We start from the raw sequence: 54704 nt of genomic DNA on the forward strand, positions 1-54704 counted from the left end.
TCCGGATACCTGCCGCCGGTCACGGCGGAGTGGACGTCGTCCGGGCTGCTGTTCGGCGGGATCACGGTGCTGCTGGCGCTCGGCATCGCCGCGGGGGCCCTCTGGCCCCACCGGCTGCCGTCCTGGCCGCGGCCGGTCCGGGCGGCGCTGAAAGTGCTGCACCACGGCCATTCGGGCCACGTCGGGGACTACGTCGCGTGGCTCCTGGCCGGCGTGACGGTCCTCACGGCGCTCGTCTGGTTGTGATGTGTACGCGCCCGGCGAGTGGGTAATCGGGAGACAAGGCCCTTTTGGCGACTGGCCGATCCGGAAATGTCGCCGCAACGGAAGGTGCACCCCCATGAACGACAAGTTCGAGAACAAGGGCGAAGAGCTCAAGGGCCGCGCGAAGGAAGCCGTCGGCGACGCCACGGGCAACGAGCAGTGGCAGGCCGAGGGCAAGTCCGAGCAGGCCAAGGGCTCGCTCAAGCAGGCCGGCGAGAAGATCAAGGATGCCGTGAAGGGCGTCAAGGACAAGAACTGACCCGTCCTGCCGCTGCCGCACCCCGGAGTCCGGGGTGCGGCAGTTCGTCGTCTCAGCGTCCTTCCGACCGCCGCGCGATCCGCTCCCGCTGCGGGATCACGACGTACTTCGGGTCCTTTGCGGACTCCACCCCCGCGGCGTAGACGCCGAACCGCGTGCACAGTCCCGAAGCCAGGTACGCCGCTCCGGCCAGTACCCCCGCCGCCCGGTTCCGCTGCGCCATCAGGGAAAGCCCCGCGCCGGCCACGGTCAGCGCCTTGGCCGCCTTCAGCAGCTTGCCCGCGCGGCCGGTCCGGTACGGCTCCGACGCCAGGCCCAGCCCGGTCTCCAGGTGGTGCTCGGCCACCAGTTCGGCGACCGCCCCGGCCAGCCCCGCCCGCACGGCCGGGCCGACCTCGCCCGCGGGAGCCGCCAGCAGAGCCGCGCCCGCACCGCTGGTCAGCGCGCTGCCGGCGAACAGCACCGGGAGCGTGCCGTGGGCTTCGTGCCACGACGGTGTCGCCGTGTCCGCCAGCAGCACCGCGGTGTAGGTGCACATCGGCGGGCCGAGCAGGCCCGCGCCCGCCCCGGCCAGGCGGCCGATCCGCGGCAGCAGGCCGGTCACCTCGGACGCCGCCGACACCGCGGCCAGCGCCGAGAACGGCGAGAGGATCCACGACCCGACCGAAAGCGGCGACGTCGGCTTCAGCACCCGCAGCATGTGCAGGAACCGCAACGGCTTCCCCAGGTCGTGGACCAGCGCGGCGACGCTGGCGATCGATCCGCCGGACGCCACCAGCCGGCCCACGCGGGCCAGGCCTGCCCGGCCGGTGACGTCGGCGAGCGCCGCCGTCATCGCCGACACGCCCGCCGCGCCGCCGAGGAACAGGTACAGCGGCACGTCCGGCTGCTTCCAGGCCGGTTCCTTGAGGATCGGCCGGCCGTAGTAGGAGCGGAACTCGGCGGGCTCGACCATCGCCCGTTCGCGGCGCGGGCTCATCGCCGCCGCCCCAGGAAGGACGCCACGACCACGGCGGCCGCGCCGACGGCCGCCACCGTGGCCCGCCGCCACATCGCGGGCAGGTCCCGGGTCGTGACCACCGGATCCGGTGGGAGCCCGTAGACCTCCGGTTCGTCCAGCAGCAGGAAGAACGCGCCGTCGCCGCCGACGCCGTCCTCGGGGTCGTGGCCGTAGAGCCGGGCCTCCGGGACCCCGGAGTCGTGCAGCGTCCGCACCCGCTCGTCGGCTCGCTCCCGGAGTTCGTCCAGCTCGCCGAACTGGATGGAATCGGTCGGGCACGCCTTGGCACAGGCCGGTTCCATGCCCGCGCCGAGCCGGTCGTAGCACAGCGTGCACTTGAAGGCCCGGCCGTCCGACTCGCGCTTTTCGATGACGCCGTAGGGGCACGCCGGCACGCAGTAGCCGCAGCCGTTGCAGATGTCCTGCTGCACGACGACGGTGCCGAACTCGGTGCGGAACAGCGAGCCGGTCGGGCAGACGTCGAGGCACGCGGCGTGCGTGCAGTGCTTGCAGACGTCGCTCGACATCAGCCAGCGCACGCCGGGGTCGTCCTGCCCCGGCGCGCCGACGTCCGGCATCCCGAGGTCCACAGTGGACTCGGCGGGCTTCGGCTGCTCGACGAAGGCGACGTGCCGCCAGGTGTTCGAGCCCAGGGCGCCGGTGTTGTCGTAGGACATGCCCAGGAGGTCGAGCCCGCCCGCCTCGGGCACGCCGTTCCACTCCTTGCACGCGACTTCGCAGGCCTTGCAGCCGATGCACACCGACGTGTCGGTGAAGAACCCCATCCGGGGCTGGGTGCCGTACTCAGCCATCGGCTCGCCTCCGGTACTCCTCGACCATGGCCGGTAGAGCGGCGCCGCGCGGGCGCCGTCCGGCCCGGATGTCACAGGTGGCCGCCTTCGACTCCTGGATGTGCACGTTCGGGTCCATCACGACCGACAGGAGGTCGTTGGCCGAGTCGCCGCGGGAGAGGCCGTTCGGGCCCCAGTGGTAGGGCAGGCCGACCTGGTGGATCGTCCGGCCGCGGACCTTCAGCGGCTTCACGCGGTCGGTCACGAGGACGCGCGCCTCGATCGCCGTCCGCGCGGAGATGATCGTCGCCCAGCCGCCGTGCTCGAGTCCGCGTTCGGCCGCCAGGGCCGGCGACACCTCGCAGAAGAACTCCGGCTGCAGCTCCGCCAGGTAGGGCAGCGTCCGGCTCATCCCGCCCGCGGTGTGGTGCTCGGTGAGCCGGTAGGTCGTGAAGACGTACGGGTACACCGGGCTGCGCGCCGGGTTGTACGGGTTGGCCGGGCTGACGAGGGTCTGGCGGGTCGGCGACTCCTGCTGGCCGTAGAGCGCGTTCTCCACCGGGCTTTCGAACGGCTCGTAGTGCGCGGGCAGCGGGCCGTCGGCCAGGCCGGCCGGGACGTACAGCCACGCTTTGCCGTCGGTCTGCATGATGAACGGGTCGCGGCCGCCGAGCGCATCCTGTGCCTTGGCGCCCTCGGGCGGCACGTGGTCCGGCGCCTTCGTGGGCTCGAAGTCCGGGACGTCCGGCCCGACCCACTTGCCCTGGTCCGCGTCCCAGCTGAGCAGCTTCTTCCGCTCGCTCCACGGATTTCCGTCGGGATCCGCAGACGCGCGGTTGTAGAGGATCCGCCGGTTCGCCGGCCACGCCCAGGCCCAGCCGTTCGCGATCCAGTCCTGCTCGGCGCCCGGCTGCCGGTTCGCCGCCTGGTTCTTGCCGCCGGCGCGGACACCGCAGTAGATCCAGCAGCCGCAGGCGGTCGAGCCGTCGTCCTTGAGCTGCGTGTACGCCGAGAGCGGGCCGTCCTGGCCGTGGCCGTTGATCTCGGCGAGCACGGACTCCGCGCTCGGGTCGTCGGTCGGACCTTCGACCGGGTAGCTCCAGGTCAGGTCACGGATCGGTGCGTCGCGCGGGTCATCGCCGATCCGCTCCCGGATGAGCCGGCCCAGGTGGTAGTAGAACCACAGGTCGCTGCGGGCGTCGCCGGGCGGTTCGACGGCCTTGTGGTGCCACTGCAGCAGGCGCTGGGTGTTGGTGAAGCTGCCGTCCTTCTCGGTGTGCGCGGCGGCGGGCAGGAAGAAGACCTCGGTGCCGACCTCCTCCGGCTTCAGCTCGCCGGTCTCGATCTCCGGGCCGTCCTTCCAGAAGGTCGCGCTCTCGATCATCTGCAGGTCGCGCACGACGAGCCAGTCGAGGTTGGCCAGGCCGAGCCGCTGGAACTTGCCGTTGGCCGAGCCGACCGCCGGGTTCTCCCCGACCAGGAAGTACCCCTTGCACTCGCCCTCGATCTGCTTCTGCACGGTCGCGTACGTGCCGTGGTCACCGGTCAGCCGGGGCAGGTAGCCGAACCGGAAGTCGTTGTGCGGCTGCGCGGACTCGCCCCAGTACGACTTGAGCAGGCTGACGGTGTAGGAGCGCATGTTGCCCCAGAACCCGGTCTTCCCCGCGTCGGCTTCGACGAACTCGTCGAGGCTCTGGTGCTGGTGGGCGTGCGGCATCGGGATGTAGCCGGGCAGCAGGTTGAACAACGTCGGGATGTCGGTGGAGCCCTGGATGCTGGCGTGCCCCCGCAGCGCGAGGATGCCGCCGCCGGGACGGCCGATGTTGCCGAGCAGGGTCTGCAGGATCGACGCCGTGCGGATGTACTGCGAGCCGACCGTGTGGTGCGTCCAGCCGACCGAGTACACCCACGCCGTCGTCCGGTCGCGGCCGGAGTTGGCGGTGACCGCCTCGGCGATCTCGAGGAACTGCTCGGCCGGCAGGCCGCAGACGTCCGCGACCATTTCGGGCGTGTAGCGGGCGAAGTGGCGCTTGAGCACCTGGAAGACGCACCGCGGGTGCTGCAGGGTCTCATCCCGCTTCGGCTTGCCCCCGATCGCGGCGCCGCCGCTGCCGTAGGTGTCGGCGCGGGCCGACTGCTGGTGCGCCTCGCCGCCGTGCTGCTCGGACCCCGGCTCGCCCGGCTGCTCCGGATCGGTGGACCCGGTCGCGGGCAGCGTCGGCGCGCCTTCGTACTCCCACGACGCCATGTCGTACTTGCGCTGCTCCGGATCGTAGCCGGAGAACAGCCCGTCGAGGTCCTCGGTGTCGGCGAAGTCCTCACGCAGGATGGCGGCCGCGTTCGTGTAGGCGAGCACGTACTCGCGGAAGTCCTTTTCTCCGGAAAGGACGTAGTTGATCAGGCCGCCGAGGAACGCGATGTCCGTCCCGGCGCGCAACGCCGCGTGGACGTGCGAGACCGCGCTGGTGCGGGTGAACCGCGGGTCGACGTGGATGATCTTCGCGCCGCGAGCCTTCGCCTCCATCACCCACTGGAACCCGACCGGGTGACACTCGGCCATGTTCGAGCCCTGGATGACGATGCAGTCGGCGTTGGCGAGGTCTTGCTGGAACGTCGTGGCGCCTCCACGACCGAAGGAGGTCCCCAGACCGGGAACCGTGGCGGAGTGTCAAATACGCGCCTGGTTTTCGATCTGGATCGCGCCGAGCGCGGTGTACAGCTTCTTCATCAGGTAGTTCTCTTCGTTGTCCAGCGTCGCGCCGCCCAGGCTGGCGAAGCCGAGCGTGCGGTTGAGCTTGCGACCCTGGTCGTCGACGTCCTGCCACGTCTCGACGCGGGTCTTCAGGACCCGGTCGGCGATCATCTCCATCGCCGTGTCGAGGGGCAGGCGCTCCCAGTCGGTGCCGTGCGGACGCCGGTAGAGGACCTCGGTGACGCGGCTCGGGCTGGTCACGAGCTGCTTGCTGGCCGAGCCCTTCGGGCACAGCCGGCCGCGGGAGATCGGCGAGTCGGGGTCGCCCTCGATCTGCGTGACGCGGCCGTCCTTGACGTAGACGTTCTGGCCGCAGCCGACGGCGCAGAACGGGCAGATGGATTTGACCACCTGGTCGGCGTCGTCGGTGCGGGCGTGCCATTTCTCCGAACCATCCGATTTGGCCGCCGCTGCGCGCGCTGTCCGGTCGGGACCGGTCAGCTGCCGGTACACCGGCCAGCTTTCGATCCACCGACGCACACCCATGCTTGGCACGGTAGTAGCGATACCCGTGTTTCGCAGGTCCAACCATTCCGGCGGCGGGTTCTTCAGTCGCGGCCACCCGGCTGCCCTGATGACGTGAATGACTCATTCCTGTCATCAGGCGACAGGAATGAGTCATTCACGTCATGTCGGCGCCCGCCGGAGTCGGCAGCGTTCCCGTCAGCTCGTGCGGCGGGTTCCGTCGCCCAGCGGTTCGGTCAAGCCCGCCGCGTCGAGGCGTTCCAGCAGCGGGATCATCACCCGGCGGGTGCTGTCGAGCGCCCGCCGCGCCTCCGACACCGTGAACGGCTGGGGCAGCGAGCGCAGCTGCGTGACCGCGCGCTCCTCGACGTCCGGTCCCAGCACCACGCCCTCCGCGACCGCCGTCAGCCGGCCCAGGCGGACAGCTGCCGCCAGCTCGCGGCGGCCCAGGCCCAGCGCCCGCAGCTCGTCCGCCTCCGGGGCGCGGAACGGGTGCTCGGCGAGCCGCTTCGCCACCGTCGCCAGCGCCTTCTCGACCGACGGCGTCAGGCCGCCCGGCCGGCGCACGAGCCCGCCCGCCACGTCCAGGCCGGTGCCCGCCAGCAGCGGGCCGACCAGTTCCGGCGCGGGCAGGCCGAGCCGCTGCCGCAGTGCCTCCACCGGCACCCCGGCCGCCACCGCGTCCCAGCCGCGCACGATCGCTGCGGCCTCGGCGCGCAGCCCGGCGAACCGGGCCGGGTCGACGCGCCAGCCGCCCACCCGGTCACCCGTCTCGGGCAGCCCCAGCACCGCGAAGTCCGCGGCCCGCACGAAGCCGTTGCGACGCAGGTAGGTCCGCGCGAGATCCGCGTCGGTCAGCTCGGCGCCTCTCGCCCGCGCCGCACCACGGCGCGCCAACGGAGGCGGCCGGACGTCGAGCACGTCGAACCCGGCGGCGATCCGGTGTTCACCGGGGTCGCGCAGCAGCCCGCGGTCTCCCACCCGCAGCGGCAGCGGGGCAGCCGTCGTGAGCCGTGCCGTGTCCGTCCCCAGTGGACGGACGCGCACCGGCACCGCCGCCGTGCCGAAGTGCAGCACGAGGTTGCGGTGGACGTCCGCGTCGCGCAGCCGGACGTCGAACTCGGCCGTCGCGTGCCATCGGCCCGGCGTGAGCAGGACGTCGCCGCGGCCGACGTCGGCGTGCGCGGTGCCGCGGAGGTTGACCGCCACCCGGGCCACCGCCGGCACCCGGTCGTGCGGCTCCCCGAGCGCCTGCAGGCCGCGGACCTTCACCCGCGCGTCCCCGAGCAGCAGCTCGTCGCCGACGGCGATCGTCCCCGCGGCGAGGGTGCCCGTGACGACCGTGCCCGCTCCCGAAACGGTGAACGCCCGGTCGATCCACAGCCGGACGTCGGCGTCCGGATCGGGCGCGGGCAGCCTGCCGGCCAGCGCGGCGATCGCCGATCGCAGCTCGTCGAACCCCGCGCCGGTGCTGCCGCTGACGGCGACGCTCGGCACCGCGCCCAGCGACGTGCGGCCGATCTCCTGCGAAGCGGCCTCGGTAGCGGCCGCCGGGTCGGCCCGGTCGGCCTTGGTGACGACCAGCAGCCCGCGCCGGACGCCGAACGCGTCGAGCGCGGCGAGGTGCTCGGCCGACTGCGGCATCCAGCCCTCGTCGGCCGCGACCACGAACAGCACCGCCGGCGCGGGCCCGGCGCCCGCCAGCATGTTCGGCACGAACCGCTCGTGGCCCGGGACGTCCACGAACGCGATGTCCTCATCCCCGATCCGCGTCCAGGCGAACCCGAGGTCGATGGTGAGCCCGCGGCGGCGTTCCTCGGCCCACCGGTCCGGCTCCATCCCGGTCAGCCGGCGCACGAGGGTCGACTTGCCGTGGTCGACGTGCCCGGCCGTGACGATCACCCGCATCGGCGGACGGCTTCCAGGAGCTTCGCGTCCTCTTCCGGGCGCACGGTCCGCAGGTCGAGCAGGCACCGGTCCCGCTCGACCCGGCCGACGACGGCGGGCTCGCCCGTCCGCAGCGCGACGGCGTACCGGGCGGGCAGGCTCACCGCGGCGCTCGGCAGCTCGACCCCGGGTGCTCCCCCGCCGCCGACGGCCGACACGGACGAGGCCACCCGGGCGTCGACGCCGTCCAGGGCCCGGACCAGGGCCTCCGCCCGCTGCCGGAGGTCCGCGACGGACGCGTCGAGGGCCCGGCGCACGGGCGGTTCCGGCCCGCGAAGGGTCGCTTCGAGCGCGGCCAGCGTGAGCTTGTCGACGCGCAACGCCCGCGCGGCCGGGTGCCGCCGCAGCCGTTCGACGACGTCGGCGTCGCCGAACAGGACGCCGGCCTGCGGACCGCCGAGCAGCTTGTCGCCGCTGGCCGTGACGACCGTGGCACCCGCCCGCAGCGCGCTCGTGGCATCCGGTTCGTCCGGCAGGAGCGGGTGCGGCGTCAGCAGGCCGGAACCGATGTCGGCGACCAGGGGTACCCCGAGGCCGGCCAGCTCGCCGAGCGCCGCTTCCGACGTGAAGCCGGTGACCCGGTAGTTCGACGGGTGCACCTTCAGCACGAAGCCGGTCTCCGGACCGACGGCGCGGGCGTAGTCGCCGACCGACGTCCGGTTCGTCGTGCCGACCTCGCGCAGCCGGGCGCCGGCCGACGCCAGGAGGTCCGGGATGCGGAAGCCGTCCCCGATCTCGACGAGCTCGCCCCGGCTGACGACGATCTCCCGGCCCGGGGCCAGCGCGAGCGCGCAGAGCAGCAGGGCGGCCGCGTTGTTGTTGACGACGTGCACGGCGCCGGCGTCCGGGACGGCCGCGGCCAGCGCCGCGAGGGCACCCCGCCCGCGCCGGGCCCGCTCGCCGGTCGCCAGGTCGAACTCGACGTCGGTGGCGCCACCGGCCGCCACCAGGGCGTCGAGCGCGGCCGCGGACAGCGGGGCCCGGCCGAGGTTGGTGTGCACGACGACCCCGGTCGCGTTGACCACCGGCCGCAGCGACGCCGCGCTCGCCGGGAGCCGCGAGAGCACGACGTCGACGACGTCGGCCGCGGCGATCTCACCGGCTCGCGCGGCCTTCTGGGCGTCCTGGATCGCCGCCTTCACCAGGTCCCGGCCGAGTGTCCCGGCGAACTCGGCGATCCGAGGCTCGGCCAGGACCGCGTCGGTCCGCGGGATCGCGCGGCGCGGGTCAGGCATGGCGGAGGCGGACGGGAATCGAACCCGCCAGCGGCAGGACCTGCCGCTCAACGGTTTTGAAGACCGTGCCGGTCACCAGGCCGGATACGCCTCCCTGCACCATGGGAGCCATCCTGCCAAGTTCGCGCCCGGCGGGCACGATGAACCGGTGGCGCTCCGACTGACCCAATACGCGCACGGCGGCGGCTGTGCGTGCAAGATCCCGCCCGGCGAACTCGAGGAGGCCGTCCGCGGCCTCACCGGCAGCACCCCCATCGACCCGGCCGGCGAGCTGCTCGTCGGTCTCGACACCGGCGACGACGCGGCCGCGGTCCGGATCTCCGGGTCGGTCGCACTCATCGCGACCACCGACTTCTTCACCCCGGTCGTCGACGACGCCTACGACTGGGGCCGGATCGCCGCGGCCAACGCGCTTTCCGACGTCTACGCCATGGGCGGCACGCCGGTGGTGGCGGTCAACCTGCTCGGCTGGCCGCGGGAGACGCTGCCGTTCGAGCTGGCGGGCGAGGTGCTGCGCGGCGGGCTCGACGTCTGCGGCCAGGCAGGCTGCCACCTGGCCGGCGGGCACAGCATCGACGACCCGGAGCCGAAGTACGGGCTGGCCGTCACCGGCGTCGCGGATCCTTCGCGGCTGCTGCGCAACGACGCCGGCCGCGCGGGGGTGCCGCTGACGTTGACCAAGCCGCTCGGCACCGGCGTGCTGAACTCGCGGCACAAGGCCACCGGGGAGCGGTTCGCGCAGGCGATCGACGTCATGACGACGCTGAACGACGCCGCCGCCCGCGCCGCGCTCGCCGCCGGGGCCGTCTGCGCCACCGACGTCACCGGCTTCGGCCTGCTCGGCCACCTGCACAAGCTGGCCAGGGCCAGCGGTGTCACCGCCCGCCTCGACCCGGCGGCCGTGCCCTACCTCGACGGCGCGCGCGAGGCGCTGCTCGCCGGGTACGTCAGCGGCGGCACGCGCCGCAACCTCGACTGGGTGCGCCCGCACGTGGACCTGTCCCGGATCTCGCCGGACGAGGCCCTGCTGCTGGCCGACGCGCAGACGTCCGGCGGCCTGCTGGTCGCCGGGGAGCTGCCCGGGCACCCGGTGATCGGGGAGCTCGTGCCGCGCGGGGACCACACGATCGTCGTGGGGTGAGTTTCGGGTGCGCGACCGCGGGTACGCGCCGGTCATGCCTGCACCGGACCGATCCAGCCTCGAACAGCACCTGGCCGAGACCGAATACCCGTGCGGCCGCGAGGAGCTCCTGCGGCGCGCGGCCGCGGCCGGCGGCGGCGACTCCGTGCTCGGCCCCCTCGGCGGCCTGCCCGGCGGCGACCGGTACGACGACTTCGACGCCGTGTGGGAGGCGGTGTCGGCGAAGCACGTCGGCGGGGCGCGCTAAGCGAGCCGCTCCACGGCGTCGCGCGCTTCCTTGAGGTCCGCGCCCGTGTTCTCGCGGTAGGCCTTGATCGCCTGGATCTTCTTGCCTTCGCGCAGCAAGGCGGTGACCTCGGCGAGCCCCGGCTCTTCGACGGTCACCCCGAGCTGGGCGACGATGGCGTCCAGCTTCCGTTCCATCCGCTCGAGCCGGCGGCTGAGCCTGCGTTCGGTGGCCGACGATCCCAGTCCGACGACCACGACGAGCAGGACGACCCCGAGCAGCAGCATCCCGTAGTCCATGGCGGGTCATGCTACGGCGCGAAAACTGTCGGTGCCCGCGTTTAGGCTGGCGCCATGACGACATTGACCGACCGTCCGAACACCGCCTTGCTGATCGTCGACGTGCAGAACGGCGTGATGGAGGGGGCGCACGACCGTTCGACCGTCCTCGCGAACCTCGTCGCCCTGGTCGAGAAGGCGCGCTCGGGCGGGACCGAGGTGGTGTGGGTGCAGCACACGAGTTCGGAGCTCCCGCGCGGGAGTGAGGTGTGGGAGTACGTGCCGGAGCTGGTGCGCCGCGAGCCGGAACCGTTGGTGCACAAGGAGTACGGCGATTCGTTCGAGGACACCGACCTGGAGTCGGTGCTGGCGGCGCGCGGCATCGGCAAGCTGGTGGTGGCGGGAGCCCAGACGGACGCGTGCATCAGGTCCACCCTCCACGGCGCGATCACCCGCGGCTACGACGCGACCTTGGTGGCCGACGCGCACACGACGGAGGACCTGACGGCGTACGGGGCCCCAGAGCCGGGGGCGGTCATCGCGCACACGAACCTGTACTGGCAGTACCACACGGCGCCGGGCCGGACCGCGGGGACGGTGCAGACGGCGGAGGTCGAGTTCGGGGTGACGGCACCGGCCTGAGCCGCTCCGGGATCGTCGGGTCCGGTGACTTGCGCGCGGGCGGGCTGGGCTCGGGCCGGGGCCGATGTGGGGTTGGTGGGTCCCACGCACCCAACGCGGCGTTGGGGCGCGCCCGCGCACCCAACGCGGCATTCGCTGCGCCCCACGCACCCAACGCGGCATTCGCTGCGCCCCACGCACCCAACGCGGCATTCGCTGCGCCCCACGCACCCAACGTGGCGTTCGGTGCGTTCCAGCCGAACCGGCCTACTGCGCGGTGATCGTCAGCAGCCCGCTCGACACCGCCGGAGCCCCGGGCCACGCCGCCGCGGGGCCCAAGCCCAGCTCATTCCCCGCGCAGATGATCGCGCAGGGCCCGGGCCACGCGGGCCATCAGCACGTCCGCCTCGGGCTGGAGGACCGCCGGGACCCGCGACTCCGTCAGCGCCACCACCCCGAACACCCGCCCGTCCGCGTGCTCGACCACCCCGGCCTCGTGCCGCAGGTTCAGCAGCGTCCCCGTCTTCGACGACCACCGGGCCGCGTCCGAGGCGAAGTCCGGGGTCAGCCGGTGGCGGATCACGTTGTGCGCCATCAGCTCCCGCACGCCCGCCGCCACCGACGGGTCGATCTTCGACGGCGTCCACAGCGCCTGCAGCAGCTCGAGCACGCCCCGCGCCGACGCCGCGTTCGCGCGCGTGACGTCCAGCTGGGCCAGCCGGTGCCCTTGCCCGGCCGTGCCCGCGCCGATCGCCAGCGCGTGCGCCAGGTCCACCTCGCCGGCGTCGAACCGCTCGGCCGGGGTGTCGACCAGGTCCGCCATCAGGTGGCGCACGGCGATGCCGCGCAGACCCCAACCCTCAAGCGTGCGCAAGACCGAGTCGGCCGGGGTGAGCCCGAACAGGACGTCGGCCGCCACGCCGTCGCTCAGCGCCGTGCTCAGGTACAGCAGGTCGTCGACGGCGATGCGGGCCGGGTGGCGGAATCGCGTCAGCCCGATCGGGCCGGGCGTGGTGACCCCGCCGGGCTCGACCTCCAGCTGCGTCGCGCCGTCCAGTTCGCCGCGGCGGATGCGCTCCAGGGTCGCCGCCGCCAGGGGGACCTTGACCAGCGACGCGATCGGGTACACGCGGTCCGGGTCGATCCCCAGCTCGTGCCCGGACCGCAGGTCGCGGACCAGGAACGACCCGCGCAGCCCGCCTTCGTCCAGCTCCGCCCGCAGCCGCCGGACCAGCCCTTCCGCGCTCATGCCCCGGCTCCCAAGCACCGTGCGACCGCGGAAGACAGTCCACGCAGCCGGTCGGCGTCTTCGCCCAGTGCCGCGGCGACGTCGAAGCCGCGCGCCAGCGCGACCTCCCCGACCGGCCGCCAGTGCAGCCCCAGCTCATCGGCCTGCGCCGCCGAGCACAGCAGCAGGTCCGCCGAGCCGAAGACCGCCGCGGCCGCCGCGGTCAGCGAGCCCGCCACGGCGACCTGGGCGGGCGGCAGGCCCACGGCGTCCCGCACCCGAAGCAACCGGTCACGGACGTGCGGGACGTCGTCCTCCGGCTGGATCCAGACGTGGCGCCGGGAACCGCCGGACCGCCCGGTGCGCAGGGTCTCCAGGTGCACGACCCGCGCCTGCGGCGCGACCACTCCGGCCAGCCCCAGCGGCACGGACCACACGCCCTCGTCGGCCGGGACCGCGACGAGCGCCGCCCGCACCTCCTGCGTGCGGGCGAGCTCGGCCCGCTCCCCCGGCGGCGCGACGCGGAACTCCAGGTGGACCTCCAGCGCGCGGGCCTCGGCGGCCAGTTCGGCCAGCTCGCGCACGCGGCAGGTGTCCGGAACGGCCACGCGCATCGGCCGCAGCCGCGCGCGCTGTGCGTCGTGTTCCAGCGCGTCGGCCAGCTGCACGAGCCGCCGGGCCGAGGGCAGCACGTCGCGCCCGAACGGCGTGAGCCGCGCCCGGCGGGTGGAGCGGTCGAAGAGCCGTTCGCCGAAGTGCCGTTCCAGCGCGGCGATGCGCCGGCTCGCGACCGGTTGCGGGATGTGCGCGACGGCGGCGCCCGCCGTGAAGCTCCCCGCCTCGCTCACGCTCACGAACGCCCTGCAGCCGCCGACCAGGTCCACGCCCTCACTCTATGCGGTTTCGGCATCGAACCGCGCACTTCCGTCTTGGACAGCATGAGCGAGCCCGACGACACTGCGGATGTCGATCAAGACCGGAAAGGATGTCCTGTGCCGTTCCCCCACGTCCGGTGGGCCGCGCTCACCGCGCTGGCCCTCGTGTCGCTCACCGCCTGCACCGCCGAAGCTCCCGCTGTGGCCCCGCCGGCGCCGACGCCGTCGGCCGGCGCGCCCGCCCCGCAAGCGGACTTCGCGCCGCTGGAGCGCGAGTTCGACGCCCGCCTCGGCGTGTACGCCGTGGACACCGGCTCCGGCCGCGAACTCGCCCACCGCGCCGACGAGCGCTTCGGCTACGCCTCGACGCACAAGGCGTTCTCGTCCGCCGCCGTGCTCCAGCGCACCAGCCTCGACGGGCTGGCGAAGGTGCTCAAGTACACCCGCGCCGACCTGCAACCCCACTCGCCGGTCACCGAAAAGCACGTCGGCACCGGCATTTCCCTGCGCGACGCGATCGACGCGGCGCTGCGCTACAGCGACAACACCGCCGCGAACCTGCTGTTCGAGGAGCTCGGCGGACCGCCGGGGCTCGGCGCCGCGCTGCGCGGGATCGGCGACACGACCACGCACGTCGACCGGACCGAACCGGGCCTCAACGACCTCGCGCCCGGCGACCTCCGCGACACCAGCACCCCGCGGGCGATGGCCGGGAGCCTGCGCGCCTTCACCCTCGGCACCGCGCTGCCGCCGGAGAAGCGGCAGTTCCTGACGGACACGATGCGCGCCAACACCACCGGCGCGACGGTCATCCGGGCGGGCACGCCCGCGGGCTGGGCCGTCGCCGACAAGACCGGCACCGGAGACTACGCGACGCGCAACGACATCGCCGTCGCCTGGCCGCCCGGGCGCGCGCCGATCGTCGTGGTGGTCATGTCCGACAAGAAGGCGAAGGACGCGGACGCCGACGACCGGCTGATCGCGCAGGCGGCGAAGCTCGTCTTCAGCGCTCTTCGGTGAGGACGCGGGCCTCGAGGTCGACGCCGTGCGTGCCGATCACCTCGGCGCGGACGAGCGAACCCGGTTCCGGCGCCGTCCCGGCGAACGTCACGTGCCCGTCGACCTCGGGTCCCTGGTGCGCCGCCCAGCCGCGTCCGCCGGTGCCGACGACCACGTCGACGACGGCGCCGAGCCGGTCCTCCGCGCGACGGGAGACCAGGTCGTCGGCGAGCACCGACAGCTCCTCGACACGCTCGGCGAGCACTGGCGCCGGGACCTTGCCCGGCAGCGCGGCGGCCTCGGTGCCGTCCTCGTCCGAGTACCCGAACACCCCGGTGGCGTCCAGCCGGGCCTGCTCCAGGAAGAGCTTCAGCTCGGCGAAGTCGGCATCGGTCTCGCCCGGGAAGCCCGCGATGAAGTTGGACCGCACTCCGGCGTCCGGCGCCACCGCCCGGATCCGCTCGAGCAGCTGCAGGAAACGCTCGCGGTCGCCGAACCGGCGCATCCGGCGCAGCACCGGCCCGCTCGCGTGCTGGAACGAGAGGTCGAAGTACGGCGCGACCCCCGGCGTCCCGGCGATCGCCTCGACGAGGGTGGGCCGCAGTTCGGCCGGCTGCAGGTAGCTCACCCGGACCCGGTCGGCGACGGCGGCGAGCTCCGGCAGCAGCTTCTCCAGTGCCTGCAGGTCGCCGAGGTCCTTGCCGTACGACGTCGAGTTCTCGCTGACCAGCACCAGCTCGCGCACGCCGTGGCCGGCGAGCCACTCGGCCTCGGCGAGGATTTCGGCGGGCGGCCGCGAGACGAACGCGCCGCGGAAGCTCGGGATCGCGCAGAAGGTGCACCGCCGGTCGCAGCCCGAGGCCAGCTTCAGCGGTGCGATCGGGCCGCCGCCGAGCCGGTGCCGCAGCACCCGCGGGCCGCTCGCGGGACCGTGCCCGGGTACGTGGGCGACGGCCGCGGCGGGCCGCTGCACCGGCGTGATCGGCAGGAGCGTGCGCCGGTCGCGCGGGGTGTGCGCCGGGCGGGTCCGGCCGTGCAGGACGTCCTCGATGCGCTCGCCGATCTCCGGGTAGTCGTCGAACGACAGGACGGCGTCGGCCTCCGGCAGGGCGTCGGCGAGCTCGCGGCCGTAGCGCTCGGCCATGCAGCCGACCGCGACGACCTTCGCGCCCTTGCCGGACGCGGTCAGGACGGTGTCGATCGACTCCTTCTTGGCCGCTTCGATGAAGCCGCAGGTGTTCACCACGACGACGTCGGCCTCGTCCCCGGCTTCGGCCAGGCGCCAGCCCGCACCGCCGAGGCGGGCGGCGAGCTCGTCGGAGTCGACTTCGTTGCGCGCGCAGCCCAGGGTCACCAGGGAGACGGTGCGCACGCCGTCAGTCCGCGACGATCTCGCCGTGGCCGGGCTGGTCGCCGATCGCGACGACGGAGTCCTCCGGCGGCCGGTCGCCGATGGCCCGGGTCTGCACCAGCACCGGCGCGTCGACGGCCGGCGCGACGGCGGTCAAGGGCAGGTAGGCGGTGATCACCATGCCGCTGGCCAGCAGCACGCGGGCCATCTTCCGGCGCCGGTCGCCGACTTCGTGGACGCCGACGCACGTGCCCCACTGCTGCCCGGCCGGTGCCTCCGGCGCGGTTTCCTTGCGGCGGCGGCGTTCTTCGGCCATGCGCTCGAGCATGCTCACGGTTCCCCCTCGTCGGGCCGGTGCCGGGTCGAGCCGAGAGTCGCACGCCGCGGGAAGCCGCCTCAAGGTCTTCACCGGAAGTGGCCGGAACCGGTCAGTGACCACCGAACAGGCGCCGGACCTCGGCTTCGACGTCGTCGAGCCAGGCCGCCCGGCGCCGCTCGTCCGCGTCGGCGACCACCCGCAGCACCCGCCGGCACACCTCCGGCTCGCCGAGGTAGGGCGCGAGACAGCGCTTCCAGATCGCGTCGAGCGGGTCGCCGAAGAGTGTCCGCTCCCGCTCCTCCGTGGTGTCGGACGTGTTGACGACGAGCACCCGCCGCAGCGAAAGCAGCGACTCCGGCGCGCCGCCGGCGTCGTCGAGGCGGTACGCGACGCCGGGAACGAGGATCCGGTCGAGCCAGCCGCTGAGGATGGCGGGCGGCTTGCCCCACCAGTTCGGGTGAACCGCGACGAGCCCACCCGCTTCCCGCAGCTCCTCGCGGTGCCGCCGCACCAGCGGATCCGGCTCCGCGGCGAGGAACTCCGCCGCCCGGGTCCCACTCGTGTACGCCTCTTCCGCGGTGAGCACCGGGTCGAAACCCTCGGCGTAGAGGTCGTGGAAGAACACCGGCCGCCCGGCGCGGGCCAGCGCGTCGCGCACCCGCGCGGCAAGGGCGTGGTTGAAGCTTCCCGGCCGGGGATGGGCCAGCAGGACCACCACCGGCCGGGCCGTCTCGTCGAGCACCGCGTCAGCTTGCCACGGCGCCGGCCGCCGGCTCAGCCGGCGTTCGCCAGCAGGCCCGGCCCCGACGGCGCGTTCCGCATCAGGCAGGCGTGGCACGGCATCCCGCGCAGCCCGTCGAGCACTTCGGCCTCGCCGGGGAAGATCGCCTCGCCGCACAGCGCGGTCAGCTGCGCCGGCACCGCCCCCGCGGGCGGGACGGGGATCAGGTGGCAGACGCGTCTGCTTTCGCCGACGACGCCTCGGCGTAGCCGCACCAGCGCGAGCATCCCACCGTTTTCAGCCATACACGGACCGTAGGCCGAACGGCTCATTCCGGCTTCGTGCCCGCGCACCAACGATCTTCGGCGGCGGTGGTCCGGGGTACCAAAGTCACGCCGCCGACAGCACGGCCGCACCCAATCGGTGGCTCAGGTTGAGCGCGAGCTCGACGTCCAGGCGGCTTTCCGCGAGCTCACGCGGCAGCAGCTCCTGCGCCTTGCGGACGCGGTACTGCACCGAGTTCTTGTGCATCGTCAGCTCGGCCGCGGCCGCTGTGTAGCTGCCGCCGGAGGCGAGGAACACGCGCAGGGTGTCGCGCAGCCGCGCACAGTTCTCGTCGTCGGCGCTCAGCGGCCCGAGCGTGCTGGCGACCCACAGCCGGGCCGCGTTGAGGTCGGTCGTCATCAGCGCGACGGTGCCGACCTCCCGGAACGTCAGCACGCGGTCGGCGTGCTCGCCGGCGGCCAGGGCCAGCGCGTGCACCCGGCGGGCCTGCTGGTGGGTGTCGCGGAAGCCGGCGACGCCGGTGCCGGGGTCGCCGACCGTCACGCGCACGCCCGGGTCGGCCTCCGCGAGCACGGCGTCGAGGTGCTCGCGGCGGATCGACGCCCCCGGTGCGAGCGGGAGCCACGCCCACGCACCCGCCTCGTCGCGGGGCACGAACAGCGGGCGCCCCTGCCCTCCGGCGCGCTCGAGCACCGCGCCCGCGACCGACTCCAGCAGCGACAGCACGTCGTGGGCCTCGGACGCGTGCCAGACCACCATCCCCACGTGCGTGCCGCGCAGGCGGTAGCCGATGACCGCCTCCGCCGCGTCGACGTCGGACGGCCCGCCGTTCTCGCTCAGCAGGTCCAGCACCTTCGCCACCCGCGCGGCACTCCGGTTGACCATCCACTTGTCGCGTTCGTCCTGGTAGACGCCGACGAGCTGGCGCACCACCCGCGTGATGAACTCGTAGGCGACCTTGAGCAGCCGGCGCATCATGGCCCCGAGCAGGGCCGCGTCGTCGACCAGCCGGATGCACTCCTGGAACCCGAAGTCGAGCATCGCGGCCTGCCCGAGGTCGTACGCGCGGATCAGGTCGAACACCGGGGTGCCGCGCTGGGCCAGCCGGCGCGCGTACTCCATGGCCGCGGCCGGTGGCTCGACGGTCGCCGGGTCGATGCCGTGCCGGAAGATCTGCAGGGCGGTCTCGATGTTCTGGTAGACGCTCGCCGACAGCAGGCTCACCATGCGCTCGTCGTCGTTGACCAGCTGCGGCAGATCGGCCGCGTACAGCTGGACCAGCTCCCCGGTCAGCTCGGCCGCGCGGTCCGCGAGGGTGGCGGCGATCTGCCGGATGCGGTCCGAGACGATTTCTTCGTCCACCATGGAGCCACCTTACGGGGTGGACGATCAAGCTCGTCCGGCGAACTCGTCGATCAAGGCGAACGTTTCGGCCGGGGCCTGAACGTGCGGCACGTGGCCGGCGCCCGCCACGACCTCGAACCGCGCGTCGGCGAACGCGGCGGCGTAGACCTTGCCGAACTCCGGTGGCACGACGACGTCGTCCGCGCCCCAGACCAGCAGCGCCGGGATCCGGACGCGCGCGAGCCGGCGCAGCAGCTCCGGGTCGGCGATCCGCGGCCCTGCGTAGGCCCGCAGGGCGGCCATGTCCGCGGGGTCCGGCCCGGGCGCGCCGGGCGGCGGCTGCGGCAGGCTGATGGAGTGGCCCTCGACGTCAGGGCCGATGCCGTCGAGCACGACCAGCCCGCCGAGGCGGCGACCACGGTCGCGGACGGCCATTTCGGACGCGACCCAGCCGCCGAAGGAGCTGGCGACGACGAGGACGTCGCCCGCGTCCTCGTCGTCCAGGAGGTCGAGGTAGGTCACGGCGAGGTCGTCGACGCCGGAGAACCAGTCCGGGCGGGGCGTGCCGGCCCAGCCCGGGTGCGTCGGCGCGAGCACGCGCGAATCCGGCGCGAAGTGCTCGACGATCGGCTCGACACCCCGTGGGCCGGCGCCGCCGTGCAGGACCAGCACGGTGCGGTCGCCGCCGCCGGTGTCGACGAGGGGGATGTCCAGCCCCGGATGGGGGCGCAGCGTTCGGGTCATGGTGGTTTCCTTCCGCAGGTTCAGTGCTGGGCGGCGAACCGGGTCATCTGCTCGACCATCGCGCCGGGCGCGTCCGGCCGGAAGCAGGCTTCGAGGTTGTCCGCGGAGTCGCGGGCGGCTTCTTCCGTCCGGGGGAACAGTGCGGCTTCGTACGCCGCGAGAGCGCTTTCGACGTCGTCGTGGCCGGCCAGCGCGAGGGCCAGTTCGGCGGCGTCGAGCATGGCGAGGTTCGCACCCTCGCCCGCGAACGGCGACATCACGTGCGCGGCGTCGCCGAGCAGGGTCACGCCCGGCACCCGGTCCCACCGGTGGCCGACCGGCAGGGCGTGGATCGGGCGCGGAACCAGTGCGCCGTCGCCTTCCGCGAGGAGGGCGCGCAACCCGGCGTCGAAGTCGGCGAAGACGTCGAGCAGCCGTTCGCGGTCGGCGAGAGCCGTGACCGCGGCGGGGTCTTCGTTCTTCACGGCGGCGTACACGCGGATCCGCCCGCCGCCGTTGCGCTGGGCGATCAGGCCCTTCCCGCCGGCCAGCGCGAACATCGAACCCGGGCCGACGAGCGCGGCGGCGGCGGGGTGCTTGTCGTCCACATCGGACAGATGGGCCTCCACGAACGACAGTCCGGAGTAGACCGGCACGGCGGCCGACAGCAGCGGGCGGACCTTCGACCACGCGCCGTCCGCGCCGACGACCAGGCCGGCCTCGACGACCTCGCCGGTGTCCAGGGTGAGCCGGCCGGCGGCCACCGCGGTCACCTTGGTGCCCCAGCGCACGACGCCGTCCGGCAGCGACTCGGCCAGGATCCGTTTGAGCGCCCCGCGATCCACCTCGGGCCGGGTGCCGCCACTCGCTTCGGCGGCCTCCTCGAACCGGACGACCCCGTCGCGGTCGAGGATCCGCAGGGCCTCCCCCTCTTCCCTCGCGACGACGCGGAACTGCTCGATCAGGCCGGCTTCGGCGAGGGCTCGCAGGCCGGACTCCTCGTGCAGGTCGAGCGTGCCGCCCTGGTCGCGGGCGGTGGGTGAGGCGTCGAGCTCGTAGACGGTCGAGGCGATGCCACGGGTGTGCAGGACGCGGGCCAGCGTGAGGCCGCCCAGTCCCCCGCCGACGATGGCGATTCCGGTCACGAGGTCTCCTCGGGTTCGGGCCGCGGGGTGGCGAGCGCGCCGTTGAGCAGCGCGTCGAACGCCCACCGCGCGCGGGCGGGGCCGGGGCCGGACACCAGGTCGGCGGCCAGCGCGGCGATGTGCGGATGGGTCTGTGGGGAGGCGGTGGCCAGGGAGTCGGCCATGACCTCGTGCTCGCGGTCGGCGCCCGGCTTCTCCCGGCGGCTGCCGTGTTCGACGGCGGTCGCCGTGGCGGTCAGCAGCAGCACGTCGACCGCCCAGGCGGCCTGGCCGGGCGCCATGCCGCCCTCGTCGAGCAGCGCGAGGACCGCCTCGACGACGGCCAGGTAGTGCGGCCCGCTCAGCCGGGTGACCAGCGCGACGCGAGCGAGGCTCGGGTGCGCGAACAGCACCGACCGGTAGGAGTCCAGCACCGCCCACAGGCGTTCGCGCCAGTCCCCGGTGCCGCCGAGGTCGACCTCGGCCAGCAGTTCGTCGAGCACCGCCGCGTGCAGCTCTTCGGTGTCCTTGACGTAGACGTAGAGCGAGGCCGGGCCGGTGTCGAGCTCCTTGGCGAGCCGGCGCATGGTGACGCGCTCGACGCCTTCGGCGCGCATCACCGCGACCGCCGTCGCGACGATCCCTTCGCGGGTCAACGCCGGTTTCGTCGGGCGCTCACGGCGGTTGTAGGTGCTTTCCGGAGCCATGCCTCCACTGTAGCGAACATGTTCGTTCCGAGCACGTTCGTGACGAACATGTTCGCACAGTCTCCGTCACACCCTCGGCCGGCGCACGCAGGGGCGCGGGTGACCGAACTGATCCGCCGGCCCCCAGGCGCACCTCTGACCGTGAACGCGACCAGCCGAAAAGAATCGGAAACAATAGCGAAACACGGACCAGTCGATTAACTGGTCTGGACCACTATCCGGCGATCACCCATCTGGCGGTTTCCGTTGCTGCCACAGCATAAACCGAAAGGTATAGACCACTAGGGGGTATTCCCCCGGAAAACCGGTTAAGCAACTTTCGGGGGGTGTGTGACCTTCTCACGAGCGGTATATCTGGAATACACCGAATCCACAGTGGCCGGCGGCACCGCCGGCCGGTTCGATGCCGCCCGCACCCCGCCACCGGAGGAACCATGCACCGCCTGGACCCGGCCCGCGACCACGTCATCGGGCTCTACCGGATCGTCATCGGCTTCCTGTTCGCCTGCCACGGATTGAAAACGCTGTTCGGCCTGTTCGGCGCGAAGGCCCCCGCCGCCGTCGGGGCGTGGCCCGGGTGGTGGGCCGCGGTGATCCAGCTCGTCTGCGGCGCGCTGATCTGCCTGGGCCTCGGCACCCGGGCAGCCGCCGTCCTCGGGTCCGGCTCGATGGCCTTCGCGTACTTCACCGTGCACCTGCCGACCGGCCTGCTGCCGATCCAGAACGGCGGCGAGGCGGCGACCCTGTTCTGCTGGAGCCTGCTCGTCGTCGCGTTCGTCGGCCCGGGCCGCTTCGCGCTCGGCAACCTCCCCGCCCTGCAGCGGCCTTCCGAACCGGCGCGGGCCCGCGTCACGACCTAGTGTCGCGCGTCCGAGGTTCGTCGACGGTGGGGCGTGAGTGAGAAACCGTGTTCTAGCCCTGTTTCACACTCACGGCCAGCCCCGGCAGCCTCGGCCCGTGCAGCCCCGCCCGCGACGACATGAATGAGTCATTCACCTCGTCCGGCGACATGAATGACTCATTCATGTCGCCGGACCAGCCGCTGTGACCCTCGGCAGATCCAGGTCCGATGCACCCGACACCACTTCGGCGCGCAGGGCCAGTCCGCTGTCGACGAACCTCGGACGCGCGACCTAGGGGCGCGAGATCCCGACGCCACTGCGGGCGTCGGGACCGTACTTCGCCAGCTCCGCCGCGAGATCGAGCCGCCCGTTCTTCGACCGGTCCTCGTCGGTCAGCTGCTCGCGCGGGATGATCCAGACGACCTCGAACTCGAGCCCGCTGGGATCCTTGGCGTACAAGGACTTCGTGGTGCCGTGGTCGGACGAGCCGACCAGCGCGCCGGCTTCGGTGAGCCGGCCGGCGAGCCGCTCGAGGTCGCCGAGCGTGTCGACTTCCCACGCGAGGTGGTACAGCCCCACCGACGTGTCCCCCGCACCCGAGTCCGCGGCGTGCGCGCCGAGCTCGAAGAGGCCCAGGTCGTGGTCGTTGGTCGATCCGGGCGCCCGCAGGAACGCCGCACCGCGGTGCGCGTCGCCGCCTTCGATGTAGTCGAAGCCCAGGACGTCCCGGTAGAACGCGACGCTTTCGGCCAGATCCCGGACGTAGAGCACGGCGTGGTTCAGGCGAAAGATCGACATCGGGGCTCCCGCGCGCGGCACACAATCGGTTGAAGTTTCAACTGAAGGCTACCACGAACGACGACACCCAGAGCCGGCCGAGCCAGGCCGCGTACCGCTCGTCGGACCACTCGCGGCCCTCGACGAGCCGGTGCCACAGCGTCCCGTCCGTCGTGGACCACAGCACGTCGCGGCACTCCTCCTCGGCGACCGCGAGCTGCCCGGTGGCCGAGGCCGCCTCGGCGTGGCCGGCCATCGCCGCCAGCCGCTGGCGGTCGATCTCGGCGAGCATCGCCGCCGCCGCGGGGTCGCTCGCCGCCGCGCCACGCACGGCGAGGTGCAGGCGCGCGGTCCGCCGCATGGCCGCGGTGTTGACGACCGCGAACGCCGTGAACCGGGCTCGCAGGTCGGGCTCGGCGAAGAGGGCCCGCAGCTCCGGGCGTTCCAGCATGGGCACGTCCTCGTCATCCCCGCCGACGGCCACGTCCCACGTCCGGTGCAGCAGCGCGGGCTTGTTCTTGAACGCCGAGTAGACCGTCTCGGGCGCGACCCCGGCCTCGGCGGCGACGTCCGCAATGGTCGTCCGGCCGTAACCCTTCGTGACGAACAGGGTGTGCGCCGCGTCCAGGATGCGGCGCCGGTTCTCCCTCGCCTGCTCCTGGCGCCGGCTCGAGTCGTACCGCCGCTTGACGGGCCCGCTCATCCGATACATCCTCACTGTATTGAAAACAGTCCGACTGTATTGGAGTCATCATGCCATCACCCGCCGACGAGTTCCTGGCCGACGTGCTGCCGCGGCAGAACGCCGCCGAACGAGCGATCCACAACGGGGACGCGGGCCCGCGCACCGCCCTCTGGTCGAAGGCCGACCCGGTGAGCCTTTTCGGGGCCTGGCTGCCGATCCGGACCGGCTGGGCGGACGTCAGCGCCGCCTTCCGCCGGGTCGCCGCCCACTTCTCCGACTCACGCGAGTACCGCTTCGAGGTCGTCGCCGCGGGCACGAGCGGCGACCTCGCCTACACGATCGGCTTCGAGCACAACACCGTGTCGGTCGACGGCAGACCGAAGACCTACACCCTGCGCGTCACGCACGTGTACCGCCGCGAAGACGGCGAATGGAAGATCGTCCACCGCCACGGCGACCGGCCACCGGACGAACCCGGCCCCAAGGAAATCCTCACGGCGGCCCACTCTCGGTAGGTCCGGTGACCGACCGGGCGACAAACCTTCGACACCGCATCGAGGCCCTGGTCAGGCACCCCGGCGGTTCGTAGGGTGGGTTCACCGCAGGACACCGTGTCAGCTGTCCCGCGGGCGGTGGTGCCCCCGGATCCGACCTTTCCCCGAAGCCAAGTCCGGGGCATCACCGCGCACCTCAGCTGATGGTGCCGCTCTCCCACCACCAGCTCTGCGAGCCGTAGGCGTACTCGACGCGACTGTCGACGTGCTGGTGCGCGTCCGAGAGCGTGTACCGCTCCAGGCCGGAGAAGCCGCAGGCTTCGGCGAGCACGTAGACCTGGCGGGTGCTCAGCCCGCTGACGTAGGCGTCGGCCGCGGTGCCGTAGAGGTGCATGCTGTTCGAGGCCCCGCCGACGGACTGGTTGTGCGCGATGCTGCGGAAGCCCGAGGAGATCGTGATCGCCCGGCCGCCCGCCTTGAGCCGCAACGCCTCCAGCTTGTACATCAGCCGCCGGACGTTCTCCTTGACCGTCGCCGCGGCGACCTTCCCGCCCCCGAACCCGGTGCCGTCCTTCGACATGAACTCGCTCCACTCGAAGTGCGCGGTCGAGCCGTCGGCCGACTCCAGTGCGTTGAGGGCGGCGAAGTCGTCGGCGTCGGCGACCCCGTTCGCCGTCAGGTGGTTCGCGGCCTGGAAGCGCTTCAGCGCGGCCGCGGTGCCCGGCCCGAACTCGCCGTCGACGGCGACGTACGTCTGCTGCGGACCGTCGGCGGCCCAGCCGGCGACGCGGATCTGGAGCTCCTTGACGGCGGCGCCGGTCGAGCCCGACTGCAGCGAAGACGGCCACGCGTAGGCTTCCGCGATCGCCGGGAAGGCCGTCATCGCGGCGACGCCACCGGCCAGGGCGAGCCCGGACTTGATCAGGGTGCGGCGGTCGAAGCGGGACGGGCTCATCGAGACCTCCGGGGTGCTCGGCGACAGGGGCGCCGCAGCAGACACCGGCCGGCCAAACATCCGCCAACGACCACCGCCGGGTGGCGCGACGCCTCGTCTCGATCGGCGCATCGGCCGTGAATTCCTCACGAGCCGGGTCGCCGATCGGCGGCGAGCCCACGCCGGTCCGCGGCGTCCTCGAGCACGTTCGCCTCGCGCCCGCGCACCGGGGGCTCGTCGCCCACCCGCAGTCGGTGATCCCGGGCGAGGCCGGCGAGGTTGCCGTGGAGCTTCATTTACATACATACACCACGTATGTATTCTCGTCCCATGACGACACGGAGCGAATCCCTGGGCCAGGAGCACCGGGTCCGGCTGCCGGCCGGCGAGGTGCGGTACTTCGAGCGGGGCGAGGGCGCCCCGGTGGTGTTCGTGCACGGGGTGCTGACGAACGCCGAGCTGTGGCGGAAGGTGGTGCCGGACGTGGCCGCCGCCGGGTTCCGGTGCCTGGCCCCGGATCTGCCGCTGGGCTCGCACGACATCCCGATGCGCGCGGACGCCGACCTCTCCCCCGCCGGCAACGCCGACCTGATCGCGGACTTCCTCGACGCGCTGGATCTGCGGGACGCCACGCTCGTCGCGAACGACACCGGCGGCGCGCTGACGCAGATCCTGCTCAGCCGCCGTCCGGAGCGGGTCGGGCGGGTCGTGCTCACACCGTCCGACTGCTTCGAGTACTTCTTCCCGCCCGTCTTCAAGGCGCTGCCGCCGATCGCCCGGATCCCCGGTTCGATGGCGGTGCTCGGGCAGCTGCTGCGGATCCGCGCGCTGTACCCGCTGCCCCTGCTCTTCGGCTGGGTGGTCAAGCGGCCGCTGCCGGACGCCGTCGCACAGGCCTACCTCTCGCCGCTGCGGAAGTCCGCCGACGTGCGCCGCGACCTGCGCAAGCTGCTGAAGGACGTGCACCCGCGGCACACGCTGGCCGCCGCGGAGGCGCTGCGGACCTTCGACCGGCCCGTGCTGCTCGCGTGGGCCCCGGAGGACAAGCTGTTCCCGATCAGGCTGGCCCACCGGCTCGCCGGACTGCTCCCGGACGCGAAGGTCGTGGAGGTCCCGGACTCGTACACGTTCCTGTCCGAAGACCAGCCCGCCGCGCTGGCCGGGCACATCGTCGAGTTCGCGGGCGTCATGGCAGATTAGGCGGGTGCGACGTACCCAGCAGGACCGTTCCGCCGGCACGAAGGCCGCCCTGGTCGCCGCCGCGCGCGAACTGTTCGCCGCCCGCGGTTACCAGGCCGTCCCGGCGGACGAGATCACCCGCGCCGCCGGCGTCACCCGCGGCGCGCTGTACCACCACTACGCCGACAAGCAGGGCCTGTTCCGCGCCGTCGTCGAAGAGCTCGAACGCGAACTGACCGAAGAGGTCGAGGCCGCGTTCGCCGGCGGCGCGGACCCGCTGACCGGCATGCTGCAGGGCCTCGGCGTCTTCCTCGACGCCTGCCTGCGCGAAGAGGTCCGCCGGATCTCCCTCACCGACGCCCCCGCCGTGCTCGGCTGGGACGTCTGGCGCGAGATCGAGGCGGAGCACGGCCTCGGCCTGATCGTCTCCGTGCTGGAGCAGGCCAGGGCGGACGGGCTGATCGTGGAGACGCCCGTCCGCGCCTTGGCCCAGCTGGTGCTCAGCGCGGTGATGGAGGCGGCGAGGATGATCGCCGCGGCGGACGACCCGGCGCGCACCCGCGCCGAGGTGCAGCAGGTCCTCGGCGGCTGGCTCGCGAGCCTCCTGCGGACCTAGCGCGTCCGGTAGGTGCTGAGCACCGCCGGCCCGGCCTGCGTGGTCGAAACCAGCCGCAGGTCCGCGGGCGCCGCGCCGTCGAAGAGCCGCCTGCCCTCCCCCGCCACGCTCGGGAAGACGAGCAGGCGGTACTCGTCGACCAGGCCGCGGCGGCCGAGTGTCTGCGCGACCCCGACCGAGCCGATGACGATCACGTCCCGTTCCTCGCGCTCGACCGCGTCGACGAGATCTCCCCGCAGCAGCACGGAGTTCTGCCACGCGGTCACGTCTTCGAGCGTTCGCGAGGCAACCAGCTTCGCCGCGGCGTTGAGCCGGTCGGGGAACTCGCCCGAGCGACCCGGCCACAGCTTCGCGAACAGCTCCCACGTCGTCCGGCCGAACAGGAGGACGCCGGTGTCGAGCAGCTCACCGAGCCGGAACTTGTCCCCGGCCACGGCTTCCGGGCCGTGCCGGAACGCCCAGCCGCCGGCGGCCGTGCCACCGGAGCCGTCCGGGTCCTCGACGACACCGTCCAAGGTGAGGAATTCGACGACGATCACGCTCATGACCACTCCCGGTGGGTTCGCACCGCGCCCCGGTGGCGCGGCTCCACCGGTACCTACCGGCGGCGCCCGCCGGATTCATCGGTCAGGGGAGAACGGAGGTGCGCACGACACCGGTCGGGACCACCGGTCCGATGGGGGACCCGCGACCGGTGCCGTGCGCGGCCACTACGCCGTGACGAGCGAGAGGCCGTAGGTCTGCAGGATCTCGTTCACCGGCTGGAACCACGTCTCGCCGCCGGAGCTGCAGTTGCCCCAGCCGCCCGAGGTCACGCCCTGGGCCTGGTCGCCGGTGATGAACGAGCCGCCGGAGTCACCGGGTTCGGCGCAGACGTTGGTGCGGGTCACCTGGTAGACGGCGCCCTGGGAGTAGTTGACCGTTTCGTTGAGGCCTTCCACGACACCGCAGTGCCAGTGCGTCGTCGAGCCCGAGCGGCACACCGACGTGCCGGCCGGTGCGACCCAGGAGCCGCGGACGAGGGCGTCGCTCACCGTGCCCCAGCCGAGCACGACCGGTGCGGTCCACCAGCCGTTGCCGATGCGGATGAACGAGTAGTCGTTGCCGGGGAAGGAAGAGCCGGCGAAGGTGCCCATCGCCGAGCCGTCCCAGCCGACGACCGAGCTGCCGACGCCGCCGCAGTGCCCGGCGCTCACGAAGCCGCCCTGCACGGAGAAGCCGATCGAGCAGCGGGTGTTGCCGTTGATGTAGTAGGGGTCGCCGCCGACAGTCCCCGCCGAGAACGGCTGGGCGGCCGGCGCGGTCGCCACCGTTACCGGGCCGGCTTTGGCGGCCCGGGCGAGGAAGGCGTCGACGTCGGCGCTGTGCGCGCCCGGCCGCAGGGTGACCACGACGCTGCCGGCGCGCGGGTCGGCGCGCCAGCCGCTGACGGCGGCCGGCGCGGGGTCCGCCTTGGCGGAGGCGTCGATCGCGGCCTTCGCCGCGTCGAGCTTCGCGGCGCTGACCCGCGCCGTCGTGGGCTCGGCGCCGGCCTGCCGGACGGCGGCCGCCGCGGCCGGGTCGGTCACGCCGACGACGAGCTTGCCGAGAGCGGGGTCGAACCAGGCCCCGCCGAACGCGGCACCGGCGGCCCGCTGCGCGGCCGGCATCACCCGCGCGGCCGTCACTTCCTGGCCGAGGCGGGTTTCGGCCTGGGCGGCGGTCAGGCCGAAGTCCCGCTGCATGGCGGCGATCAGCCCGGGCGAGGCTACGGCCGGGGCGAGCGACGCGGAGGCGAGGGACGCGGTCAGGACGGCGGCGCCGCCGAGAGCCAGGGCGATTCTTCGACGCATGAGGTCTCCTTCGAGGCAGGGGGAAAGAAACACACCGTGCGCCGAGTGTGCGGTGAGGCGTGGAGATGGTCCAGATTTGTCCGGTCTTCTGTCCGCAATTCGCGGAGGCGAACGACTGTCCATTGCGGACTTCACGGCGGATTTCTTTGCTGGAAAACATGTTTACGGCGCACGAAACAACCGCGAACAGGTCCCGCCTGTCCGCGTCGACGAAGGTCTGGACCAAGTAGAGCACGCGAGCGCGGGTGACGAGCGGAACCAGAGTCTGCGGGGCACCAGACGTGCATGACCGTCCCCCGCCCGCCCGCAGGCGGCCGACGGTCGGCCGTCCGCAGTCCGTGACCACAGGCGGCGAGCGACGTCCCCCAGCGCGGCCCCCGCCACCGCCGGGCGCGCCGGCCGTTGACAGCCTCCACCCCTCCAGCCAGAATCATATTTCCTATAGGATTCTGCGTCAGGGGGATCGTTGACTGTCGTCACGCGGGCCGAGGCCTTTCTCGTCGATGTCGAGGTCGAGCAGGCGCGGACCGACGCCGTGCAGGCGTTCACTTCCCAGGAGACCGTCTTCGTCGAGCTGACCACCGCCGACGGCGGCAGCGGGCTCGGCTACTCCTACACGATCGGCACCGGGGGCAGCTCCGTCGTCGCCCTGCTGCGCGACCACCTGCTCCCCCGGCTCGTCGGGCGGGACTCGCGGCTGGTCGAAGCGCTCTGGCGAGACCTCTTCGCCGCCACCCGGGCGACGACCGTCGGCGCCATCACCTCACTCGCGCTCGCCGCCGTCGACACCGCGCTGTGGGACCTCAAGTGCCGGCGGGCCGGGGAACCCCTGTGGCGCGTCGCCGGCGGGTTCCGGCCGCGCGTTCCGCTCTACGACACCGAGGGCGGCTGGCTGCACCTGAGCACCGAAGAGCTCGTCGCGGGCGCGAAAGCCGCCACGACCGCCGGGTGGGGCGGCGTCAAGGTGAAGATCGGCAAGCCCGACGCGAGCGAGGATCTCGAACGGCTCACCGCGGTCCGCGAAGCCGTCGGGCCGCGGTTCGGCCTGATGGTGGACGCGAACCAGTCGATGACGGCCGCCGAGGCCGTCCGCCGGGCGGCGGCGTTCGGCCCGCTCGACCTGTGCTGGCTGGAGGAACCGCTGCCGGCCGACGACGTGTCCGGGCACGCCCGGCTCGCCGCGGCGACCACCGTCCCGATCGCCGTGGGCGAGTCGCTCTACTCGATCGCGCAGTTCCGCGACTACCTGCACCGCGGCGCCGCGTCGATCCTGCAGCCCGACGTGGCCCGGGTCGGGGGCATCACGCCGTGGCTCAAGGTCGCCCACCTCGCCGAGGCCTTCAACGTCGAGATCTGCCCGCATTTCCTCATGGAACTGCACGTGAGCCTCGCGGCGGCCGTGCCGAACGGCCGGTACGTCGAGCACATCCCGCAGCTGCGGGCGATCACGCGGACCGAACTCGCCGTCGAAAACGGCCACGCGGTGCCCCCGGAAACGCCCGGGCTCGGAATCGACTGGAACCGCGACGCGATGGACGACCGCCGCACCTGCTGAAAAAGCACCCCGGACACGACACCGCCCGGCCACCCGGAAATCGGGTGGCCGGACGGCTCCTGCGGAAATCAGATTTCGTCGACCCGGTAGGCGACCACCCGCGCCGGGACGAGCAACGCGCCCGCACATTCCGCGACCGCCGGGCCGAATCCGTACGGCACGAAATCACCGGCCACGTACCAGAACGCGCTTCCGTTGGCACACTGCGCGATCACGCGGTACCCGTAGCCCTCACCCGGAAAGCAGCTGACCGAGACGCCCTGCCCGAAGAGCGTTCCGTAGCGCTCGCCGAAACAGCCGGGTGGCGCGAAGTCGCCACCCGCCGCGGCCGCCGGCACGACCGACAATCCGAACAGCGAAAACACAGCGACCGCGAGAACCGCCAATTTCCTTCGCATGACCACTCCTCAGCGCGGAGAACCCCGACGTTACGAAGCTTAGGAGGGCGGAAGAATTACCGGCAATTCATCGGGCCAGTGAATGCGTGCGCAGCGGAAAGTCACCACGCTGCTCCATCCGGGCTAGCCCGCGACCCTGACGGATGGCGGACGGTGCGCGCAATTCCTCCTCGGCTGACGCAAACCCGATCCCGGCCGGAGTTCTTCGCTTCGTAAACGGCCTTGTCCGCGGCTCCGAGCACCTCGTCGACCCCGCGGTCCGCGGCCGGGTGGACCGCCACCCCGATCGACACCGAAAGCCCGGCGATCTTCGTCCCGTCCGCCGCCACGACGGTGAGCCCCGCCACCGTGTCCCGGATCCGCTCGGCGACCGCCACCGAGTGGACCCGGCCGAGGCCGGGCAGCAGCACGACGAACTCCTCACCGCCGCACCGGCCGACCGAGTCGTAGATCCGCGCCTCGCCCTGGACGGCCCCGGCGACCGCGCGCAGGACGTCGTCGCCCGCCAGGTGCCCGTGGGTGTCGTTGACGCGCTTGAAGTGGTCGAGGTCGAGCATCAGGATCCCGCAGTCGCCCCCGATGCGCGCCGCCCGGCCCAGTTCGGCCTCGGCCCGGGCCCGCCACTCCGCGATGGTCAGCACCCCGGTCTTGGGGTCGCGGCCCGCCTGCAGTTCCAGCCGCCGTCCCAGCTCCCCGCGCCGCAGCAGCACGAGCGGCAGGACCAGCAGCGGAACCAGCCACGGCCGGGCGGCCGGCAGCACCGCGGCCGCCGCCCCGAGGCACAGCGTCGCCGCGTCCAGCACGTTCTCCGGCACCGACCCGGCCGGCGACAGCAGCGGGCGGGCCGGCTCGTGCAGCTTGCACCCGATCATCACCAGCAATGTGTTGACCAAGAAGAACGTCAGCCCCGCGGCCACCGTCGCGGCCTCACCCGGCGCGCCGGTGCCGAGGCCGGCCAGGTCGGCGGCGCCGCGGGCGGCGAAGATGGTGACCACGCACGTCGCCACCGAGCACGTCAGCCGGTACAGCCGCGCGCCGGGGACGCTCGCCATCCGCAGCCACAGGTGGCCGTGGATCAGCACCGTGAGCACGGACGCGAGCGCCGGCGGAGTCGAGAGCGTCGCGGCGAAGAACCAGACCGAGCTGACGCTGACGTGCGGGTTCCCGGCGAGGAACCGCTGCATCCGTTCGGCCTTCGCCGACAGCTCGGTCTGCACCACCGCCGTTCCGAGCAGGATCGCGCAGAAGGGCCATTCCCGCGCGGTCGGTGCCGTCGACGGCACCGCGAACGGCAGCACGACCGCGGTGGCCTCGAGGACCAGGTAGTGCGGCAGCACCCCGGGCGGCGCGGTGCGCAGCCGGTCGGGCCGCGCCGGGTGTGCAGCACCGGGTTCCCCCTGCTGATCCACTTTCCCTCCCGTGGCGGTGGATCGGCCGGGCTCCCCCACCCGGCCCCACCACGACAGGCGCGCGGGGCGCCCGGCGGAAGCCGCCGGGCGTAGTGTCCACAAGGGACGGTCAGCGGGCGAACGCGGTCAGGAAACGGTCACGGAAGGAGTCCATCTTCCAGACCGGGGCCTGCGCGGCCGGGTGCAGGCCGTCGGTCCAGCCCCAGCCGGAGATCCGGTCCAGCACCTTCGGGTCCTTCGCCACGATCGTGATCGGCACGTCGTGTACCGCACCCTGCGGCGTGACGACCGGCGGCTGGTGGTCGCCGAGGAACACCAGCACCAGGTTGTCGTCGCCGTAGTGCTGGACGAACGAGATGAGCGTCTTGAGCGAGTAGTCGGTGGCGTCGCGGTAGGCCTCGCGGATCTTCTCCGGGTCCTTCCAGACCGACTCCGGCGCCTCCCCCGCACCCGGCTGGGGCGCGAAGATCGAGCCGTCCCCGACCTGGTTCCAGTCCACCAGCCAGGGCCGCGGCGACCACGGCGCGTGGCTGGAGACCAGATCCACCTCGGCCATCACCGGCTTCTGCGCGCTCTTCGCGAGCTCGTTGCGCTGCAGCATCGAGAACGTGTACTGGTCCGGCATCGTGGCGTAGGCGAACCCGGGCCCCTGGTAGCCGATGTTCCGGAAGTCGTAGTAGGCGTCCGGGTGGTAGAACCGCCGGCCCTCCGGCCAGTCCTTCGTGTGCGCGGGGACGTCCCAGACCGTCTTCCAGCCCGCCTTCTGGAACGCGCCGCCGAGGGTCAGCCGGTCGCTGTCGAGGAGGTTGTTGTACCGCTGCTGGTTGTCGATCCACATGCCGGACTCGACGGTGGAGTGCGCGAGCCAGCTGCCGCCGCCGAACGTCGAGGACGAGAGGAACGCGCTCTTCGCGCCGATCCCGGCCGCGCGCAGCTGTGCGGTGCCCGCGTCGAGCGTCGCGCCGATCTTCGGCGCGAACTCCGGGTCGTCGAGGGCGACGCGGCCGTAGCTCTCCACGAACGTCAGCACGACGTTCTTGCCGCGCAGCCCGTTCAGCAGCTGGTCACCCGGGGTGGCGCGGAACGCGTCCTCGGCGGCCAGCTCGCCGAACGGCCGTTGTTCCCGCAGGTCCGTGCTCACCTGGCGCAGGTCGTCGTAGGCCAGGGCGGCGGCGTTCTGCGCCGCGACCGGCTGGCCCGGCGCGATCTCGACGCCGAACAGCGAGCAGACGATCCAGATCACGCCGAGCACGGCCACCACCCGCGTCGCACCGGTCCGCCGTCCGGCCGCGATCCGGGTCAGGCGCAGCATCGCGAGCACCATGAAGACGACGACGGCGATCGCGAGCACCACGGCGCCGGCCAGCACGGCGTACGTGCCCGCGTCGCCGATCTCGCCGGCGAGGAAGTCGACGCCCGCGGAGAAGAAGCTCCAGTCGTAAACCGGGTCGAACGGCTTCTCGAGCGTCGCGTAGAAGCCGGTGTCGAGCGCCTTCATCAGGGTGAGCAGCCCGAGCCCCAGCCCGACCAGCACGGCGACGACGCGGCGTGCCCGCGGCGGCAGGACCAGCACGAACGCGGCGACGATCAGGCCTTCCACCGGAACGCGGACCAGTGCTGCCGGCGAGAACGAGTTGAGGTCGTCCGGCGCGAGGAGCGCGAACAGCACCAGCAGCGTGGCCAGGACGGTGAGCACCACGCCCGCGACGGCGTGCCGCCGGGCGGGCCGGGGCAGCCCGAAGTCGGGCAGGGGTGCACCTCCGTCCGGGGTGCGGCGGCGGGCACGCCGCAGCAGCGGCAGACCGGTGGTTCCCATCATGGCGCGGCCTCACATCACGGTTCACGGGTCGACCGCCTGGCCCCTGCGGCGGGGACGGCGGCCCTCACCGCATATACGGATCGTGGCGGCGCGTGGTTCACGCACCGTCGTGCCGTCAGGCCGCGGGTGGCCAGAGGTACACCTTTTCCGGGACGATCCGGACGATCAGCCGCCGCGCCCCCGGCTCCGGCGGCGGTGTCTTCCCGCCCATGTACCGGTCGTACATTTCGTGCAGCAGCACCTTTTCCGGGTCGTCGGCGACCTCGACCCGGCCCCGGATCTCCACGTACCGGCCGGGGTTGCTCGAAACCAGCAGGCTCACCCGCGGGTCGCGTCGCATGTTCCGCGTCTTCAGCCGGCCCTCGATCGTGCTGAACACCACGGTGTCGCCATCGCGCTTCACGAAGATCACCGACGACTGCGGCCGGCCGTCGGCGTTCGCGGTGGCGATCACCGCCGTGTGCGGGCCGTCGAGCACTTCGCGGGCGGCGTCGGTCAGGGGCACGGTCATCGGGAGGTCCTTTCGGAAAGCCATTCGGGGAAGGTCAGCAGCCGGGGTGGCGCCGACGACGGCGATCACCTGTTTCCCGTTTCCGGCAATGCTCATGTCCGTACCGACCCGCCCCGGCCGCAAAAGGAATCGGACGCTACCCGAACTCCCCGGTTCCAAACGCGGGTGCGGAGCTTTCACCCGGGAAAGGGGCAGTAATACCCACGACAGGTGAGTGCATACGGCCGTTCGGTTGCGGGCCGGTTGCGCCGGTGTTCTCCTCGGGAGGTCCGAAGATCGGATTCCTATTGGAGGCCTGAAGCGATGAATCTGTTCGACAAGGCGAAGGAAGCGCTCGGGAACAACCCGGACAAGGCCGACCAGGGTGTGGACAAGGCCGCCGAAGCCGCCAAGCAGCGGTTCGGCGACCACGCCGACAAGATCGACCAGGGCTCGGACAAGGTGAAGGACTTCCTGCACAAGCAGGGCGGCGGCCAGCAGGACGCGCCCCCGCAGTGAGTCCCGGCCGGTGATCGCCCAGCCGTCCGGGGGAAGCACGCTTCGCTCCCCGCTCGGCTGGGTACCACCGGCTCCGTGGTCGCCACCTACCTCGTCCCCGTCCGGACCGCCCTCATCCTCTTCCCGTTCCTCGTGCTGGCCGTCATGCTCCCGGCCGCCTTCGTCAGCTACCGCCGGCGGGGCCGCGCCGGCGGATGGCCGACGTTCGTCTTCTACGCGTTCCTGTTCTACCTGCTGGCGATCGCCACGCAGACGGTGCTGCCGCTGCCCGCCGACCCGGCGTACTGCGCGGGGCACACCTACGCGAGTTCTCCGCAGCTGCGGCCCTTCTACTTCGTCGAGGTGGTTTCGCAGCGCGCCCGCGGGCACTGGAGCCCCGGTGCGCTGCTGCACAACCCGGCGGTGTGGACCACCGCGCTCAACGTCGTGATGCTCGCACCGCTCGGGTTCTACGTCCGGTACGCGCAGCGGATGCGGCTCGTGCCCACGGCGCTGATCGGCTTCGGCGTGTCGCTGTTCTTCGAACTGACGCAGCTGACCGGCCTGTGGTTCGTCTACCCGTGCCCGTACCGGCTGTTCAGCGTCGACGACCTGATCCTCAACACCGCGGGCGTCGTCGTGGGCTGGCTGGTGGCCGGCCCGCTCGGCCGGCTGCTGCCTTCGCCGGAGCCGGAGCACGACCGCCGCCGCTACGCCGAGAAGGTCACGTTCACCCGGCGGCTGTTCGCGCTGGCCACCGACCTGCTCGGGTTCGCCGCGCTGCTCGGCTTCCTGTTCGGCCTGCTGACGCTGTTCGGCGAGGACCTGAAGCACCGCGACACGCCGGTCGTGATCCTCGCGCTCGTCTGGTTCGTGGTGCTGCCCGCGGTCACCGGTTCGACGCCCGGGAAGCGGGCGATGCTGCTGCGCGTCGTGCGGCGGGGCCGCCGCCGGGCCGGGCCGATCGCGCTACTGGTCCGCAACGGCGTCCTGCTCTCGCCGCTGTGGCTCGCCTGGCTGCTGCTGGACCTGGACCACTGGGACCTCGGCAGGCACCCCGAGCAGCTGCTGCTGCCGGTCGCGCTGGCCGCGGCGGTGTTCGTCGTGGGCGTCTGGACGCCGCTGGCGGTGCTGCTCGACGGCGAGCACCGGGCGCCCTACGAACGGCTGACCCGGACGGTCAACGTCGCCATCGTGCCCCCGGCCGCCCCGGTGCCCGAACCGGCGGCCGAACCCGCCCGCCCGAAGGAAGTCCTTAAAGGACGGTGACGGGACACCGTGCTGCCCGGGACCGGTGGCGCTGGTAGATTGCCTCCGGAGCAGGTTGAGCCGCCAGCCCGCGCCCCGATCCCCCATCCTGGAGCCTGTGCATGACCACCGATGCAGTGCGGCCCCGGCAGCGGTTCTCCGGTGACGGCTGGTCCCTCGATCTCCGCGAAGACGGCGACCTCGAGAGCTACGCCCTGCGTGGCGAGTTCGACTTCGCGGTCTCGCCGAAGCTCGCCGAACTGCTCCCGGCCGATCCCGGCGCCCGCCGCATCGTGCTCGACATGACCGAGGTCGAGTACTGCGACTCCAGCTGCCTGCAGGTCCTGCTGCGGCTGAGCGGCCGGCTGCGCGAAGCCGGCGGCCGGCTGGCCGTCGTCACGACCGTGCCCGCCGTGGTCCGGCCGATCGAGCTGCTCGGCCTCGGCGACGTCATGCCGCTGCACCCGGACATCGGCGCGGTGCGCGCCTCCTGGGGCGAAGAAACATGACGGCCTCCGACACCCGGGTGGGCGGAACCGGATCCGGGCATGAGCAAGGAGACGGCTTCTCCCCGGGGCCCGGCACGGCGAAGGAGGCCGACGTGAACCTGCGAGCGATCCGGCACGAACTCGGCATCACCGCCGAGCTCACCGAGCTGGCCAAGGTCCGCCACTGGGTCCGCACGGTCCTGCGCGGACTGCCGGCCAACGTCGTCAGCACCGCGGTCATGGTGGTGGACGAGCTGACGTCCAACGCGCTGCGCCACGGCCGCGCGCCCTACCACGTGCGCCTGCTGACCGGCGCCGCCAAGCTGCGGATCGAGGTCGACGACGGCGGGGGCGAGCCGGCCCGCCGCCGGATGCCGTCCGACCAGGGCGGCCGCGGGCTCCTGCTGGTGGAGCGCTGCGCGGCGGCCTGGGGCCAGCTGCGCCGGCCCAGCGGCAAGACGCTGTGGGCCGAGCTGGCCACCGACGACCCGGCGGGCGCCCATGGCTGATCCGGTGCGCACCGCGGCGAGGGTCCCCGACACCGGCGACCGGGGCTGGGCCGCCGCGCCCATGGCAGCCCTCTGCGCCGACGCCGACGGCGTGGTCCTCGCGCTCAACGAAGCCGCCCGCACGCTCTTCCCCGCGGCCGGGCCCGGCCGCCGCCTGTCGGACACGGTGGCGGACTGGCTGGCCGGTGCGCACGACCGCCGGGCGGGCGAGGTCGTCCGCGGCGAGGCCGGCGAGCGGGCTTTCGCGGCCCACCCGATCCCGCACGGCGAGGCCGTGACGTGGTGGCTCGTCGACGAGACCGACGCCCGCGTGGCCCAGGACGCCCTGGTCCGGGAGCAGGAGCGGACCGCGTTCCTCAGCGACGCCTCCGCCGCGCTGCTGGGTTCGCTCAACCTCGAGCGCTGCATGGAGGTCGCCGCCCGGCTCGCCGCGCAGCACCTCGCGGACGCCGCCCTGGTCCTGGCGCCCACCACGGGCGGGACCTACCCCGCCGTCTCCTGCGTGCGCGGCGAGGAGCCGACGCGGTCCCGGCTGGAGATCGACCCGGACGACCTGCCCGGGCTCGGCGAGGCGCTGCAGGGTTTCCCGCCGGTGCCCTCGCGCTGGCTCGACCCGGACGCGGCGCCCGGCTGGGTGCTGCCCGCGGGCTTCGGCCCGGTCGGTTCGATCGTCGTCACGCCCCTGCCCGGCCACGGCGTCCCCGCCGGTGCCCTGGTCCTGCTCCGCCGCGGCGACCGGGCCTCCTTCACCGACCAGGAAGAACTCTTCGCGCGGCTGTTCGCGGCACGGGCCGGCGCGGCGATGTCGGCGGCGCGCGTGTTCGCGCAGCAGGCGTCGATCACCGACACACTGATGCGCGAGCTGCTCCCACCCAGCCTCGAACAGCTCGGCGGCGTCGAGTTCGCCGGCCGCTACCGCCCGGCCCGCGACGGCGAGCGGATCGGCGGCGACTTCTACGACGTGCACTCGGCGATCAGCACCGAGGGCGACGAGTCGCTGGCCGTGCTCGGCGACGTCTGCGGCAAGGGCCTCGACGCGGCCGTGCTGACCGGGAAGATCCGCACCACGCTGCGCGCGCTGCTGCCGATGGCGGGTGACCACCACCGGCTGCTGAGCCTGCTGAACCGCACGCTCGCCGACAGCCGGGACGCCCGCTTCGTCACGCTCGTGCTGGCCTCGGCCCGCCGCGAAGGCGCCACCGTGCGGCTGCGGGTCACCTGCGCGGGGCATCCGCCGCCCCTGGTCGTCCGGGCCGACGGCCGGGTCGAGGAGGCCGACACCCACGGCAGCCTGATCGGCGTGCTGCCGGAGATCGAGTCGGCCGGCGCGGACATCACGCTCGACCCGGGCGAGACGTGCCTGCTCTACACCGACGGGATCATCGAAGCGCGGGGCGGCCCGCTCGGGGACGCGATGTTCGGCGAGGACCGGCTCCGGCAGTCGCTGGCCGAGTGCGCGAACATGCCGGCCGACGCCGTGGTCGAGCGGATCCAGATGCTCGCGTCGCAGTGGATCGGCCGCGGCGCCCACGACGACATGGCCGTGCTGGCGATCACCGCGCCGCGCGGCCAGCACCTGGCCGCGGTCGGCGGCCACGGCCGCGGGAGGTACACGGCATGAGCACCCCCACCCGCACGCCCGGGGTGGCCGAGCACGCGGAACGGCTCTGGGCCGCCGTCACGACCGGCGACGAGTACGCCGCCGGCGACGTCGTCGTCCAGGCGCTCGCCGACGGGGCCGACCCGGAGAGCCTGCTGCTCGACGTGATCGGCGCGGTCCAGCGCAAGGTCGGGCAGGAGTGGGCGGCCAACCGCCTCACCGTCGCGCAGGAACACGCGGCGACCGCGATCAACGACCGCGTCATCGCGACCTTCGGGTACGTGCTGAAGCGACCGGAACCGCACCTCGGCCGGGTCACCGTCGCCTGCGTCGACGGCGAGTGGCATGCGATGCCCGCCCGGCTGCTGGCCGAGGTGCTGCGGCTGCGCGGCTTCCAGGTCGACTACCTCGGCGCACAGGTACCCGCCCCGCACCTGGTCGCCCACCTGCACCGCACCGGGCCGGACGCCGTCGCGCTGTCCGGGTCGATCGCCACCCGGCTGCCGACCGCGCACGCCACGATCACCGCGTGTCAGGCCGCCGCGACGCCGGTCATCGCCGGCGGCGCCGCGTTCGGCCCCGACGGCCGGTACGCCCGGCTGCTCGGCGCCGAGGCGTGGGCGCCGGACGCGCGCTCGGCCGCCGACCGGCTGGCCGAACCGCTCCCCCGCCCGCACGCCGGGCACCAGCCGCTCGACGACCTGCCGCACCTGGCCGACCAGGAGTACACGCTGGTCACGCGCAGCTCCGGCCGGCTCGTCAAGTCCGTGCTGGCCGGCTTGGAGGAGCGCATCCCGGCCATGCGGACCTACACCGACCTGCAGCGCCAGCACACGGCCGAGGACCTCGCGCACATCGTCGAGTTCCTGGCGACCTCCCTGTATGTCGGCGACAGCGAGCTGTTCACCGGCTTCCTGACCTGGACCGCCGGGATCCTCACCGCGCGGGGCGTCCCGGCCGCGTCGCTCGTGCCCGCCCTCGACCTGCTCGAGGCGGAGCTGCGCGACTTCCCGCGGGCCACCGGGCTGCTCCGCGCCGCGCGCACGCACTTGGCGGATCCGGCCGCCGGATCGGGGCTGTCGGCATGACCAGCGGGTTGACCTGCACCTGGACCGCGACGGACGGCGCGACGGCGCGCGTCGCGATCGCCGGCGAGCTCGAGTTCGCCACGGCCCGGCTGCTGCTGCACCTGGTCACCGACCGGCTGGCCGACCACCCGGGGGTGCGGGACGTGCGGCTCGACTGCGGCGGGATCGCCTTCTGCGACTCCTCCGGGTTGTCCACCCTGCTGCTGGTCCACCGGGCGGTCACCGGCGCGGGTTCGCGGTTGTACCTGGACAACCGGCCGCCCGCGCTCGACCGCCTGCTGGCTCTCACCGGGACGACGACGTACCTGACCGGCGAGTCAGCGGACTCCCGCGCCCGGCGCGACTCCTAGCGCCGGCCCGGCGGGGTCACCTGCCGCGCCCGAATGTCGTGAATGACTCATTCATGTCCTCGGATGAGGTGAATGAGTCATTCACGGCACCGGCCGGCCGACGGCTCACGCGCCCGCCGCGACTCCTAGGCGGTCCAGTTCCCACGGGTCGTGGGCGCTGAAGATCGTCACCTCGTCGCCGTGCCGCCGCGCCAGTTCGCGCAGCCGGGCCTGCGTGCCCAGGCGCAGGTCGTGGTGCACTTCCGAACGGGTCTGCACGATGTCCAGCACGGGGTGCGGCTCCGGGTCGGCCACCAGCTCGCGGTGGTAGTAGTACGCGTCTCCGCAGTGCAGCAGCCAGCGCGTGCCGTCGTGCACCGCGACCCCGGCGTGGCCCGCGGTGTGCCCACCGAGCGGGACGAGCCGGATGTTCGCCGAAAGACCCGTCAGTGGCACCGACGCGAAGCCGAACCAGTCGTCGCCGGAGGGCGGCTCGTAGGTCTCCCATTCCGGGCCGTGCGCCCAGTGTGCAGGCCGGTAGCGGAAGCTCGGCGCCTCGGCGAGCGCCGCGTCCAGCTCCGCGGCGAGCACGTGGACCCGCGCGTGCGGGAAGTCGGGCAGGCCGCCGCAGTGGTCGACGTCGAGGTGGGTGACGACGACGTGCCGCACGTCTTCGGGCGCGAAGCCGAGCCGGGCGACCTGCCGGACGGCGGTCTCGTCTTCGGCCAGCAACGGCTGGGCCATGGTGACCCAGTCGCCGCCCAGGGTGCCGGTGGGGTCACGGATGTCGTCGAGGCCGAGACCGGTTTCGACGAGCACGAGGCCGTCGTGCTCGGTCTCGGCGAGCAGGCAGTGGTTGACCGCGTGCGCGGTGGGCAGTCCGGGGGCTTCGACCTGCCGCACGGACCCGCAGTTGAGGTGGTGGATCTTCATGCCGTCATCGTCCGACTTGAACTACGCTTCAAGTCAAGCTCTCGCCTGGAGGTCGCGATGACCCTGCTCGACATCGCCGAGGTCGCCGAGAAATCCGGCCTGGCGCCCTCGGCACTGCGGTTCTACGAGAAGCGCGGGCTCGTCGAACCGGCCGGCCGCAACGGCCTGCGCCGCACGTACCACCCGGACGTCCTGCGCCGGCTCGACCTCGTGGCCTGCGCCCGCGGCGCCGGGTTCACGATCGCGGAGATCGCCCGGTTCCTCGTGGCGACGCCGAGCGACGACGCGCTGCGCGAGCGGATGGCGGTCAAGGCGACCGAGCTCGACGACACCATCGACCGGCTCACCCGCATGCGCGACAGCCTCCGCCACGCCGCGACCTGCGACCACGTGCCGCTGGTCGAGTGTCCCGGCTTCAAGGCGGCGATCGGCTAGCTCTTCCTGGCGAGCGCGGACGGCCACCAGATGCGCCGCCCGACGTCGACGGTCAGCGCGGGCACCAGCAGCGACCGCACCAGGAAGGTGTCCAGCAGGACGCCGAACGCGACGATGAACGCGATCTGGGCGAGGAACAGGATCGGGATCACCGCGAGCGCGGAGAACGTCGCGGCGAGCACCACGCCGGCCGAGGTGATCACCCCGCCGGTCAGCGAGAGCCCGCGCAGCGTGCCCTCGCGCGTGCCGCGGGCCAGCGCCTCCTCCCGGACCCGTGTCATCAGGAAGATGTTGTAGTCGATCCCGAGTGCCACCAGGAAGACGAACCCGAACAGCGGCACGACCGGGTCCGCGCCCGGGAAGTCCAGGATGTGGTTGAACACCAGCGCGGACACGCCCATCGTCGCCGCGAAGGAGAGCACCACCGTCGCGATCAGCAGCAGCGGCGCGAGCAGCGAGCGCAGCAGCAGGGCCAGCACGAGGAAGATCACCAGCAGCACGATCGGGATGATCAGCGCGCGGTCGTGCTTCGACGTCTGCTGCGTGTCGAGCTGGATCGCCGTCGGGCCGCCGACTTTCGCGTCCGCGCCGGGGATCGCGTGCACGGCGTCGCGCAGCTTGCCGACCGTCGCGACCGCCGCCTCGGAGTCCGCCGGATCGTTCAGCACGGAGAGGATCTGCACGCGGCCGTTCACGACCTTGGGCTGTCCGTCCGGGCCGGGCAGCGGGAACGACTTCGCCACTCCGTCCATTGTGGATGCCTTCAGCACGGCGGGCAGCGCGCCGGCGTCGGCGATCGTGATCGCGGGCGCGCCGAGCCCGCCCGGGAAGTGCCGGCCGAGGACCTCCTGCCCGGTCCCGGACTCGACCTGGGTGAGGAAGACGTCGGACTGCGCGGTGCCGGACGCCTTGAGCTGCGGCAGGAACGCGACGCCGACGCCGAGCACCAGCGCCGTCACCACCCAGACCGTGCGCGGCCGGCGGCCGACCAGGCGCGCCACCCGGCCCCAGATCCCCGCGGTCTCCGGGTGCGGCGAGCCGAGCGCCGGCTTGAACGGCCAGAACGCGCCGCGGCCGCAGAGGGCCAGCACGGCGGGCAGGAATGTGGTGGACGCCAGCAGCGCGGCGCCGATGCCGATCGCCGCCACCGGGCCGAGGCCCTTGTTCGAGTTCAGGTCGCTGAACAGCAGGCACAGCACGCCGAGGACGACGGTGCCCGCCGAGGCGGCGATCGGTTCGAGCGTCGCGCGCCAGGCGAGCTTCAGCGCCTCGAAGCGGCTGGGCGTGTCACGGAGCTGTTCCCGGAACCGCGCGACGGTCAGCAGCGCGTAGTCGGTCGCCGCGCCGAACACGAGGATCGAGAGGATGCCCTGGCTCTGGCCGTTGAGCGCGAGGACGTCGTTCTTGGCCAGCAGGTAGACGACGAGACTGGCGAGCCCGAGCGCGAACACCGCCGAGAGCAGCACCAGGAACGGCAGCAGCGGGCTGCGGTAGACCGCGATGAGGATCAGCGCGACGACCCCGCCGGCGACGAGCAGCAGGATGCCGTCGATGCCGCCGAACGCCTTCACCAGGTCGGCGATCTGCCCGGCCGGCCCGGTGACCAGCACGGTGAGCCCGGCCGGGGCGCCCTCGAGGTGCGCGCGGACCTCCTTGACGACGTCGGCGGGGTTGCCGTCGGCGAAGATCGGCACGGACAGTTGCACGGCCTGGTCGTCCCGCGGGGCCTGCTCCGGCTTGCCGAGCGGGCCGACGACGCCGGGGATGCCGCCCAGTTCCCGGGCCTTGGCGTCGAGGAACCGGCGGTCGTCGGCGGTCAGGCCGGTGGTGCGCTCGGCGACGACCGTCGCGGGCAGCACCTGGCGCGGGGTGAAGGCCTTCTGCTCGTCGGAGACCTCGGTGGCTTCGGCCGAGCGCGGCAGGAAGGCGGCGTTGTCGTTCTTCGCGACTTCGCTGAGCTTGCCGGCGAACGGCCCGCCGAACCCGCCCAGCCCGAGCCAGGCGATCACCAGGAGGGCGGGGATCAACCAGCGGAGGCGGCGCGGCTTCTCGTTCATGGTCGCTAAGGTCCTTTCGAGGGCGAACACGCCCAATTGTTCAGCACGCTGAACATTCTGCACGACGACCCGGAGTGACGGTGACCACAACCCCCGAACCCGACCTGAGCACGTGGCCCACGGGCCGCCTGCTGGCCGTGGCGGCGCGCCTGGTGGAGCACCGCTGGGCGGCGGTGCTCGACGGCATGGGGCTCACCCACGCGGGGCTGATCGCGCTGCACACGCTGCGCGACGGGCCGCTCCCCCAGCGGACGCTGGCCCAGCGCTGCCAGGTGACCGACCAGACGATGAGCCGCACCCTCGACCGGCTCGCCAAGGCGGGGTTCGTCGCCCGGGCGCCGGACCCGGCCGACGGGCGCCGGCACCTGACCCGGTTGACGCCGTCCGGCCGGGCGGTCCACGAACGGGCGGTGCGAGCCGAGCCCGCGTTGCTCGGCGTGCTCGGCGAGGACGACGCGTTCCGCGCCGGACTGCTGGACGTGATCACCCGGCTGTCCGCGGCGGATCGAGACCAACCGGTGACCTGAGCAGCCTCGCCCAGGCAGACGGGCGTTCACGACGTTCCGGCGGCCGCCGGAACCCGCCACCGCGGTCACCGCGGCGATTCATCTCCCGCGGGCCTGGGTAGGTCTTCTTCCATGTGGATCGCGGTGAGCACCCCAGTGGCCCTCCTGATCGCTACCGTCCTGATGGAGCGGTTCGAGCGACGATGCACGCTGGCCCCGACCGCGAAGGGCGAGCCGGCCGAACTGCCGGCGTCGGGCGCGCTCGACTAGCGCGCCACCCCTTTCGTCCCTTGTGGACGGTCGAGCGGCATCCCCTCCGGCGCCGCCGCTCGGCACTCCCGACCGTGATCCACGTCTCATTCCCCTTCGTCGAGAACCTCGGGCCCGCTCCGCGGCGACTGACGAAGCAGATCCGGCGAACTCCGGGTCAAGGGAGGAGAACACCATGCGCAGCAAGACCACCCGCACGGTGACCGGCCTGGCCGTCGCGGCCGGGCTCGTCACGGCGGTGAGCATCGGGATCGCCGGCGGCGCGTCGGCGGATTCGGGGACCACGGAGGGGACCATGACCAACGCGAACCACCAGGAGCCGCCCGAGGGAGCCCGGGCCACCGTGCAGGTGAGCCCGAACCCGACGTCGCAGCGCGGCCAGGAAGTGACCATCACGGGCACCTGCGGTGGCGGCACCGGGCTCAAGTCCGTGCTCGGCGGCTTCCCGGAGCACCCGGCACTGGAGAACATCCGGATCATCGACGCCGGACCGGACCACTTCGTCGCCAAGGCGACCGTGTCGCAGCACATCGGCAACGGCGTCGGGCCGGTCTTCGTCGACTGCGGCGGCGAAGCCGGAGTGACACTTCTGGTCACGCACGTCTGACGCGAACGAGCCCGCTCACCGGGAGACGTTCCGGCGAGCGGGCCATCCGGGTAATTCCCGCCGAATTCAGCAGGTCTTCCACGCGAAGTGGTAAATCGTGTCGACACTCGCGTGTTCGGAATCCATTTCGATGTAGGTCGTCCCGGAGGAGGTCCCCGCGTCCGCCCGCAGTTCCGCATTGATGTTCAGGTTGCGGTCCTCGCCGCACGGGGCGAACACCAGCGCCGCGACGTCGGTGGTGTCCGTCGCGCGCCACACGCCGTGGAACGGGCCCGGGTACGTGTGCCGGACCCGGGCGGTCGGTGACGTCCCGGCGAAGTAGTAGTTGGCCTGCTCGAGCGCACTCGCCCCGCTCTCGATGTGCGCGTAGCCGCGGTACTCCGCCTCGGCGATCGCGTACGTGAACCCTTGCGGCACATGGACGAGCACGTTGATCTGACAGTTCTTCCGGGCGTCGAGCGCGGACGCGCCACCGCCGGCCTTGGCGGTGAAGTTCGTGTAGTGCACCGTGAACGACGTGTTGTCGGACGCGACGTCGGCCGACGCCGTGGCGGTGCCGGCTGGGCACCCGGACCCGTTGATGGTCTTGATGTCGAGCGTGATCTTTTCGGTCGGAGCCGATGCCGCCGCGGAATCGACGGGTGCGGCGAGGGCGGACAGAATCATTCCGGCTACGACCAACATACCGAGCATGACGCTCCTCCAAATGGGCCACAGTGCCTTTTTGATCACGATGATCGCGCGCGGAACGGATCGTAGCGCGATCGCAACCTTTTCGACGGCCACTGAACGGAGTAACACGACAACCCGGAGTGCGGGAAATCCATTTCCCGCACTTTCACCTTTGCGCGGTCACAATATTCGGAAAATCCACGGTCACCTCTGGTCTGGACCAGTATCGTGCCGGAGCGAATACGGCGGTGTCGCGCCGCCGAGCAACGTTTCGGCGTCGAGTGTCACCGCGCCGCTCCCCCGCGCCGCGAACCGCCGCGCCACCAGCGCGCCCGGCTCGTCGACACGGTCCACGCGGCCGGAGAGGAAGGCCCACTCGTGCTCGTCGGAGCCGAAGTACAGCACCGTCCCGAACGCCTCGCGGAACCGCCGCCACGACGCGAGCAGCGTCTCGTTGCGCCACAGCGTCGGGCAGCCCGCCTGGCAGGTCACCACTCCGCCCGGAGCCAGGAGTCTCGCGCACCGGACGAGGAAGTCCTTGCCGTACAAACGGTTGTGCTGCGCGTCGGCGTCGGTGTTCTCGTCCGGCAGGTCGATCACGACCACGTCGTAGGTGTCGCCCCGGGCTTCGGCCGCGGCCAGGAAAGCCCAGCCGTCCTCGAAGGACACGCGGACCGGCCCGTCGCCGGGCGCGAGGTCCTCGGTCGCGTAGCCGTAGGGCAGGTGCTCGGCGCAGGCCCGTACCGCCTGCTCGTCGATGTCGACGTGGTCGACGTGCGAAGCCCCGGCGGCCACCGCCAGCTGGGAGGCGACGCCCTCGCTCGATCCGATGATCAGCACCCGCCGCACCTGCTCGGCCAGCAGCAGCGCGGGCACCATCAACGCCTCGTGGTAGACCAGCTGGCTCGCTTCGGTGCTCTGGCGCTCCCCGTCGCAGAACAGCGAAATCCCCTGCGCGGTCTTCCCGATCAGCACCTCCTGGTACGGCGTGCGCGCGCTGAACAGGACGTCGTCGACCTCCCAGACGCGGGTGAGGCCGGCGCCGACCGGTTCGTGGATCGTGGGCATCAGCGTTCTCCCCGGTGCAGGACGGACAGGCGGACCGAAGCGGCGTCCAGCGACTTCGCCAGCAACCGCAGCGCGTGCTCGGGGTCGGCGCGCTCGCCGCAGGTGAACACGTCGGCGAACAGCGACCCGTGCTCGGGGTAGGTGTGCACGGACGCGTGCGACTCGGCCAGCAGCGCGATCACCGTGGCGCCCTGGGGCGCGAACCGCTTGGCCACGACGTCGACGACCGTCGCGCCCGCCTCCGTCACCGCCGCCCGCAGCAGCTCCCCCAGCCGCGCGGCGTCGTCGAGCAGGCCCGGGTCGATGCCGTGCAGCTCGGCCAGCACGTGGCGCCCGGCGAACCGGCCGACCTCAGGCATCGCCCCACCTCCCGACGCAGTAGGTGCGCAGCGGCTCGATGCCGTTGAACCCGACCGACGCGTAGCTCGCCGTGTAGGCCCCGGTCCCCGGCAGGTCGAGCCGGTCGCCGGTCGTCAGCGAGAGCGGTAGCTCGTAGGGCGTCCGCTGGTAGAGGACGTCGTCGCCATCGCAGGTCGGCCCGGCGAGCACCACCGGCCCGGCGGGGCCGTCGTGCCCCCCGACCGGCTCGAACCGGTAGGCGATCGCCTCGTTCTCGGCCTCGGCCAGCCCGTTGTAGCGGCCGATGTCGAGGTAGACCCAGCGCCGCTCGCCGCGGTGCGCGACCAGCACGACCTCGGTCCGCAGCCGGCCCGCGTCGGCGACGAGCACCCGGCCCGGCTCCAGCATCAGCTCGGGCCGGTCCCCGGGGAAGTACGTGTCGAGAGCCGTCGCGATCGTCGTCGCGTACGCGTCCAGCGACGGGACGCCGGCCCGGTGCGCGGTCGCGAACCCACCGCCGAGATTGAGCCGCGTCATCGCGACCCCCTGCGCCGCGGCTTCGGCGAACAGCTTCGCCGCCGTGGCGATCCCGATCTCCCACGCGGCGACGTCCGGCTGCTGCGACCCGACGTGGAACGCGATGCCCGGGCGCAACCCCAGCGCGGCCGCGCGCAGCACGAGGTCGAGCGCCTCGGCCGGTTCGCAGCCGAACTTCCGGCCGAACGGCGTGACCGAGTCCGGCGCGTCGAGCACCACGCGGATCGACACGGCCGAGCCCGGCGCGTGCCGGCCCAGGTGGTCGACGTCGGCGGGCGCGTCCGACGTGAACTCGCGGACCCCGCGCTCGAAGGCGAAGGCGATGTCACGAGGCTTCTTGACCGGGTTGCCGTAGGCGAGGTCCGCCGGGTCCGCGCCGCGCCCGAGGCACAGCGCGACCTCGGCGGGCCCGGCGACGTCGAAGCCGATCCCGGCCGCCACCAGCGCGTCGAGCACCGGGGGCGCCGGGTTGGCCTTGACTGCGTACCGGATCAGCGCGCCCGGGAACGCCGAGCGGACCTCGCGCGCCCGAGCCGCGACGGCGTCGGTGTCGACGACGAGGCACGGGGTCGGCGGGTCCCGTTCGTCGAGGAACCGGCGGATCGGGTCGGCGCACACGGCGCCAGTCTTGCAAACGGCGTCAGGCGAACCGCCACAGGTGGTCCGGGGAGCCGTTGTCGTCCCACTGGGTGACCTGTGCGCCGTCCGCCGTGGACTGCTGGTCGACCGCCATGACCTTGCCGCTGCGGACGTTGACGATCTTCGACCAGCCGCCGCCGGCGTCGACGATCCGCCAGTTGTGGTCGGGGGTGCCGTTGTCCTGGAACTGCTGCACGTGGGCGCCGTTGTCGAGGCTCTGGTCGTGCACCGCCAGGATCTTGCCGCTGTTGCGGTTGACGATCCGGACGGTGCCGTCACCGTTGTCGACGACGGCCCAGAGGTGGTCGACCGTGCCGTTGTCCGACCACTGGGTCACTTCGGCCGTGTCGGCCAGCGACATGTTCGACACGGCGAGCACCTTGCCCGACCGCTGGTTCTGGAGCTTGCGCCACACCGTCGCCGACGCCGCCGGGCGCGTCAGCAGGGCCAGGTAGCCACCGGCGACCGGGCGGGCCTGGAAGCCGCGCTGGGTGGCGTCGGCGACGACGTACCAGTCGCTGAACGGCACCCGCTGCGGAGTGACGTTGGCATAGCTGTAGACGCCTTCGACCAGCGTGTTCCGGATGTTCGGCTGGTCGGTGAGCCACGCGGCGGTCCACAGCTCCCAGTCGGCCTTCGTGTAGTTGTTGCGCGGGTCGAGCAGGACGCCGTGGGCGCCGGCACGGCCCTGGTACCAGGCCGCTTCCTGGGCCGCGACGCCCAGCGGGACCAGGTCGAGGCCGAGCACGCGGTCGGCGAAGCCGTTGTACTTCAGGCTCCACGTGCCGGGCTGGTCGTAGGCGAGCTTGAGGTGCTGGTTCGACGAGTCCTGGGCGAGGGTCACCCACTGGCTGACGTAGCTGCGCGAGGTCGACCGGTAGCGCTGGACGTCGGCGGTGGTGCCGGTGGCGGCGGCGATGACGCCCATCGCGCCGACACCGATGATGCCCTTGAGCGCGAGGTTGGCGCTGTGCGCGATGAAGCCGGTGAAGTCGTCGGTCTGGTTCTGGAAGCCGGGGTCGAGGGTGGTGCCGATCAGGTACTCCGCCCACTGCCGCAGGATCCGGTAGTGGGTGGTCGCGAAGGCGGCGGCCTCCGCCGACGGCAGCCGCTGGACCAGGGCCGCGGCCATGATCAGCATGTTGGCCGACTCCTCGACCGGCATGCTCTCCTCGTTGCCGTCGTTGTGCCCGGTCGCGTCCGGGTAGTGCGTGCCGAGGTCGTGCTCGGCGAACTGCATCGGCCAGCCGCCGCGCTCGGCGTAGTCGAGCAGCGGCTCCAGGATGAGCCGCAGGTAGGCCGGGGACAGGTAGAGGTAGGCGGGGAACGCCGGGTAGGTGACGTCCACTGTGGACATGTTGCCGTTGGAGGAGATCTCCTTGAGGAAGCCCCACGGTGCGCCGCCGCGGTCGACGAGCTCGGTGCCGCCGAAGGCCTGGCGCAGGGCCAGGGCGCAGATCCCGGCGTAGTGCTCGCCGGTGGTCCCGCCGCCGGCCGCGGCGACGGCGTCGTCGTGCAGGCGCTGGTCGATCGAGGTCGCGGCGGACAGCGCGCTCGCGTAGTCGTTGCCGAACCAGACGGCCATGTCCTGCCAGCTGCCCCAGTAGTGCGTCCACCAGGGGTTCAGCGGGGTGCCGAGGTAGCGGACGGCGGGCGTCCGGACGTGCCCGATCGACAGCGTGAACGGGCTCGACGAGCCCCCCGCCGGGATCGTGCCGAGGTTCTTGTTGAACGCCAGCACGGGCCAGCGGTCGCTGATCGCGCGCGGCTGAGCGGTGTCGCTGGTGTTCGGCAGGGCGCCTTGGCTTGCCGAGGCGGCGCGCACGACGGTGTCCTGCCCGATCTGCCAGCTGACGCCGGACGTCGGCGCGGCCAGCACGAGCTGCCCCCAGCTGGCCTGGTCGCCGTTCTCCTGCAGCACGCCCGGGCTCGCCGGGGTGCAGCTGAGGAGGGTGTAGCCGCCCGACTGCTGCTGCGTCCAGGTGACCGGGGTCGCGGTGTCGCCGTGCACCCACTCGGCGGAGGTGTCGAAGTGCAGGTCGACGGCGTGCGCGCGGCCGTCGGCGCTGGCGGCCTGGATGGTCACGTAGCCGAAGGGCACGCACTGGCGCTGCAGGTTCGCCGGGTCGACCGGCGAGAAGAACGTGACGGTCAGGTTCACCCCGCCGCCGGTGAGGACGTAGGTCGAGCGCGTGCCGGTGACCTGCAGGCTGACCTGCGTCATCGGGGGGAGGGCGGGCCCGGACGGCAGCGCGGGCGAGCCGGCGAAGACATACGCGGCGCCGTCGATGCGGGCGAGGCCGCAGAGTGCGGTGATGTGCCCGGTCCAGAAGCTCGACCAGGTGCCGGGGAGGTTGTCGGCGGGCTGCCAGGTGGACAGGTACGGCGAGCGGACGATCAGCGGGGTCGCGGGCGGCCGGATCGGGCTGAAGGTGCCCGCGGCGGCGGCCGTTCCGGGCAGCCAGAGCGCGGCGGCGACGGCGGCGGCCGTGCCCCCGGCGAGCCGGAGCAGGTCCCGGCGGGTGAGGTGATCGCGTTCTCGGGAGGACATCGGTGGCCCCTTCCACGGCGTGCGAGCCGGTGCGGGGATAACTTCTACATCGTTGGTACAACGTTGTAAATCCGCCGTTGGTCGGTGTGGTGATTCTTTTGCGGACCACTGGAGGCGCAGGTCCGGTGCGGTTTCCGGGGCGGCGCGGCCTTCGGTTCGCAGTGGAAGGGCTGGAGTCTGCCGGGCCGATCGCGGCCGGGGATGGCGGGCCGTCACGTCGGCGTAGCCCGAAACGTCCGCGACGCGGCCGACACCCGCCCGCCGATGCGGGAAGATCGAAGACATGCACGCCGACCTCGTCTTCACCGGTGGCCCCGTGCTCACCGCCGGCGGCCGGGCCCGGTTCGCGGCCGTCCGCGGCGACCGGATCACCGCCGTCGGGGACGATCCGGGACCGCTGATCGGCCCGCGCACCGAGGTCGTCGACCTCCGCGGCCGCCTGCTGCTGCCCGGGTTCCAGGACGCGCACGTGCACGCCGTCGGCGGCGGGATCGAGCTCGGCCGCTGCGACCTCACCGGCGCCGGCACCGTCGTGAGCTGCCTGGACGCCGTCGCCAAGTACGCCAGGGCGAACCCTCGCCTCGAGTGGCTCGTCGGCAGCGGCTGGTCCCTCGACACCTTCGCGGGCGGCCTCCCCCACCGCCTGCTGCTCGACGCCGTCGTGGCGGAAAGACCGGTCGTCCTGGTCAACCGCGATCACCACGGCGCCTGGCTGAACAGCGCCGCGCTCGCCCGCGCCGGGATCACCGCGAGCACGCCCGACCCGCCCGACGGCCGCATCGAGCGCGACGCCGACGGCGCCACCGGCGTCCTGCAGGAAGGCGCGATGGACCTCGTCACGCGGCTGCTGCCGCCGGTCACCGAGACGGACCGGCTGGCCGGGCTGCTGCGGGCACAACGGCTGCTGCACTCGCTCGGCGTCACCGCCTGGCAGGACCCGCTGCTCGGCGAGTACGGCGGCATGCCCGACCCGTCGGGCGCCTACGCCACGGCGTCCGAACGCGGCCTGCTGACCGCCCGGGTCACCGGCGCGCTCTGGTGGGACCGCACCCGCGGCGCCGAGCAGCTCCCCGACCTCCTGGAGCGCCGGGAGTCACTGCGCGACAGCGGTTTCCGCGCCGGCACCGTCAAGATCATGCTGGACGGCGTCGCCGAGAACCACACCGCGGCGCTGCTCGGCCCCTACCTGCGCAGTGGCCACAGTGGACTGAGCTTCGTCGACCCGGTGGCGCTGCGCGAGCACGTGACGCTGCTCGACGCGCACGGTTTCCAGGTGCACTTCCACGCGCTCGGCGACCGCGCGGTGCGGGACGCGCTCGACGCCGTCGAAGCCGCCCGCGCGGCCAACGGCGTGACCGGCCACCGGCACCACCTCGCGCACCTGCAGGTGGTGCACCCCGACGACGTCCCGCGGTTCCGGCAGCTCGGCGCGACCGCGACGATCCAACCGCTGTGGGCCGTGCACGAACCTCAGATGGACGAATTGACCATCCCCTTCCTCGGCGACGAACGGGCGTCGTGGCAGTACCCGTTCGGTGCCCTGCTGCGGTCCGGGGCCACCCTGGCCGCCGGCAGCGACTGGCCGGTGAGCAGCCCCGACCCGCTGCAGGGCATCCACGTGGCGGCGAACCGGATCCCGTACGGCGAGGACGTGCCCGCGTTCCTGCCGGAGCAGCGGATCGACCTGGCCGCGGCGATCGCCGCGTACACGGTGGGCTCGGCCTACGTCAACCACCTCGACGACACGGGCACGATCCGGCCCGGCCACCGCGCCGACCTGGCGGTGCTCGACCGCGATCCCTTCGCTGGCCCCGACCGCGAGATCGGGGCCGCGAAGGTCGCGATGACGTTCACCGGGGGCCGGTGCGTCCACGAGTCATGACGGCCGGCTCGGGCTCGACGCTCACCCGGGGCCGCAGGGGCAGGTTCTCCAGCCCCTCGACGTCGAGCACCAGGAACCAGTGCGCGTTGGCCGGGATGTGGATCTTGAACATCGGTGTGGTGGCCACCCCGCCGTGCATCCGGTAGTACTGCCGGCGCCGGTAAGCCTGGAAGTTGACCTCCGTCAGGAGCCTGACGTTGGCCATCGCCTCCAGCCGGATGGTGACCACAGCGTCTCTTCGCACCTTTCCGAGATCGAACACGTTCGCTTCCATTTCGCCCCTCTTCACGCGTGGGTTGCAGATCGAGTGCTGGGTCGCGGGCAGCGCGGATCGCGCCGCGGAACCGCGACGGGCGGAGGTCCGGAGCAGGGTCAGCCGGGGCTGGTGCCCGGTTCGGACGCTCGCCAGAGCGGGCGGAAGTCCCCGTGCGGCCGGGTGACCGCGCGGGTGACGTGGGGCCCGGGGTCCGGGGTGAGGAAAGCCGGCGGGATAGTGGGCGTAGTCCCGCAGGCGGCATCGGCGGGGACCGGCGACCGCGGCGCCGGGGCGTTCCCCGGGGTGCGGGCCGACTGCGACGCGGTGGTGTGGAGCGCGGGCCGTGCCTGCGCGTCGACGGGGACGGTGGCGGGACTCGGCCGGTTGTACGTCCGGTCCTGCCCGGTCACCAGCACAGTCAGCGGCGCGGTCACCTCCGCGGTGACGGGGGGTGCGTTCGGGGCGGTTTCCTCTTGCGGCAGCACGTCATTCGCGTCGCGGGCCGGGGTGAGGATCGGCGGCGCGGTCCCGTGGTCCCGCGCGGCCGGGGTGACGCCTCGGGCCACCGGCGCGACGACCGGCTGGACCACGGGGGCGACGACGGGGGTCAGGACGTCGCCGGCGGGCCCGGTCACCGGGGACAGGACATCGGCGACGGGCTCGACCACCGGGCCGACGGCATCGACCACGGGCAGGACGAAGGTCCGGGCGGCGCCGAGGACCGGATCGAGCACGGGAGCGACGGTCCGGACGACCTGCGTGACCGGCTCGAGGACGGGAGCGACCGAGCGCACCACGGGCTCGACGACGGCATCCACCACGCGGGTCACCGGCTCAGCCACGCGCACGACCCGAGAGAGCGGTTCGACGGACCGCACGACAGGCTCGACGACGGGCACGACAGCCCGCACCACCTGCGCGACCGGTTCGACCACCGGCACGGCGGCGCGCACGACCCGCGACCCCGGTTCGACGACGGGGGCAACGGATCCCAGAACGGGCTCGGCGACCGGCATGGCGGCGCGCACCACGTGCGAAACGGGCTCGACCGCGGGCGCGACAGAGCGCACGGCTTGCGAGACTGGCTCAACCACCGGCGCGGCAGAACTCACCACCCGCGACACGGGCTCGCCCGCCGACGCCGGGGACTGCACTACTTGCGAGACCGGCCCAACTACCGGCGGAGCAGAACGCACCACCTGCGACACGGGCTCGGCCACGGGCGCGACAGAGCGCACCGCCTGAGAAACCGGCTCAGCGACCGGAGGAGCAGAACGCGCAGCCGGCGCAGCAGAACTCACCACCCGCGACACGGGATCAGCCGCGGGCACGGCAGCCCGCACCGCCTGCGAAACCGGCTCAACCGCCGGCGCGGCAGAACGCACCGCGCGCGCCACCGACTCGGTCCCGCCGGCCACCGGAGCCGCCACACCCGAGCCAGTCCCGTTCTTCGGCGCCTGACCGACCGCCCCACCCGGCGGCTGCCCGCCCAGGACGCCGGCCACCGCCGCGCCGATCGGGTTCACGTCGCTCGTCGACGCCTGGGCGTGGCCGGACAGCAACCACGACACCAGCCAGAAACCGGCCACCGCCCCGGCCAGGACCAGCAAGCGCCGGGCGGCGGTCGTTGCGCCACCCTCGTCGCTGGCCCTGGTCACTGTCGGCGAACCTCCGTAATGCGGAAAGCAGATCTGTGACCTACCCTCCAACGCCCGTCCCCACACACGAGCTACGCGCCGCCTGCCGCTACCACTCGACCGGCCTAGTGCTTTGGTGTCAGCAAGCCTGAGCAGGGCCGCCACTTGGCCGAGGCCGATCCCCCAGTCGCAGGCCAGCCTCAAATCAGGCTTCCTGAGAACGCCGATGCTCGGACAGTGCACCCAGAGCGAGGATGCCGTGCTGGAGACCCTCGCGGAACGTCGCGCGCTGGCCCGGGCTCAGGTCGGCGAGCAGCGCGTCCTCCACCTTCGCCACGGCCGGCGCGCAGTCGGCCAGCAGCCGGTGCCCGGTCTCGGTCAGGCCGGCCAGCAGGACGCGCCGGTTGCCCGGCTTGGGGGTCCGCGCGATCAGCCCGCGCTTCTCCAGCGCCAGCACCATTTCGTGCATGGTCTGCGGACGGAGGAACGAGCGCCGCGCCAGCTGCGCCGACGACAGCGCGCCGCTGGCTTCGAGCACCGTCAGCGCGGTGTACTGCAACGTCGTGAGCCCGAGCGGCCGCAGCGCGTCGTCGAGCAGCGCCCTGATCACCAGCTCGAGGCGTTTGACCAGGTAGAGAGTCAGCGGCGAGCCGGCCGGCTGCTGCTCCGCGGAGGTGCTCACGCCGCTCATCATGACACGCGCCCGCGACTATGCTCCGATCATGGACCTCGGCCGGCAGACCCGCGTGCGGCAGGCGTTCGACACCTTCTTCGGCCCGCCGGAACCACCGTCCGAACCCCCCGTCCTGAACCTCTTCCGCCGGACCGCGGAAACCGTGCCCGCCTACCGGAAGTTCCTTCAGGAGCACG

The 54704-nt window shown here is 72.7% G+C and carries 60 protein-coding genes and 1 tRNA gene (2 of these 61 cut by a window edge); 24 read left to right on the forward strand and 37 right to left on the reverse strand.

The features are described from left to right. Both QRX60_RS39665 and QRX60_RS39670 read left to right on the forward strand, forming a co-directional pair. Window positions 1-246, forward strand: partial view of a complex I subunit 5 family protein gene (locus tag QRX60_RS39665; RefSeq protein WP_285996591.1) — the 3' portion only. The gene continues 1554 nt to the left of window position 1, outside the view; 246 of the gene's 1800 nt are visible here — the last part of the coding sequence; its start codon lies beyond the left edge, outside the window; it ends in the stop codon at window positions 244-246. Window positions 247-340: 94 nt separating this feature from the next. Beyond that, complete coding sequence (locus tag QRX60_RS39670; RefSeq protein WP_285996592.1) at window positions 341-523, forward strand: CsbD family protein; 183 nt, start codon at window positions 341-343, stop codon at window positions 521-523. A 52-nt stretch (window positions 524-575) separates the two neighbouring features. Here the strand turns inward: QRX60_RS39670 and nrfD are convergent, their stop codons facing one another. The 6 genes from nrfD to QRX60_RS39700 form a co-directional block, all read right to left on the reverse strand. Then, a complete protein-coding gene (gene nrfD / locus QRX60_RS39675; RefSeq protein ID WP_285996593.1) occupies window positions 576-1502 on the reverse strand; it encodes an NrfD/PsrC family molybdoenzyme membrane anchor subunit in 927 nt (308 codons plus the stop codon). After that, on the reverse strand, window positions 1499-2335 hold the full coding sequence (locus tag QRX60_RS39680; protein ID WP_285996594.1) for a 4Fe-4S dicluster domain-containing protein: 837 nt from the start codon (window positions 2333-2335) through the stop codon (window positions 1499-1501). Before QRX60_RS39680 ends, nrfD begins: the two co-directional genes overlap by 4 nt. Next, window positions 2328-5552 carry a formate dehydrogenase gene (fdh, locus tag QRX60_RS39685; RefSeq protein WP_285996595.1) on the reverse strand — a complete coding sequence of 1075 codons (3225 nt, stop codon included), beginning with the start codon at window positions 5550-5552 and terminating at the stop codon, window positions 2328-2330. The genes QRX60_RS39680 and fdh overlap by 8 nt, the downstream gene beginning before the upstream one ends. A gap of 177 nt (window positions 5553-5729) precedes the next feature. Next, a complete protein-coding gene (gene selB / locus QRX60_RS39690) occupies window positions 5730-7439 on the reverse strand; it encodes a selenocysteine-specific translation elongation factor (protein WP_285996596.1) in 1710 nt (569 codons plus the stop codon). Beyond that, window positions 7430-8713: an L-seryl-tRNA(Sec) selenium transferase gene (gene selA, locus QRX60_RS39695; RefSeq protein ID WP_285996597.1), complete on the reverse strand. Its 1284-nt coding sequence runs from the start codon at window positions 8711-8713 to the stop codon at window positions 7430-7432. Before selA ends, selB begins: the two co-directional genes overlap by 10 nt. Continuing rightward, a tRNA-Sec gene (locus tag QRX60_RS39700) sits at window positions 8713-8807 on the reverse strand. The genes selA and QRX60_RS39700 overlap by 1 nt, the downstream gene beginning before the upstream one ends. A gap of 54 nt (window positions 8808-8861) precedes the next feature. Here QRX60_RS39700 and selD point away from each other — a divergent pair. Beyond that, a complete protein-coding gene (gene selD / locus QRX60_RS39705; RefSeq protein WP_285996598.1) occupies window positions 8862-9854 on the forward strand; it encodes a selenide, water dikinase SelD in 993 nt (330 codons plus the stop codon). A 34-nt stretch (window positions 9855-9888) separates the two neighbouring features. Next, entirely contained in the window at window positions 9889-10101 is a 213-nt protein-coding gene (locus tag QRX60_RS39710) for a DUF2795 domain-containing protein (RefSeq protein WP_285996599.1), read from the forward strand. Here the strand turns inward: QRX60_RS39710 and QRX60_RS39715 are convergent. Beyond that, entirely contained in the window at window positions 10098-10379 is a 282-nt protein-coding gene (locus tag QRX60_RS39715) for a hypothetical protein (RefSeq protein ID WP_285996600.1), read from the reverse strand. The genes QRX60_RS39710 and QRX60_RS39715 overlap by 4 nt on opposite strands. A 54-nt stretch (window positions 10380-10433) precedes the next feature. Between QRX60_RS39715 and QRX60_RS39720 the strand changes: the two genes are divergently transcribed. Further along, window positions 10434-11000 (forward strand): isochorismatase family protein, encoded by a 567-nt coding sequence (locus QRX60_RS39720; RefSeq protein WP_285996601.1) that lies wholly within the window; start codon window positions 10434-10436, stop codon window positions 10998-11000. Between the two features lie 325 nt (window positions 11001-11325). On the opposite strand, the gene QRX60_RS39725 is transcribed toward QRX60_RS39720, so the two are convergent. Then, window positions 11326-12228 (reverse strand): serine hydrolase, encoded by a 903-nt coding sequence (locus QRX60_RS39725; RefSeq protein WP_285996602.1) that lies wholly within the window; start codon window positions 12226-12228, stop codon window positions 11326-11328. Then, window positions 12225-13091, reverse strand: a complete 867-nt coding sequence (locus tag QRX60_RS39730; protein WP_285996603.1) for a LysR family transcriptional regulator — start codon at window positions 13089-13091, stop codon at window positions 12225-12227. The genes QRX60_RS39725 and QRX60_RS39730 overlap by 4 nt, the downstream gene beginning before the upstream one ends. A gap of 108 nt (window positions 13092-13199) precedes the next feature. On the opposite strand from QRX60_RS39730, the gene bla reads away from it, so the two are divergent. Next, window positions 13200-14102 carry a class A beta-lactamase gene (bla, locus tag QRX60_RS39735; protein ID WP_285996604.1) on the forward strand — a complete coding sequence of 301 codons (903 nt, stop codon included), beginning with the start codon at window positions 13200-13202 and terminating at the stop codon, window positions 14100-14102. Here bla and rimO read toward each other — a convergent pair. The 8 genes from rimO to QRX60_RS39775 all read right to left on the reverse strand — a co-directional run bounded on the left by rimO (window position 14086) and on the right by QRX60_RS39775 (window position 20655). Continuing rightward, complete coding sequence (gene rimO, locus QRX60_RS39740; protein WP_285996605.1) at window positions 14086-15453, reverse strand: 30S ribosomal protein S12 methylthiotransferase RimO; 1368 nt, start codon at window positions 15451-15453, stop codon at window positions 14086-14088. The genes bla and rimO overlap by 17 nt on opposite strands. A 4-nt stretch (window positions 15454-15457) precedes the next feature. After that, window positions 15458-15766: an uS12 family ribosomal protein gene (locus tag QRX60_RS39745; protein ID WP_285996606.1), complete on the reverse strand. Its 309-nt coding sequence runs from the start codon at window positions 15764-15766 to the stop codon at window positions 15458-15460. A 94-nt stretch (window positions 15767-15860) separates the two neighbouring features. After that, window positions 15861-16493: an NAD(P)H-dependent oxidoreductase gene (locus QRX60_RS39750; protein WP_285996607.1), complete on the reverse strand. Its 633-nt coding sequence runs from the start codon at window positions 16491-16493 to the stop codon at window positions 15861-15863. A 32-nt stretch (window positions 16494-16525) separates the two neighbouring features. After that, the gene (locus tag QRX60_RS39755) at window positions 16526-16777 is read right to left on the reverse strand and encodes a hypothetical protein (RefSeq protein WP_285996608.1); all 252 of its coding nucleotides are present in this window, start codon (window positions 16775-16777) and stop codon (window positions 16526-16528) included. 85 nt (window positions 16778-16862) lie between these two features. Continuing rightward, window positions 16863-18122, reverse strand: a complete 1260-nt coding sequence (locus QRX60_RS39760; RefSeq protein WP_285996609.1) for a PucR family transcriptional regulator — start codon at window positions 18120-18122, stop codon at window positions 16863-16865. Window positions 18123-18146: 24 nt separating this feature from the next. Beyond that, window positions 18147-18845, reverse strand: coding sequence for an alpha/beta fold hydrolase (locus tag QRX60_RS39765; protein WP_285996610.1), 699 nt, complete (start codon window positions 18843-18845; stop codon window positions 18147-18149). A 20-nt stretch (window positions 18846-18865) separates the two neighbouring features. Then, window positions 18866-19969, reverse strand: coding sequence for an FAD-dependent oxidoreductase (locus QRX60_RS39770; protein ID WP_285996611.1), 1104 nt, complete (start codon window positions 19967-19969; stop codon window positions 18866-18868). Further along, complete coding sequence (locus QRX60_RS39775; protein WP_285996612.1) at window positions 19966-20655, reverse strand: TetR/AcrR family transcriptional regulator; 690 nt, start codon at window positions 20653-20655, stop codon at window positions 19966-19968. The genes QRX60_RS39770 and QRX60_RS39775 overlap by 4 nt, the downstream gene beginning before the upstream one ends. A 434-nt stretch (window positions 20656-21089) precedes the next feature. Here QRX60_RS39775 and QRX60_RS39780 point away from each other — a divergent pair, with 434 nt between their 5' ends. Then, the gene (locus QRX60_RS39780) at window positions 21090-21515 is read left to right on the forward strand and encodes a DoxX family protein (RefSeq protein WP_285996613.1); all 426 of its coding nucleotides are present in this window, start codon (window positions 21090-21092) and stop codon (window positions 21513-21515) included. Between the two features lie 273 nt (window positions 21516-21788). On the opposite strand, the gene QRX60_RS39785 is transcribed toward QRX60_RS39780, so the two are convergent. Beyond that, on the reverse strand, window positions 21789-22295 hold the full coding sequence (locus QRX60_RS39785; RefSeq protein WP_285996614.1) for a VOC family protein: 507 nt from the start codon (window positions 22293-22295) through the stop codon (window positions 21789-21791). A 37-nt stretch (window positions 22296-22332) separates the two neighbouring features. Then, window positions 22333-22977 (reverse strand): TetR/AcrR family transcriptional regulator, encoded by a 645-nt coding sequence (locus tag QRX60_RS39790; protein ID WP_285996615.1) that lies wholly within the window; start codon window positions 22975-22977, stop codon window positions 22333-22335. A gap of 50 nt (window positions 22978-23027) precedes the next feature. Between QRX60_RS39790 and QRX60_RS39795 the strand changes: the two genes are divergently transcribed. Continuing rightward, the gene (locus QRX60_RS39795; protein WP_285996616.1) at window positions 23028-23474 is read left to right on the forward strand and encodes a YybH family protein; all 447 of its coding nucleotides are present in this window, start codon (window positions 23028-23030) and stop codon (window positions 23472-23474) included. A 175-nt stretch (window positions 23475-23649) separates the two neighbouring features. Here the strand turns inward: QRX60_RS39795 and QRX60_RS39800 are convergent, their stop codons facing one another. Beyond that, the gene (locus tag QRX60_RS39800; protein ID WP_285996617.1) at window positions 23650-24408 is read right to left on the reverse strand and encodes a D-Ala-D-Ala carboxypeptidase family metallohydrolase; all 759 of its coding nucleotides are present in this window, start codon (window positions 24406-24408) and stop codon (window positions 23650-23652) included. A 125-nt stretch (window positions 24409-24533) separates the two neighbouring features. Continuing rightward, window positions 24534-24683, reverse strand: a complete 150-nt coding sequence (locus QRX60_RS39805; protein ID WP_285996618.1) for a hypothetical protein — start codon at window positions 24681-24683, stop codon at window positions 24534-24536. Between the two features lie 34 nt (window positions 24684-24717). Between QRX60_RS39805 and QRX60_RS39810 the strand changes: the two genes are divergently transcribed. Then, window positions 24718-25587, forward strand: coding sequence for an alpha/beta fold hydrolase (locus QRX60_RS39810; protein ID WP_285996619.1), 870 nt, complete (start codon window positions 24718-24720; stop codon window positions 25585-25587). Between the two features lie 4 nt (window positions 25588-25591). Then, window positions 25592-26182: a TetR/AcrR family transcriptional regulator gene (locus tag QRX60_RS39815; RefSeq protein ID WP_285996620.1), complete on the forward strand. Its 591-nt coding sequence runs from the start codon at window positions 25592-25594 to the stop codon at window positions 26180-26182. Here the strand turns inward: QRX60_RS39815 and QRX60_RS39820 are convergent. Together QRX60_RS39820 and QRX60_RS39825 are read right to left on the reverse strand one after the other, a co-directional pair. Then, entirely contained in the window at window positions 26179-26727 is a 549-nt protein-coding gene (locus QRX60_RS39820) for a dihydrofolate reductase family protein (protein WP_285996621.1), read from the reverse strand. The two genes, QRX60_RS39815 and QRX60_RS39820, sit on opposite strands and share 4 nt — an antisense overlap. A 165-nt stretch (window positions 26728-26892) precedes the next feature. Then, window positions 26893-28014 carry a S1 family peptidase gene (locus QRX60_RS39825; protein ID WP_285996622.1) on the reverse strand — a complete coding sequence of 374 codons (1122 nt, stop codon included), beginning with the start codon at window positions 28012-28014 and terminating at the stop codon, window positions 26893-26895. A gap of 466 nt (window positions 28015-28480) precedes the next feature. Between QRX60_RS39825 and QRX60_RS39830 the strand changes: the two genes are divergently transcribed. Then, on the forward strand, window positions 28481-29569 hold the full coding sequence (locus QRX60_RS39830; protein WP_285996623.1) for a mandelate racemase/muconate lactonizing enzyme family protein: 1089 nt from the start codon (window positions 28481-28483) through the stop codon (window positions 29567-29569). Window positions 29570-29637: 68 nt separating this feature from the next. Here QRX60_RS39830 and QRX60_RS39835 read toward each other — a convergent pair whose 3' ends face one another. The 4 genes from QRX60_RS39835 to QRX60_RS39850 form a co-directional block, all read right to left on the reverse strand. Next, window positions 29638-29967, reverse strand: coding sequence for a hypothetical protein (locus QRX60_RS39835; protein ID WP_285996624.1), 330 nt, complete (start codon window positions 29965-29967; stop codon window positions 29638-29640). Window positions 29968-30068: 101 nt separating this feature from the next. Continuing rightward, window positions 30069-31376: a sensor domain-containing diguanylate cyclase gene (locus QRX60_RS39840; RefSeq protein WP_285996625.1), complete on the reverse strand. Its 1308-nt coding sequence runs from the start codon at window positions 31374-31376 to the stop codon at window positions 30069-30071. Between the two features lie 109 nt (window positions 31377-31485). After that, window positions 31486-33195: an alkaline phosphatase family protein gene (locus QRX60_RS39845; RefSeq protein WP_285996626.1), complete on the reverse strand. Its 1710-nt coding sequence runs from the start codon at window positions 33193-33195 to the stop codon at window positions 31486-31488. A 115-nt stretch (window positions 33196-33310) separates the two neighbouring features. Continuing rightward, window positions 33311-33706, reverse strand: a complete 396-nt coding sequence (locus QRX60_RS39850; RefSeq protein ID WP_285996627.1) for a PPOX class F420-dependent oxidoreductase — start codon at window positions 33704-33706, stop codon at window positions 33311-33313. A 303-nt stretch (window positions 33707-34009) separates the two neighbouring features. On the opposite strand from QRX60_RS39850, the gene QRX60_RS39855 reads away from it, so the two are divergent. The 7 genes from QRX60_RS39855 (at window position 34010) to QRX60_RS39885 (ending at window position 39466) form a co-directional block, all read left to right on the forward strand. Next, a complete protein-coding gene (locus QRX60_RS39855) occupies window positions 34010-34204 on the forward strand; it encodes an antitoxin (RefSeq protein WP_284746680.1) in 195 nt (64 codons plus the stop codon). Between the two features lie 75 nt (window positions 34205-34279). Further along, window positions 34280-35452: a VanZ family protein gene (locus QRX60_RS39860; protein ID WP_285996628.1), complete on the forward strand. Its 1173-nt coding sequence runs from the start codon at window positions 34280-34282 to the stop codon at window positions 35450-35452. Between the two features lie 101 nt (window positions 35453-35553). After that, window positions 35554-35940, forward strand: coding sequence for an STAS domain-containing protein (locus tag QRX60_RS39865; RefSeq protein ID WP_285996629.1), 387 nt, complete (start codon window positions 35554-35556; stop codon window positions 35938-35940). A gap of 92 nt (window positions 35941-36032) precedes the next feature. Continuing rightward, window positions 36033-36428, forward strand: coding sequence for an ATP-binding protein (locus QRX60_RS39870; RefSeq protein ID WP_285996630.1), 396 nt, complete (start codon window positions 36033-36035; stop codon window positions 36426-36428). Then, a complete protein-coding gene (locus QRX60_RS39875; RefSeq protein WP_285996631.1) occupies window positions 36421-38049 on the forward strand; it encodes a PP2C family protein-serine/threonine phosphatase in 1629 nt (542 codons plus the stop codon). Before QRX60_RS39870 ends, QRX60_RS39875 begins: the two co-directional genes overlap by 8 nt. Further along, the gene (locus QRX60_RS39880; protein WP_285996632.1) at window positions 38046-39116 is read left to right on the forward strand and encodes a cobalamin B12-binding domain-containing protein; all 1071 of its coding nucleotides are present in this window, start codon (window positions 38046-38048) and stop codon (window positions 39114-39116) included. The genes QRX60_RS39875 and QRX60_RS39880 overlap by 4 nt, the downstream gene beginning before the upstream one ends. After that, a complete protein-coding gene (locus tag QRX60_RS39885; protein ID WP_285996633.1) occupies window positions 39113-39466 on the forward strand; it encodes an STAS domain-containing protein in 354 nt (117 codons plus the stop codon). The genes QRX60_RS39880 and QRX60_RS39885 overlap by 4 nt, the downstream gene beginning before the upstream one ends. 105 nt (window positions 39467-39571) lie before the next feature. Here the strand turns inward: QRX60_RS39885 and QRX60_RS39890 are convergent, their stop codons facing one another. Continuing rightward, entirely contained in the window at window positions 39572-40378 is an 807-nt protein-coding gene (locus tag QRX60_RS39890) for an MBL fold metallo-hydrolase (RefSeq protein ID WP_285996634.1), read from the reverse strand. Between the two features lie 57 nt (window positions 40379-40435). Here QRX60_RS39890 and QRX60_RS39895 point away from each other — a divergent pair, with 57 nt between their 5' ends. Beyond that, window positions 40436-40813: a MerR family transcriptional regulator gene (locus tag QRX60_RS39895; protein WP_285996635.1), complete on the forward strand. Its 378-nt coding sequence runs from the start codon at window positions 40436-40438 to the stop codon at window positions 40811-40813. Here the strand turns inward: QRX60_RS39895 and QRX60_RS39900 are convergent. Beyond that, window positions 40810-42870, reverse strand: coding sequence for an MMPL family transporter (locus QRX60_RS39900; protein ID WP_285996636.1), 2061 nt, complete (start codon window positions 42868-42870; stop codon window positions 40810-40812). The two genes, QRX60_RS39895 and QRX60_RS39900, sit on opposite strands and share 4 nt — an antisense overlap. Before the next feature lie 74 nt (window positions 42871-42944). On the opposite strand from QRX60_RS39900, the gene QRX60_RS39905 reads away from it, so the two are divergent. The 3 genes from QRX60_RS39905 to QRX60_RS39915 all read left to right on the forward strand — a co-directional run bounded on the left by QRX60_RS39905 (window position 42945) and on the right by QRX60_RS39915 (window position 44253). Then, window positions 42945-43397: a MarR family winged helix-turn-helix transcriptional regulator gene (locus QRX60_RS39905; protein ID WP_285996637.1), complete on the forward strand. Its 453-nt coding sequence runs from the start codon at window positions 42945-42947 to the stop codon at window positions 43395-43397. 123 nt (window positions 43398-43520) lie between these two features. Next, window positions 43521-43646 (forward strand): hypothetical protein, encoded by a 126-nt coding sequence (locus tag QRX60_RS39910; RefSeq protein ID WP_285996638.1) that lies wholly within the window; start codon window positions 43521-43523, stop codon window positions 43644-43646. A 175-nt stretch (window positions 43647-43821) separates the two neighbouring features. Beyond that, on the forward strand, window positions 43822-44253 hold the full coding sequence (locus QRX60_RS39915) for a hypothetical protein (protein ID WP_285996639.1): 432 nt from the start codon (window positions 43822-43824) through the stop codon (window positions 44251-44253). Window positions 44254-44319: 66 nt separating this feature from the next. Here QRX60_RS39915 and QRX60_RS39920 read toward each other — a convergent pair whose 3' ends face one another. The 5 genes from QRX60_RS39920 to QRX60_RS39940 all read right to left on the reverse strand — a co-directional run bounded on the left by QRX60_RS39920 (window position 44320) and on the right by QRX60_RS39940 (window position 50059). After that, entirely contained in the window at window positions 44320-44946 is a 627-nt protein-coding gene (locus QRX60_RS39920) for a DUF4360 domain-containing protein (protein ID WP_286003799.1), read from the reverse strand. 183 nt (window positions 44947-45129) lie between these two features. Next, on the reverse strand, window positions 45130-45993 hold the full coding sequence (locus tag QRX60_RS39925) for a spermidine synthase (RefSeq protein ID WP_285996640.1): 864 nt from the start codon (window positions 45991-45993) through the stop codon (window positions 45130-45132). Further along, the gene (speD, locus tag QRX60_RS39930) at window positions 45993-46352 is read right to left on the reverse strand and encodes an adenosylmethionine decarboxylase (RefSeq protein WP_285996641.1); all 360 of its coding nucleotides are present in this window, start codon (window positions 46350-46352) and stop codon (window positions 45993-45995) included. The genes QRX60_RS39925 and speD overlap by 1 nt, the downstream gene beginning before the upstream one ends. After that, the gene (locus tag QRX60_RS39935; RefSeq protein WP_285996642.1) at window positions 46345-47487 is read right to left on the reverse strand and encodes a type III PLP-dependent enzyme; all 1143 of its coding nucleotides are present in this window, start codon (window positions 47485-47487) and stop codon (window positions 46345-46347) included. The genes speD and QRX60_RS39935 overlap by 8 nt, the downstream gene beginning before the upstream one ends. A gap of 22 nt (window positions 47488-47509) precedes the next feature. Next, complete coding sequence (locus QRX60_RS39940; protein ID WP_285996643.1) at window positions 47510-50059, reverse strand: glutaminase domain-containing protein; 2550 nt, start codon at window positions 50057-50059, stop codon at window positions 47510-47512. A gap of 283 nt (window positions 50060-50342) precedes the next feature. Between QRX60_RS39940 and QRX60_RS39945 the strand changes: the two genes are divergently transcribed. Next, window positions 50343-51941 carry an amidohydrolase gene (locus QRX60_RS39945; RefSeq protein ID WP_285996644.1) on the forward strand — a complete coding sequence of 533 codons (1599 nt, stop codon included), beginning with the start codon at window positions 50343-50345 and terminating at the stop codon, window positions 51939-51941. Here the strand turns inward: QRX60_RS39945 and QRX60_RS39950 are convergent. The 3 genes from QRX60_RS39950 to QRX60_RS39960 form a co-directional block, all read right to left on the reverse strand. Continuing rightward, window positions 51910-52215 carry a DUF1883 domain-containing protein gene (locus QRX60_RS39950; RefSeq protein WP_285996645.1) on the reverse strand — a complete coding sequence of 102 codons (306 nt, stop codon included), beginning with the start codon at window positions 52213-52215 and terminating at the stop codon, window positions 51910-51912. The two genes, QRX60_RS39945 and QRX60_RS39950, sit on opposite strands and share 32 nt — an antisense overlap. Before the next feature lie 98 nt (window positions 52216-52313). Beyond that, entirely contained in the window at window positions 52314-53855 is a 1542-nt protein-coding gene (locus QRX60_RS39955) for a hypothetical protein (RefSeq protein ID WP_285996646.1), read from the reverse strand. A gap of 184 nt (window positions 53856-54039) precedes the next feature. Beyond that, complete coding sequence (locus QRX60_RS39960; RefSeq protein WP_285996647.1) at window positions 54040-54528, reverse strand: MarR family winged helix-turn-helix transcriptional regulator; 489 nt, start codon at window positions 54526-54528, stop codon at window positions 54040-54042. A 28-nt stretch (window positions 54529-54556) separates the two neighbouring features. On the opposite strand from QRX60_RS39960, the gene QRX60_RS39965 reads away from it, so the two are divergent. Beyond that, on the forward strand, window positions 54557-54704 hold the start of the coding sequence (locus tag QRX60_RS39965) for a phenylacetate--CoA ligase family protein (RefSeq protein WP_285996648.1). Its footprint extends 1298 nt past the window's final position; the window shows 148 of its 1446 coding nt (coding positions 1-148); it begins with the start codon at window positions 54557-54559; its stop codon lies beyond the right edge, outside the window.

Source organism: Amycolatopsis mongoliensis (assembly GCF_030285665.1).
GTDB lineage: Bacteria > Actinomycetota > Actinomycetes > Mycobacteriales > Pseudonocardiaceae > Amycolatopsis > Amycolatopsis mongoliensis.

Excerpts from the sequence above, each read along its gene's own strand:
- QRX60_RS39805 (WP_285996618.1), bottom strand. The coding sequence starts at position 24,683 with ATGAAGCTCCACGGCAACCTCGCCGGCCTCGCCCGGGATCACCGACTG.
- QRX60_RS39715 (WP_285996600.1), bottom strand. The coding sequence starts at position 10,379 with ATGGACTACGGGATGCTGCTGCTCGGGGTCGTCCTGCTCGTCGTGGTC.
- QRX60_RS39875 (WP_285996631.1), top strand. The coding sequence starts at position 36,421 with ATGGCTGATCCGGTGCGCACCGCGGCGAGGGTCCCCGACACCGGCGAC.
- QRX60_RS39900 (WP_285996636.1), bottom strand. The coding sequence starts at position 42,870 with ATGAACGAGAAGCCGCGCCGCCTCCGCTGGTTGATCCCCGCCCTCCTG.
- QRX60_RS39845 (WP_285996626.1), bottom strand. The coding sequence starts at position 33,195 with ATGATGGGAACCACCGGTCTGCCGCTGCTGCGGCGTGCCCGCCGCCGC.
- QRX60_RS39890 (WP_285996634.1), bottom strand. The coding sequence starts at position 40,378 with ATGAAGATCCACCACCTCAACTGCGGGTCCGTGCGGCAGGTCGAAGCC.
- QRX60_RS39950 (WP_285996645.1), bottom strand. The coding sequence starts at position 52,215 with ATGGAAGCGAACGTGTTCGATCTCGGAAAGGTGCGAAGAGACGCTGTG.
- QRX60_RS39885 (WP_285996633.1), top strand. The coding sequence starts at position 39,113 with ATGACCAGCGGGTTGACCTGCACCTGGACCGCGACGGACGGCGCGACG.
- QRX60_RS39725 (WP_285996602.1), bottom strand. The coding sequence starts at position 12,228 with ATGAGCGCGGAAGGGCTGGTCCGGCGGCTGCGGGCGGAGCTGGACGAA.
- QRX60_RS39960 (WP_285996647.1), bottom strand. The coding sequence starts at position 54,528 with ATGATGAGCGGCGTGAGCACCTCCGCGGAGCAGCAGCCGGCCGGCTCG.
- QRX60_RS39795 (WP_285996616.1), top strand. The coding sequence starts at position 23,028 with ATGCCATCACCCGCCGACGAGTTCCTGGCCGACGTGCTGCCGCGGCAG.
- QRX60_RS39760 (WP_285996609.1), bottom strand. The coding sequence starts at position 18,122 with ATGGTGGACGAAGAAATCGTCTCGGACCGCATCCGGCAGATCGCCGCC.
- QRX60_RS39880 (WP_285996632.1), top strand. The coding sequence starts at position 38,046 with ATGAGCACCCCCACCCGCACGCCCGGGGTGGCCGAGCACGCGGAACGG.
- QRX60_RS39925 (WP_285996640.1), bottom strand. The coding sequence starts at position 45,993 with ATGCCCACGATCCACGAACCGGTCGGCGCCGGCCTCACCCGCGTCTGG.
- QRX60_RS39855 (WP_284746680.1), top strand. The coding sequence starts at position 34,010 with ATGAATCTGTTCGACAAGGCGAAGGAAGCGCTCGGGAACAACCCGGAC.
- selB (WP_285996596.1), bottom strand. The coding sequence starts at position 7,439 with ATGCGGGTGATCGTCACGGCCGGGCACGTCGACCACGGCAAGTCGACC.
- QRX60_RS39945 (WP_285996644.1), top strand. The coding sequence starts at position 50,343 with ATGCACGCCGACCTCGTCTTCACCGGTGGCCCCGTGCTCACCGCCGGC.
- nrfD (WP_285996593.1), bottom strand. The coding sequence starts at position 1,502 with ATGAGCCCGCGCCGCGAACGGGCGATGGTCGAGCCCGCCGAGTTCCGC.
- QRX60_RS39835 (WP_285996624.1), bottom strand. The coding sequence starts at position 29,967 with ATGCGAAGGAAATTGGCGGTTCTCGCGGTCGCTGTGTTTTCGCTGTTC.
- QRX60_RS39785 (WP_285996614.1), bottom strand. The coding sequence starts at position 22,295 with ATGTCGATCTTTCGCCTGAACCACGCCGTGCTCTACGTCCGGGATCTG.
- QRX60_RS39895 (WP_285996635.1), top strand. The coding sequence starts at position 40,436 with ATGACCCTGCTCGACATCGCCGAGGTCGCCGAGAAATCCGGCCTGGCG.
- QRX60_RS39790 (WP_285996615.1), bottom strand. The coding sequence starts at position 22,977 with ATGAGCGGGCCCGTCAAGCGGCGGTACGACTCGAGCCGGCGCCAGGAG.
- QRX60_RS39670 (WP_285996592.1), top strand. The coding sequence starts at position 341 with ATGAACGACAAGTTCGAGAACAAGGGCGAAGAGCTCAAGGGCCGCGCG.
- QRX60_RS39800 (WP_285996617.1), bottom strand. The coding sequence starts at position 24,408 with ATGAGCCCGTCCCGCTTCGACCGCCGCACCCTGATCAAGTCCGGGCTC.
- QRX60_RS39680 (WP_285996594.1), bottom strand. The coding sequence starts at position 2,335 with ATGGCTGAGTACGGCACCCAGCCCCGGATGGGGTTCTTCACCGACACG.
- QRX60_RS39825 (WP_285996622.1), bottom strand. The coding sequence starts at position 28,014 with ATGCGTCGAAGAATCGCCCTGGCTCTCGGCGGCGCCGCCGTCCTGACC.
- QRX60_RS39780 (WP_285996613.1), top strand. The coding sequence starts at position 21,090 with ATGCACCGCCTGGACCCGGCCCGCGACCACGTCATCGGGCTCTACCGG.
- QRX60_RS39920 (WP_286003799.1), bottom strand. The coding sequence starts at position 44,946 with ATGCTCGGTATGTTGGTCGTAGCCGGAATGATTCTGTCCGCCCTCGCC.
- speD (WP_285996641.1), bottom strand. The coding sequence starts at position 46,352 with ATGCCTGAGGTCGGCCGGTTCGCCGGGCGCCACGTGCTGGCCGAGCTG.
- QRX60_RS39755 (WP_285996608.1), bottom strand. The coding sequence starts at position 16,777 with ATGGCTGAAAACGGTGGGATGCTCGCGCTGGTGCGGCTACGCCGAGGC.
- QRX60_RS39775 (WP_285996612.1), bottom strand. The coding sequence starts at position 20,655 with ATGGCTCCGGAAAGCACCTACAACCGCCGTGAGCGCCCGACGAAACCG.
- selA (WP_285996597.1), bottom strand. The coding sequence starts at position 8,713 with ATGCCTGACCCGCGCCGCGCGATCCCGCGGACCGACGCGGTCCTGGCC.
- QRX60_RS39940 (WP_285996643.1), bottom strand. The coding sequence starts at position 50,059 with ATGTCCTCCCGAGAACGCGATCACCTCACCCGCCGGGACCTGCTCCGG.
- QRX60_RS39865 (WP_285996629.1), top strand. The coding sequence starts at position 35,554 with ATGACCACCGATGCAGTGCGGCCCCGGCAGCGGTTCTCCGGTGACGGC.
- QRX60_RS39710 (WP_285996599.1), top strand. The coding sequence starts at position 9,889 with ATGCCTGCACCGGACCGATCCAGCCTCGAACAGCACCTGGCCGAGACC.
- QRX60_RS39850 (WP_285996627.1), bottom strand. The coding sequence starts at position 33,706 with ATGACCGTGCCCCTGACCGACGCCGCCCGCGAAGTGCTCGACGGCCCG.
- QRX60_RS39765 (WP_285996610.1), bottom strand. The coding sequence starts at position 18,845 with ATGACCCGAACGCTGCGCCCCCATCCGGGGCTGGACATCCCCCTCGTC.
- QRX60_RS39915 (WP_285996639.1), top strand. The coding sequence starts at position 43,822 with ATGCGCAGCAAGACCACCCGCACGGTGACCGGCCTGGCCGTCGCGGCC.
- QRX60_RS39810 (WP_285996619.1), top strand. The coding sequence starts at position 24,718 with ATGACGACACGGAGCGAATCCCTGGGCCAGGAGCACCGGGTCCGGCTG.
- QRX60_RS39720 (WP_285996601.1), top strand. The coding sequence starts at position 10,434 with ATGACGACATTGACCGACCGTCCGAACACCGCCTTGCTGATCGTCGAC.
- QRX60_RS39820 (WP_285996621.1), bottom strand. The coding sequence starts at position 26,727 with ATGAGCGTGATCGTCGTCGAATTCCTCACCTTGGACGGTGTCGTCGAG.